Source organism: Pseudomonas cremoricolorata DSM 17059 = NBRC 16634 (assembly GCF_000425745.1).
Lineage (GTDB): Bacteria > Pseudomonadota > Gammaproteobacteria > Pseudomonadales > Pseudomonadaceae > Aquipseudomonas > Aquipseudomonas cremoricolorata.
The window spans coordinates 282,683-339,018 of sequence record NZ_AUEA01000003.1 but is presented as its reverse complement, the minus strand read 5'-3'; the positions used below and the strand labels follow the sequence as shown (position 1 = coordinate 339,018).

Genomic DNA, 56,336 nt, shown 5'->3' with positions numbered 1-56,336 from the left:
TCATCAGGATCGGCCGCAGGCGCAGGCGGCAGGCTTCCAGCACCGCAGCCAGCGGGTCGAGGCCCTCGGCCTGTTTGTCCTTGGCGAACTCGACGATGAGGATGGCGTTCTTGCATGCCAGGCCCACCAGCACGATCAGGCCGATCTGGGTGAAGATGTTGTTGTCGCTACCGGCCAGGATCACCCCGGTGATAGCCGACAGCAGGGTCATCGGCACGATCAGGATCACCGCCAGCGGCAGGCTCCAGCTCTCGTACTGAGCGGCCAGCACCAGGAACGCCAGCAGCACGCACAGCGGGAACACCAGCAGCGCGGTGTTGCCGGACAGAATCTGCTGGTAGGTCAGGTCGGTCCACTCGAACACCATGCCGTTGGGCAGTTCCTGCTTGAGCAGGCGCTCCATGGCAGCCTCGGCCTGGCCGGAGCTGTAGCCGGGGGCCGCCGCGCCGTTGATTTCCGCGGTGATGAAGCCGTTGTAGTGCATCACCCGGTCCGGTCCTGCGCTGTCGCTGACCTTGAGGAAGCTGGCCAGCGGGACCATTTCGCCGCGGTCGTTGCGCACCTTGAGCTGGCCGATCTGCTCGGCGTCGAGGCGGAACTGCTGTTCGGCCTGGACGTTGACCTGATAGGTGCGACCAAAGCGGTTGAAGTCGTTGGCGTACAGCGAGCCCAGGTAGATCTGCAAGGTGTCGAAGATATCGCTGATCGCCACGCCATGGGTCTTGGCCTTTTCCCGGTCGATGGCAGCATCGACCTGCGGCACGTTGACCTGGTAGCTGGTGAACAGCCCGGCCAGCTCCGGCACGTCATGGCTCTTGGCGATGACGTTCTGGGTTTCAGCGTACAGCGCGTCATAGCCGAGGTTGCCGCGGTCTTCGATCTGCACCCGGAAACCCCCGATGGTGCCCAGGCCCTGTACCGGCGGCGGCGGGAAGATAGCGATGTAGGCGTCTTCGATGTCAGCGAACTGCGCGTTTAGCGCAGCGGCGATGGCGCCGGCCGACTGGCTTGGGTCGGTGCGTTCATCGAACGGTTTGAGTGGCGTGAACACCACGCCGCTGTTCGGGCTGTTGGTGAAACCATTGATCGATAGCCCCGGGAAGGCCACTGAGTCGGACACGCCCGGTTGCTTGAGGGCGATTTCGCTCATGCGCTTGATGACCGCTTCGGTGCGGTCGAGGCTGGCGGCGTCGGGCAGCTGCGCGAAGGCCACCAGGTACTGTTTGTCCTGCGCCGGAACGAAGCCGGTGGGGGTCGAGGCGAAGCCTAGGTAGGTCAGGCCCATCAGCCCGGCATAGACGAACAGGGCAATGCCACTGGAGCGGATGACGCGGGTCACGCCGCCCACATAGCGCAACGAGGCGCGTTCGAAGAAACGGTTGAACGGGGCGAACAGCCAACTGCCCAGCAGCCGGTCGAGCAGGCGCGAGAAACGGTCCTTGGGCGCGTGGTGCTCCTTGAGCAGCACCGCAGCCAGGGCCGGCGACAGGGTCAGCGAGTTGAACGCCGAGATCACCGTGGAAATGGCGATGGTCAGGGCGAACTGCTTGTAGAACTGTCCGGTCAGCCCGGAAATGAACGCCGCCGGCACGAACACCGCGCACAGCACCAGGGCGGTGGCGATGATCGGCCCGGTCACTTCGCTCATGGCCTTCTGCGTGGCCTCCAGCGGTTTGAGGCCCAAGCCGATGTTGCGCTCGACGTTCTCCACCACGACGATGGCGTCGTCCACCACGATGCCGATGGCAAGCACCAGGCCGAACAATGACAGCGCGTTGAGCGAGAAGCCGAACAGGTGCATGACCGCGAAGGTGCCGATCAGCGATACCGGCACGGCCAGCAACGGAATGATCGAGGCGCGCCAGGTCTGTAGGAACAGCACCACCACCAGCACCACCAGAATCAGCGCTTCGAACAGCGTGTGTACCACCGCCTCGATGGAGCCGCGCACGAATACGGTGGGGTCATAGACGATGCTGTAGTCCATGCCCTCGGGGAAGTCCTTCTTCAGCTCGGCCATTTTCGCCCGCACCTCATCGGAGATGTCGATGGCGTTGGAGCCCGGACGCTGGAAGATCGGAATGGCCACGGCGGGTTGGTTGTTCAGCAGCGAGCGCAGGGCGTACTGGCTGGAACCCAGCTCGATACGGGCGACGTCCTTGAGGCGGGTGATCTCGCCGTTGTCGCCGGCGCGCACCACGATGTTTTCGAACTCTTCCTCGCTCACCAGACGGCCCTGGGTGTTGACCGAGAGCTGGAAACTGGTGGCGTTGGGGGCTGGCGGCGCGCCGAGCTGGCCGGCGGCGACCTGCCGGTTCTGCTCGCGAATGGCATTGACCACGTCGCTGGCAGTGAGGTTGCGCGAGGCAGTCTTGTTCGGGTCGAGCCAGACCCGCAGCGAGTAGTCGCCCATGCCGAACAGCTGTACATCGCCGATGCCATTGAGCCGGGCCAGTTCATCCTTGACGTTGAGGATCGCGTAGTTGGACAGGTACAGCATGTCGTAGCGCTGATCCGGCGAGGTCAGGTGCACGACCATGGTCAGGTCGGGCGAGGCCTTGTCGACGGTGATGCCGATACGCGTGACTTCCTCGGGCAGCTTGGGCTGGGTGCGGGTGACGCGGTTCTGCACCTGCACCTGGGCGTTGTCCAGGTCGGTGCCCAGGGCGAAGGTGATGGTCAGGGTGAGCTTGCCGTCGGCCGTGGCCTGGGACGACATGTAGAGCATGTTCTCGACCCCGGTGATGGCCTGCTCCAGCGGCGAGGCCACGGTTTCGCCGATGACCTTGGGGTTGGCGCCGGGGAAGTTGGCGCGCACCACCACGGTGGGCGGGACCACTTCCGGGTATTCGCTGATCGGCAGCTGGAACAGCGCGATGGAGCCTGCGATCAACAGCACCAGCGAGAGCACCGCGGCGAAGATCGGCCGGGTGATGAAAAAGCGTGAGAAATTCATCGGAGTGAGTCCTTAACCGCGCGGTGCCGAGGCACTGGCAACGTTGACGGCATGCCCGGATGCTGTGGGCGCCTCACGGTTGGCCTCCAGCGCCTGACGTTGGCGAGCGAGGGTGGCGAGGGTGGCCTCGCTGGCCATCGGTGCTTCCTTGGGTGTCACTGCCGAGCCTGGGCGTACGCGCTGCAGGCCCTTGACCACGATGCGTTCGTCCTTGGCCAGGCCACTGCGCACGATACGCAGGCCTTCGAGCTTGGGCCCCAGTTCCACGGCGCGGTAGTCGGCGGTGTTGTCCTTGTCCATTACCAGCACGAATTTCTTGCCAAGGTCGGTGCCGACCGCTTCATCGTTGATCAGCACGGCGTCGTACTGGGCGCTGCCGACCAGTTTCAGACGCGCATACAGGCCTGGGGTGAAAGCGCCGTCGCGGTTGTCGAACACCGCACGGCCACGAATGGTGCCGGTGCGCGGGTTGACCTGGTTGTCGACGAAGTTCATTTGCCCCAAGTGCGGCGTGCCGTCTTCGTTGGTCAGGCCCAGGTACACCGGGGTGCTCTGGCCGCGCTGACCCTGGCGGGCGAGCTGGGTGTACTTGAGGTAGACGCGCTCGTCGGCGTCGAAGTAGGCGTAGACCTTGTCGGTCGAGACCAGCGTGGTGAGTGGGGTGACATCGGCGGTGACGATGTTGCCGGTGGTGAACTGCGCGCGGCTGACCCGGCCGCTGATCGGCGCGGTGACGCGGGTAAAACTCAGGTTGAGGCGGGCCAGATCGAGCTGCGCCTGAATCGCCGCGACCCCGGCACGGGCCTCGGCAGCGGCGCTGCTGCGCGATTCGGCAAGCTCTGCGGAAATCGCGTTGCTGTCACGCAGGCGCTCGCCGCGGCGGGCCTCGTTGTCGCTGCGAGTCGCTGCGGCGCGGGCCTGTTGCAACTGCGCCTCAAGACGGCGGACTTCGGCCTGAAACGGCCGTGGGTCGATCTGGAACAGCACATCGCCTTGTTTGACCTGGGCCCCTTCGGTGAAGGCGACGCGGTCGATCTGCCCGGAAACCCGTGGCCGCAGCTCGACCGTTTCCGGCGCCTCCAGGCGGCCGGTGAACTCATCCCATTCGTTGATCGGCTGCTCGATGACCTTGGCCACGGTGACGCTGGGCGCTGCCGGGGCCTGCACCGCCTCGGGGCTGCGGCCGCACGCGGCAAGCACCACGACCGCGAGGGCGGCGAGGGGATAGCGCAAGGGTTTGAGTGATCGTTCCATGGGAAAAGCCCGCCATTGACCAGAAGAAAGTGGGCGGAGTGTGCGCGGCGGGTGCGCGGGGAACGAATCGAATGAGGCGAAGGTTATTATCGATCTGAATGATGGGTAATGGCCGGCAGTGAGCGGGCGGTGCTAACACATCGAGCGCTAGCACCGCGTCCGATCAGGCGACGTCGACCAGCACGATCTCGCTGTCTTCAAGGGCAGTCACCTCAAGGACTGACTCTTGCTCGATGGCCACGCCGTCCCGTGCATTGGCGCGTAGGCCGTTGACCTCGATCACACCACGGGCCGGCACCAGATAGCCGCGGCGGCCTGGCTCGAAGGTGTAGCGCGCGCTTTCCCCGGCACGCAGGGTAGCGGCGGCCAGGCGCGCGTCGGCACGGATGCGCAGGGCCTGTTCATCGCCGTCGCGACCGCTGGCCAGGGTCACGAAGCCTTCGCCGCGCTCGCCTTTGGGGAACGGCCGGGTGCCCCAGGAGGGTGCCTCGCCACGGCGATCGGGCATGATCCAGATCTGGAACAGCCGTACATCCACCGGCTCGCTGTTCCACTCGCTGTGCACGATGCCAGTGCCGGCGCTCATGACCTGCACATCGCCGGCCTCGGTACGGCCCTTGTTGCCCAGGCTGTCTTCATGGCTGATGGCGCCCTCGCGAACGTAGGTGATGATTTCCATGTCGCGGTGTGGGTGGGCCGGGAAGCCGCTGCCGGCGGCGATCAGGTCGTCGTTCCACACCCGCAGGTTGCCCCAGTTCATGCGCGCTGGGTCGTAGTACTCGGCGAAGGAGAAGTGATGGTGGGCGTCGAGCCAGCCGTGGTTGGCATGGCCGAGGCTGTCGAAAGGACGCAGTTGCAGCATGGCGGACTCCTTGAATCAGTGAATGGAGCCATGATGCGCCGGCTATAGATCGGAAAAAAGCGTAAATTCTGGCTTGTAATGATCGAATCGATGGATGAATAGCTGAGTCAGACATTACCTGCGTTTCATCGGCTAATTCACTGATCTACAAGCCATCGCTGGCACTTTTATGCCGATGCAGCGAACATGCGCGGCTGATTCATTGTTCAAGGAAGCTGCTGTGTCTGATCCGAATGCCGAACCGCTACCGGCGCTGACGCCCGCCGCCGAACTGCCGCTGCTGCGGCGCTTGTTCGCCCGTTTGCTGGGTCGCGGCCTCAGCGGTTTGCAGGCCCAGCACGATGACTCCTTCAGCCTGGGCCATGCTACGGGTCAGCAACACGGCCATGCGCTGGGTGAAGAACAAGGCTTCGAGCGCGGTCATGCCGAGGGCTTCCACGCCGGTCGCCAGGTGCTGGTGATTCGCGACAGCCGGTCGCAGGCGCCGGCGGTGCCAGGCCAGGATCTCAACCTGTTCGATGACTGGCGCCTGCCCCTCAGCGCCGAGCTTAAAAAGCGCTTCAAGGCCGATGTGGCCCAGCGCCTGCCGGCCACCGCCCAGCCCAGCGCGGCGCAGTGGAAGCTGATTTTCAGTGACACCCCGAGCACCTGCGTGGTGGCCGGTGCCGGGGCGGGCAAGTCGACCTCGCTGGTGCTGCGCCTGTTGCTGTTGCACCGCTACCTGGGCTTTGAGCTCGATGCCATGACGGTGGTCACCTTCACCCGCGAATCGCGCAAGGACTTCATCCAGCGTCTGCTGCAGGTGTTCGGCCTGTGGCAGGTGGCGCTGACCCCGGTGCAGGCGCGCGAACTGGTGCGCACCTTCCATTCGCGCATCCTGCCCATGGTGCGCAGCCTGCCCGGGTTCAGCCAACTGCGGGCCTTCGAAACCCTGGGTAACGAGTTGCCTGCGGGGCGTGAGCAAGAAGCCGAGAGCAACCCGTTCGATCTGCGCCTGAACGACGCCCAGCGCCAGCAGTTGAATCAGTGCTACAGCGACCTGCTCAAGGCCAGCCCGCGCTTCGTCGAGCTGGTGGGCGAACTGCGCCGCCAGGCCCTGCAGCTCAAGCCGGTGGACCCTGAGCATCCCGAGGTGCAGAAGCGCGCCCAAGTGACCCAACTGGCGGCCCAGCGCGATGAAGAGCTGTGCGACGTCATCGAAGACCTGTGGTTCGCGGCCGGCGCCTGGCCGATTGCCGGTATCGAGCCGTGCCGAGAAACCGTAGAAATCCGCGGCAGTCGCTTTCATGTGCACGGCCGTCTGGCAGGCCTCGACGCCTGGGTCATGCTCGGCTTCGATCCCCGCGAAAGCGCCCAGTATCAACGCCCAGGCGCCAAACTGACGGTACGCGCTGAATGGGCAGTGAAGCGCACACTGTTTCAAGCTTATTGCGATAAGCCACTGATATGGCTGGATAACTACGCAGCTGCGCAACGCTTGGCCGCTGCCTTGGCCGGGGACGCGGTGGCTGGTCCTGGCTTCGAATACAAGGTCAAGGGCGAACTCGCCGCAGTGCCACTGCTCGACGCATTCATGGCCGCCAGCAGCTTCATCGAAAACCTGGGCCTGGAAGTCGGTCATGCCGTGGCGCAGATGAGCTTTGCACCGGGCGACCCGGACGCGCTGTTCTTCGAGGCCCTGGCGCTGTACGCCCAGGCCCTCGAAGGGCACCTGCTGGCGCAGTCGCCGCCGGTGATGACCTATAACCGCATGTTCGCCCTGTTCGGTGAAACCAACGCGGAAAACCTGCAACTGCTGCCCGATCCGCTGTTGCGCCCTCTGGCCCATCTGTTGATCGATGAGTTTCAGGACGTGTCGCCGCAGATCGTCAGCTGGCTGCGCGCAAGCCTTGCGGAAATTCGCCGGCGCGGCCCGCAGCTGCACCTTGGACGCACCGCCCAGCACGCGTCGCTGATGTGCGTCGGCGACGACTGGCAGTCGATCTACGGTTGGCGCGGCAGTTCGCCGAGCTTCTTCATGGCCTTCACCAAGACCTTCCTGTCGCCGAGCCATACGCGGGTGATGCTCACCGACAACTACCGCAGCCAGCAGCACGTCATCGACGCCGCCGAGCATCTGGTCAAGGGCACACCGGCCATCGCCGGCAAGAAGGCCAGCGCCAGTGGCCTTGCGGCTGGGCTCGAACGGGTGCCGGTCAAGGTGCTCGATCGCGATGACGTCGCCCTGGCGCAGACCTTGAAGGCGCATTACGACAGCGGCGAAACCGTGATGCTGCTGTTTCGAAAAGCCAGCGATAAGGCATTGATTTCAGAGCATTTAAGCGACGTGATCGCGGCCGAAGCCGCGCAGCCACCGGCCCAGCGCAGGCTGCGCCAGCTGACCTACCACAGCGCCAAGGGTCTGCAAGCCGATGCGGTGTTCATGCTTGGCGATTGCCAGTACCAGACCAGCTCGCCGTACAAGAACCAGGTCTACCGCCTGGCCGGCCTCGGGCGGGCGGGCGATGCCATGCCGTTCGACAACGCGCAGAAGGATGAGGTGCAGCGCCTGGCCTACGTTGCCGTGACCCGCGCGGTCAGCCACTGCTACTGGTATGTCGAGCGCCCGCCCGTCGATGCGCACACGCTGCCGCGCGCCTCAAGCCAGGTGGATGGTCGCCAGGCGTTCTTCGAAGACGTGCGCGGGCAGTAGCGACGCCGTCAGCTGCGGGCATGTGTCACCTGCAGCGGCGGGCGATTGTTGCTATCGTGCCGGGCATTGCCTACCGAGGTGTCGATGTTCTACCTGCCCCTTACCAGCAGCGTTGCCGATCAGTTGGCCGGCGCTGTCGAGCACCCATTGCTGGAGCAGGCCGATGCCCTGCAAGCGGCGGCGCTGCTGTTCATCCTCAATTTGCCACGCCAGGCACCCGCGGCGCTGGGCAGCGCAGCGCTGGAGCGGCGTTTTGCCGAGGTGGTGCAGATCGCCGATGAAATCGAAGCCAGCGCGCCCGGGCAATTCCTCGCTCAGGTGCGCCAGCGTTTCGATGCCCAGGTATTCGCCAGCGGCCTGGGCCTGCTTGGCGAGCACGGCATCGGCCTGCTGGACGCCGAGGTTGCCATCGACCAGGCCAGCCTGCGCACCGCTGAAGGGGGCTGGAACTTCGCCTTTTCAACGGCTTACCGACAACAGTTGACCCCGCTTCACCCGGCCGCGCTGCCCAGCCTTGCCAGCGAATTGATGCTCAGCGATCCCCAGCAGCGTTTGCTTCGTGAGTTTCTGGGTGGTGTCGAGGAGTCGGTGGCGGTGCAGGGGTTTGCCGGCACCGGCAAGACGTTCCTCATCCACCAGTTCGCCCGCCTGCTCGACCCCCAGCGCACCTTGCTGCTGGCGCGCACCGACGGCCAGCTACGCGCACTCTGCGCACGGGTCAAGGACGCCGAGGCGTTCACCGCGCTGACCTTCGGCCAACTCGCCGACCTGATCCTCAACCGCGACCAGACCCGCCACGGCTGGCGCATCCATGAGCGCTACCGCACCAAGCTGACCTGGCGCCCGCAGGACAGCCAGGTGGTGCAATGGCTGGGCATTCCCGACATCGGCCCGTTGCGTGCTCAGGACGTGGTGTCGCTGTGCGCCGCCGCCGTGCGCAGCTTTTGCCATGACAGCCACAGCACGCTGCAGCTCAAGCACCTGCCCTGGGCCGGCCCTGGCTTCACTCCGCTGGATCAGCAGGTGCTGCTGGAAATGGCCCAGCGCTACTGGCAGGAACTGATTCGCCCCTCGGCGCGGGAAATCCAGCTGCCGGTGCGCGACTACCACCGCATCAAGCTGCTGTCGCTGCTCGATGAGGTGATCGACAGCCGCTTCAGCCACGCCATCGTCGACGAGGCCCACGAGCTGTCGGCACCGATGCTGGCGGTGCTCGACCGCAGCCCGCAAGCGGTCATCGCCCTGGGCGATGAATTGCAGAACCTCAACGGCCTCAGCCCGCGCCATGGCAGTTTCATTCGCCAGCGCACCATCGGCCGCTCGCTGCGCGCCGGGGCCGCCATGGATGCGGTGCTCAACCCGTTGATCCAGGCCCATCCGGCCGCGATTCAGGCCGCCTTCAGCGGCACTGCCGAGCATTACACGCGGGTGAGCTTCTACGACGCCGTGACGGTGCCGACCCAGCCTACCGTGCTGCTGGTGGATGACGAGTGGGGGCTGTTCGGCTGGTTCCAGCGCCTGACCCACCAGAACATCCCGTTCGTGCTGCTCAAGGGGGCGCGCAAGGACTTCGAGCTGTTCGTCGAAGACTGCATCGAGCTGTACCGCTACGGCACACGCCCGCGTCATCACATGCTGTTCCGCTATGCCAGCTGGCAGGCGCTGGAGCAGGACAAGGGCGATGACCGCGCCTTCGTCGCCGTGGCCAACCTGCTGCGCAAGGGCTACACCGCCGAGCATTTCGCCAAGGCCAAGAGCCGCTACCGCTTCACCCAGGCGCCGACGCTGTTCCTGGCACGGGTGCAGGATGTGAAGAACCGTGAGTTTGCGCGGGTGATGGTCTCGCCTGAACTGATGGTCGCGCCCAGCGCTGGCGCTGGCGGGCGCAATGCCCGCGCACGCACTCTGGCAGGGCTGTACACGGCCTGCTCACGCGCCCGTCACGAATTGATCGTGCCGGGCGGGATGCTTGACTGGGTGAAGGATCAGGGGCGGGAGTAGGGGGGCTTGGTCTGCGTCATCCGAAGATTTTTTCGCGGCGCAAGCCGCTCCTACGGGGATCTGTGCAGGAGCGGCCGCAGCCGTGACTGACGATCAGTTACGGTCCAGCCACACGGTCTGGGCGTTGGTGAATTCGCGCACCCCGAAGTGCGACAGTTCGCGGCCGAAACCACTTTTCTTCACCCCGCCAAAGGCCACGCGGGGGTCCGAGGCGCTGTAGCCGTTGATGAACACGCCGCCGGTGTCCAGTTCGGTGGTCATGCGCTCGGCCAGTTCCAGGTCGGCGGTGTAGATGGTCGCGGTCAGGCCGAAGTCGCTGTCGTTGGCCAGCTCCACGGCATGCTCGGCATCGCGTGCGGCGGTGATCGCTGCCACCGGGCCGAACAGCTCCTGGCGGAAGGCGGTCATCTGCGGCGTCACTTCACCCAGCACGGTCGGAGCATAGAAGTTACCCACGCCGTCGAGCTTGTGCCCGCCCAGCAGTACCTTGGCGCCTTCGGCGATGCTGGCCTGGACCTGGCCATCGAGTTCATCGCGCAGGTCGTAGCGGGCCATCGGGCCGATGTAGGTGTCATCGGACTGCGGATTGCCCACCACCAGGGCGCGGGTGGCTTCGACGAACTTGGCGGTGAAGGCTTCGAGCACCGATTCTTCGACGATCATGCGTTTGGCCGCAGCGCAGACCTGCCCGGTGTTCTGGTAGCGACCGATGACGGCGGCCTTGACTGCCGCGTCGAGGTCGGCGTCAGCCAGCACGATGAACGGGTCGGAACCGCCCAGCTCGAGCACGCACTTTTTCAGCGCTGCACCGGCCTGGGCACCGATGGCCATGCCGGCACGTACGCTGCCAGTCAAGGTCACCGCGGCGATGCGCGGGTCGTTGATGGCGCGGGTAACGCCTTCGGGGCTGACGTTGAGCACTTCGAACACGCCTTGCGGCAAGCCGGCACGGGTAAACAGCTCACGCATCAGGTAGGCGGTGCCCATGACGTTCGGCGCATGCTTGAGCACGTAGGTGTTGCCTGCCAGCAGCGCCGGCACCGCGCCGCGCAGCACTTGCCACAGCGGGAAGTTCCACGGCATCACCGCCAGAATCGAGCCGAGTGGGCGGTACTCGATGCGTGCCGTGGCAATCTGCGTCGGCTCCGGGGCGAGCATCGCCGGGCCGTGCTCGGCGTACCAGCGGCACAGGCCCACGCATTTGCTGACTTCGCCACGGGCCTGGCTGATCGGTTTGCCGATTTCACGGCTGATCATCTGCGCGAAGGTTTCTGCGTCCTCGTGCAGGGCGTCGGCCAGGGCCAGCAGCTGTTCGCTGCGCTGCGCAACCGGCAGGCGACGCCATTGTTCATGGCCAGCCTTGGCGCGCTGCAGCGCCGCTTCCTGTGCGGCGTCGGTGTCGAACAGGTAATGGCCGATCTGCTCGCCGCTGTGCGGGTCGATGGAGATGGCGTGGGTCTGGCTGCTGATCTGGCTCATGGCGGACCTCGTTGTTATCGGTGAGTGGGGCCAGATTAGTGGTCATGCTTTTTTTTGAAAACTGAATAATAATGAGCGCAACATTCACGATTGGAGAATGACTGTGGACCTGGTGCAACTGGAAATCTTCAAGGCCGTGGCCGAGCACGGCAGCATCAGCGCAGCCGCGCAGCAGATTCACCGCGTGCCCTCGAACCTCACCACACGCATCAAGCAGTTGGAGGAAGACCTCGGCGTCGATCTGTTCATTCGCGAAAAAAGCCGCCTGCGCCTTTCGCCTGCCGGCTGGAATTTCCTTGAGTACACCCGGCGCATTCTCGATCTGGTGCATGAGGCGCGGCTGACCGTCGCCGGCGAAGACCCGCAGGGCACGTTCTCTCTGGGCTCACTGGAAAGCACCGCCGCGGTGCGCATTCCGGCGTTGCTGGCGGCCTACAACCAGCGTTACCCCAAGGTCGATCTAGACCTCACCACCGGCCCGTCGGGCACCATGCTCGAAGGCGTGCTGGGCGGGCGGCTGGTGGCGGCGTTCGTCGATGGCCCGCTGCTGCACCCCACGCTGGAAGGCATGCCGGTGTTCGAGGAACAGATGGTGATCATCGCACCGCTGAACCACGCGCCCATCACCCGCGCCCAGGATGTCAACGGCGAGAACATCTACGCCTTTCGGGCCAACTGCTCGTACCGGCATCACTTCGAAAGCTGGTTCGTGCGCGACGACGCGGTGCCCGGCAAGATTCATGAAATGGAGTCGTACCACGGCATGCTCGCCTGCGTCAGCGCAGGGGCGGGGCTGGCGATGCTGCCGCGCAGCATGCTCGACAACATGCCAGGCTGCAGCATGGTCAGCGCCTGGCCGATGTCGGAGGATTTCCGTTACCTCAAGACCTGGCTGGTCTGGCGTCGGGGCACGGTGTCGCGCAGCCTGAGCATGTTCATCCAGCTGCTGGAAGAGCGCCATGGGCAGGCGGTGTGAGGGCGGGTGATTTAGCGGATCTTTGGTGCAGCAACTAAGGGGTTCGCTGCATTTAGCGCCACCGGTCAGGAGGTCGCCCGATAAAGCGAATCCGCCGCTTGGCCTGCACTCATAGCTACGTACGGCATGTTGTCGTGCATTTTCTTTAGCCACGCAAGGTGAAAGATCATGGACAAGAAAGACAGCAAGATGGGTGACACCAAGTCCGGCAGCCACGGTGGGACGAAAAACCCAGGCAACTTCGCCAATGACCGCGAAAAAGCCTCAGAAGCCGGGCGCAAGGGTGGCCAGTCCTCAGGCGGTACCAGCAAAGGTGGGGCAGGCAGCAAAGGTGGCCGTTCCTGACCATTGAGTGACGCAGTGCCGGCCCGGCTGGCACTGCGATTGAGTTCGATCCTCCCTCCCGCGCAATCCTCCTCCAAAGCAAGGAAATATCCATGGCACGAGCGATATGGAAGGGCGCGATCAGCTTTGGCCTGGTGCATATTCCCGTGAGCCTCAACACCGCCGTACGCGATGAGCGCATCGATTTCGACTGGCTCGACAAGCGCAGCATGGACCGCGTTGGCTACAAGCGCATCAACAAGGCTACCGGCAAAGACATCGACAAAGACGATGTGGTCAAAGGCGTGGAGTATGAAAAGGGCCGCTATGTCGTGATCAGCGAAGCCGAAATCCGCAAGGCCCGGCCCGAGGCCACGCAGACCATCGACATCTTTTCTTTCGTCAAGGCTGCGGACATCCCCCTGCAGCACTTCGACACCCCGTATTACCTGAGCCCGGACAAGCGCGGTGGCAAGGTGTATGCGCTGTTGCGCGAAACCCTGCAAAGCACTGCCAAGGTAGCCCTGGCCACCGTGGTGCTGCACACCCGCCAGCACCTGGCTTTATTGCGCCCGTTGGGTGATGCCCTGGTGCTGATTACCCTGCGTTGGCCAGATGAAGTGCGCAGCCTGGAAACGCTGGAGCTGGACGCCAGCGTTGCTGCACCGAAGTTACAAAAGCAGGAGCTGGCCATGGCCAAGCGCTTGGTCGAGGACATGAGTGGAGCGTGGAGCCCGCAGGAGTATCACGACGCGTTCCGCGAGACGATCATGCAACTGGTGCAGGAAAAAGCGCGCAAGGGCAAGTTGAGCGCGGTGAAGAAGGCCAAGTCGAGCTCTGGCAAAGGTGCAGACATTCTTGATCTGACCGAAATGCTCAAGCGCAGCCTGGCCGGCAAACCTGCGGCCAGGAAAGCCGCTGCGAAGAAATCCGCCACATCGACTGCTGCCGCCAAGAAGCCCGGCAAATCCCCTCGCAAGGCCTCCTGACACTGCAGCGTTGTCAATGACGCTGGGCGATTCTGATCAGGTTGCCGCAGGTGTCGTCGAATACAGCGACCGTCATCGGCCCGCATTCGCTGGGCGGGGTTGTGAACTCGACGCCGGCTTTGCACAACCGCTCGTATTCAGCCTGGATATCCCGCACCTCGAATGACGCGGCGGCGATGCCATCTGCCTTGATCGCAGCCTGGTAAGCCTTGGCAGCCGGATGAACGTTGGGTTCAAGTAGCAGCTCGACACCGTGCGGGTCGTTGGGGGAGGTGAAGGTCAGCCAACGATGCTGGCCCATCGGCACGTCCTGCTTGGGTTCGAAGCCCAGGACGTAGTGGTAGAAAGACTGGGCCTTGGCTTGGTCGTCCACGAAGAGGCTGGTGATGACAATCTTCATAGGCACTTTCCTTACGATCGTCTGCGACGTTTCTTATCAGTAAAGCTGGTCTATAGCTGTTGACCAGCCTGGACTGCGGGGCTGAGACACTTAGTCGAACCAGTAGGCGTGCATGCGCTTGAGAAATTCACTGCCCAAGTCCACACCACTGGCGCTGCCAAGAACCGCATCGACCTGACAGTTCGGGCACACCGCAGTTTGCTCGCCATCGGTCCAGTCAGTGATTTCGCTGGGCGGATAGTGCTCGAGGCAGTAGAAGCAGGCGCAGTCGCTGCTAGCCTGAAGTTGTTCACGGTTCCACGAGGAAAAGCGGTGGGCTTGAAGGATGTCTTGGTTCACGCGTCTGCTCCGTCGGTGTCGTGGATGCTGAGCCACTGAGACAGCTCAGCGGCAAGCCTACAGTAATGCTTCGACAGGCAGGACGTTCGCGTGTTCAAGGAGGTATAGCCGGCGCGTCACTCGTCGGCCTTGCCAGTACTTATCAGCACCGACTGCTGGATATCGGTACCGAGCAATTGCGTAGGCTGAGCATCGTCCTGCGACTGCTCGGCAAGCGGCAGTTGATTGCCGCGAAAAATGCTGCGGTCGCCGCCAGGCTGGGCGAGGGTGACGAGCTTGTCGCCTTGATAGAAAAAGCGGGTGGTGGCGGATGAGGACATGGCCTTGGTCTCCGAGTGTGGATGGCATACAAGGCTTGAAGTCTTGCCCGCGGGCGCTTAGCGGACAACTGGCAGAAATGTCAGGCGCCGGTTGCGCCTGCCAGTGCGGTGAGCTGGCAGGCGTGGGCGGCTATCAGCGCTGAGGGTTGAGCGTCAGGTGCACGTGGCGGTTGACGTCCTTGTACAGCAAGTAGCTGAAATTGCCTGGCCCGCCGGAATAGCAGGCTTGCGGGCAGAACGCGCGCAGCCACATGAAATCACCGGCCTCGACCTCGACCCAGTCCTGGTTCAGGCGGTACACCGCCTTGCCTTCGAGCACATACAGGCCGTGCTCCATGACGTGGGTCTCGGCGAACGGAATCACGCCGCCCGGCTTGAAGGTGACGATGTTGACGTGCATGTCGTGACGCATGTCTGCCATGTCGACGAAGCGCGTGGTGATCCAGCAGCCCTCGGTGCCAGGCATTTCGATGATCTGCGCGTTGTCGCGGTGGGTAACGAACGAGGGCGGTAGGTCCAGGCCTTCGACGCGCTGGTAGTGCTTGCGCAGCCAATGGAAGGTGACATTGCTGTCGCTGCGGTTGCGCAGGCTCCATTCAGCGCCGGGGGCGATGAACGCATAGCCGCCAGGGCCGAGGGTGTGGGCGTTGCCTTCCAGGGTGATGTCGATCTGGCCTTCGACGACGAACAGTACCGCTTCGGCGTTGACGTCCAGCTCAGGGCGCTCGCTGCCGCCTTGTGGGGCTACCTCGACGATGTACTGAGAAAAGGTTTCGGCGAAGCCTGTCAGCGGGCGGGCGATGACCCACATGCGCATCTTGTCCCAGAACGGCAGGTGACTGGTGACGATGTCGCGCATCACGCCTTTGGGAATCACCGCGTAGGCTTCGGTGAACATGGCACGGTCAGTCAGCAGCTCGGTCTGAGCCGGATGCCCACCGTGGGGGGCGAAGTAGGAGTGCTTGGACATGGACATTCTCGACCTTGTTGTTCTTTTCCCATGCACTGAACCGCGCCGGCCGGCGTGGGGCAGGGAAGCCTGTGCAGCATAGGGCGCTGCCATTGACATGCACAAATTAAATGTCGAAATGCCAAGTATCTGATTATCGAATGCGAAGACGGTTTGCCTGGTTCTGCCAATCGAGCACTTGCCAAGTGCGAGCGATTATCGTTAACGTTATGTTATTACGTTAACAGGAGACCCCACCATGCAAGTACTCTCATCGCTCAAGCAAGCCAAACGCCGCCACCGCGACTGCCAGGTGGTCAAACGCCGGGGCCGGATCTATGTGATCTGCAAATCCAACCCCAGATTCAAGGCGCGCCAGGGCGGGGTGAAAAAACGCGGCTGATGCCAGAGCTGGTGAGTGAGAAATCACTTTAACTAATGAACATCAGATATTAGCTTTAACCTATTGATGTTGATCACGTTCTATTCTTGGCGTGCCAGACGCATTGTTCGAAGTAAGTCTTCTTGATCTCGGCTGGCGGCAGGCGCGACTGGCTGTTGTAGGTCTGCTCGGTGATACCGAACGCGGTCATGCGCATCCACGACTTGGCGAACTTGCGGTTTTGCAGGCGCTTGCGTTCGGTATAGAGCGTCACACCGGCAAGCTTGGCTTGTTGTGCCTGCCCAGCCACCTGCGCGCCCCAGCTGCACAGGTCTTGCTCGTGCTTGCTCATGGGGCGAGCCTGAGCGTCCAGGCTGAGGGCGGTGAGGAGGCCGAGAGGAAGTAGAAAGAGCCGCATGTTGCTGTCCTAAGCGCTTGAAGAGCGGCAAGTTTGCCCTCGCTCTGAAGATGCCGGGGCCAGCAAAATGCCGTCACGCCAAGCGTAATCGAGCGCGTGCCAGAATGCTCTGCAGAAACGGCCAGCCGGGCAATCCGCTCAGCGCCTAGCCCAAACGACCCTCTACAGAGGATCGAAACCGGCCGTGCTCCACTGCCTCAAATCGCTGGCGTAGCCTGCAACGCGTCATGACGCGTCGCGTTGACCCGGGTGCGGCACGCGTCACCAAATGCCTTGAACAGTGCGATGGAGTCGGGGTTACTGGCTGCCTGCCACTCGGGGTGCCATTGCACGGCGAAGAGGAACGGCGAAATGCTTGGGCCATGGATCGCCTCGACCAGGCCATCGTCGGCCACAGCCAGCGGTTCCAGGCCCTGGCCCAGGGTGCGCAGGCCTTGGCCATGCAGCGAGTTGACACGAATCCGCTCGCTGCCAAGCACACCCTCGAGCCAGCTGCCCGCAGCGATGTCGACGCCATGCACCTGGGCGTACTGCACCTCGACCGGATCGTCGGGGTTCTCGCGGTGATCGTTGAAGCCAGGTTCGGCGTAGACCTTCTGGTAGATGTCACCACCCAGTGCCACGTTGATTTCCTGCATGCCGCGGCAGATGCCGAAGATCGGTAAACCACGGGCCAAGGCCAGTTGCACTAAGGCAATATCGAACAGATCGCGGGGTTTGTCCTGCGCCTTGCCCGGGGTCTGGTTTTCCTGGCCGTACAAGCCTGGATCAATGTTGCTGCCGGCGCCGGTCAGGTAGATGCCGTCGGCCATGTCCAGGTAGGTTTCCAGCTCGTCGGTGCCGCAGCAGGTGGGCACCAGTACCGGTACGCAGCCGCCGAACTCGACCAGCGGGGTGATGTATTTATGGGTCATGACCTGGTAGTCATGACCTTTGCGCGCTTGGCTGCCCATGGTCATCAGGACCACGGGTTTGCGCGAGGAAGAGGGGGTAGTGCCACTGTTGCTGTTGGACATAAGTCACCTTGGGACAGGCCGGCCTGTCGTTGTCTTGCAGGTGCCTGGGACGAGCCGCGTATGACACCTGACGCCCCGACGTCTGCATCCACAGCATGTCGTTCCGGGCTGTCCACAGCTTGCCAGAGCCGCTCGATATGTCAAACGCGCCCAGGCTCACTGCGCACCCCGCTGACAGCGCTGCAGCCCAGTGCTGGCGGGGCTTTTCCCGCTTTGGCGGTGAGCGTTGTAGCGCGTCGCAGTCGGTTCTTTGCAGCGGTGCAATGAAGCAGGCCCGCAGGTGTGCTGCAACGCGCTGCGGTTGCGCAGCGCCGGATGCGCAGCCATGCTCGAAGACTCGATCACTGCCAGCTTAGGAGCCGCAGATGTCCAGCAGCGACACCGCTTCGATCACGCGCATGCCCTTCGATGACCTGCAGCGCTTGCTGCAAGCGATCTTCCAACGCCATGGCTGCTCGCCTGAAGTGGCAGCGGTGCTGGCTCACAACTGCGCCAGCGCGCAGCGCGATGGCGCCCACAGCCACGGCGTGTTCCGCATGCCAGGCTACGTTTCGACCTTGGCCAGCGGCTGGGTCGATGGCCAGGCGCAACCACAGGTCAGCGATGTGGCGGCAGGCTTCATCAGCGTCGATGCCCGTGGTGGCTTCGCCCAGCCGGCCCTCGCTGCGGCGCGCGAAATGCTCGAAGACAAGGCGAGCGCCGCCGGGATCGCCGTGCTGGCCATCCACAACTCGCACCATTTCGCCGCCCTGTGGCCGGACGTCGAACCGTTCGCCGAAGCCGGGCTGATCGCCCTCAGTGTGGTCAACAGCATGACCTGCGTGGTGCCGCACGGGGCGCGCAAGCCGTTGTTCGGCACTAACCCGATCGCTTTCGCCGCGCCATGCCATGGCGCCGCGCCGATCGTCTTCGACATGGCCACCAGCGCCATGGCCCACGGCGACGTGCAGATCGCCGCCCGCGCCGGTGAGCGACTGCCGCCTGGGGTGGGTGTCGATGCAGCCGATCAGCCCACCTGTGACGCTCAGGCGGTGCTCGACGGCGGCGCCTTGCTGCCCTTTGGCGGGCACAAGGGTTCGGCACTGTCGATGATGGTCGAATTGCTCGCTGCGGGCCTGACTGGCGGGCACTTCTCGTGGGAGTTCGACTGGTCGGGCCACCCCGGTGCGAAAACCCCATGGACCGGGCAGTTGGTGATCGTCATCGACCCTAGCAAGGCCAGTGGCGAGGGCTTCGTCTTGCGCAGTCAGCGCCTGGTCGAGCAGATGCACGCAGCAGGCCTGACACGGCTGCCGGGTCAGCGCCGTTTCCAGGAGCGGGCCATCGCCCAGCGCCAGGGTGTGGCGCTGACCCAGGCCGAGCTGGCCCAGTTGCGTGCGCTGTGAAGCGGGCGTAGGCGGCGCCATCCTGCACGCGCGCAGGCAGTCATTGCATTGCAGTGATGTTCCTCGACCAGCAGTGCAGGTATGCTCGGGAAGTCTTTCCGAACTGTCCTGAGCCAAGGAGCTGTGCGCTGTGTTCAAACATGTCGATGCCTATGCGGGCGACCCAATCCTCTCGTTGATGGAAACCTTCAAGGGCGACCCCCGCGCCGACAAAGTCAACCTGAGTATCGGCCTCTATTACGACGAGGCTGGCGTGGTCCCGCAGTTGGCGGCGGTGGCCGAGGTGGAGCAGCGTCTGGCCGGGCAACCGCATGAGGCCTCGCTGTACCTGCCGATGGAAGGGCTCGCCAGTTATCGCCAGGCAATCCAGGCGCTGCTGTTCGGCGCCGAGCACCCGGCGGTGCAGGCCGGGCGTGTGGCCACGGTGCAGACGGTGGGCGGCTCGGGCGCGTTGAAGGTCGGTGCCGACTTCCTCAAGCGTTACTTCCCCCAGTCGCAGGTGTGGGTCAGTGACCCGACCTGGGATAACCACCGCGCCATCTTCGAAGGCGCCGGTTTCACCGTGAACAGCTACCCGTACTTCGACCAGGCCAGCCGTGGCCTGGACTTCCCCGGCATGCTCGCGGCCCTGCAGAACCTGGCGCCGCAGAGCATCGTGCTGCTGCACCCGTGCTGCCACAACCCCACCGGCGTCGACCTCGATGAGCAGCAGTGGCAGCAGGTGGTGGAAGTGGTCAAGGCGCGCGAGCTGATTCCGTTCCTCGATATCGCCTATCAAGGTTTCGGCGCGGGCTTGCTGGAAGATGCCTACGCCATCCGCGAAATGGCCCGCGCCGGCGTGCCGTGCCTGGTGAGCAATTCGTTCTCGAAGATCTTCTCGCTGTACGGCGAGCGTGTCGGCGGCCTGTCGGTGGTTTGCGATGACGCCGGCAGTGCCCAGCACGTGCTTGGTCAGCTGAAGGCCACCGTGCGCCGCAACTACTCCAGCCCGCCGTGTCACGGCGCGCAGTTGGTCGCCGGGGTGCTGGGCGATGCGGCGCTCAATGCGCAGTGGGTCTGTGAAGTGGAGGCCATGCGTGAGCGCATTCTGGCCATGCGCCAGGGGCTGGTGGACCTGCTCGGCGAACTGCTGCCGGGTCAGGACTTCCAGTTCTTCCTGCGTCAGCGCGGCATGTTCAGCTACACCGGCTTCAGCGTGGCCCAGGTGAGCCGCCTGCGTGACGAGTTCGGCGTGTACCTGATCGACAGCGGCCGGGTGTGCATGGCCGGCTTGCGACCCGACAACCTGCGCCGGGTCGCCGAAGCCTTCGCTGCCGTGCAGCAAGGCTGATCAAGCCAGGCCGGCGCGCGCTGCGCCGGCCTGGCTAACCCTGCAGCAGCTCCGGGCTGTTGAAGTTCTCCAGGCGAACATCCCCCTCGACACACGCAAGCGCTGCCACCGGGCCCTGCAGCAGGGCCTTGTGCAGACTGCGTTCACCCTCGTTCCAAGCGGTTTCCAGCAAGGCCAGGCTGCGCTTGGGCAAGACGCAGAACATCGGTTGCCAGTACTCGCCCTGGCGTACCATGGCCGGCGCATCCTCGCCCAGCGCCAGGGCCAGCAGCCCATCGAGCAACGCCAGGTCGATTCGCGGCGCATCACAGGCCAGCACCGCCAGCCAGTCGTGGCGGGCCACGCGCAATCCCGCCAGCACGCCTGCCAGCGGCCCGGGGAAGTCGGTCTGCGCGTCGCTGACCAGCTGATCGGCGTAATCGGCGTAGCGCTCGGCGTTGCGGTTGCAGGAAATGATCAGATCATCGCTCCACGGCCGTACCACGCGCTGTACATGCGCCACCAGCGGCGCGTCGCGCCAGCTGATCAGCCCTTTGTCACGACCGCCCATACGCTGGCCGCGCCCGCCGGCGAGAATCAGCACTGAACAAGAGCGGTTGCTGAGCATGGGGAAGACTCCTGGAAAGGCTCCTAGCAGGTTGCCGTCAGCGCAGAGGTGCAGCGGGGTTGGCCGCCAACGGCCGCGACGCACGCGGGTGTCACACCCCGTGCGTCAATGCCGGCAACCGTCCCATGGCGCTGCCGGCTTGTCCAGTCAGTCTTGCGCTGGCTGCGCGGTCACGGGCTGCTTGGCCTTGCCACGTCCGGCAAGGTTCATCACCGGCACGAATACCACCGCCAGGGTGGCGCTGAGCATGCCGCCGATGACCCCGGTACCAATCGCCTGCTGGCTCGCCGAGCTGGCGCCGCTGGCGATGGCCAGGGGTACCACGCCGAGAATGAATGCCAGCGAGGTCATCACGATCGGCCTCAGGCGCAGGCGTGCGGCCTGCAGCGCGGCGTCGCGGGCAGGCACGCCCTGATCGACCAGCGACTTGGCGAACTCGATGATGAGAATCGCGTTCTTCGCCGACAGGCCGATCAGGGTAATCAGGCCGACCTTGAAGAACACATCGTTCGGCATGCCGCGAAGGGTCACTGCCAGTACCGCACCGAGCACCCCGAGCGGGACCACCAGCAGCACTGCGGTAGGAATCGACCAGCTTTCGTACAGCGCTGCCAGGCACAGGAACACCACCAGCAGCGACAGCGCCAGCAGAATCGGCGCCTGGCTGCCCGACAGGCGTTCCTGCAACGACAAGCCAGTCCATTCCAGGCCCACGCCGCTCGGCAGTTCTGCCACGATCCGCTCGATCTCGGCCATGGCCTGGCCGGAGCTCTGGCCCGCTGTCGGCTCACCGGAAATCGACACTGCCGGGTAGCCGTTGTAGCGGGTCAGCTGCACCGGGCCGCTGACCCAACGGGCGCTGACGAAGGCGCTCAGCGGCACCATCTTGCCTGCGCTGTTGCGCACATGGATCTTCAGCAGGTCCTCGACCTGGCTGCGCTGGTCGCCCTCGGCCTGCACCACCACCCGCTGCATGCGCCCCTGGTTGGGGAAGTCATTGACGTAGCTGGAACCCACCGCAGTGTCGAGCACCGAGCTGATGTCGCCGAATGAAACGCCCAGCGCGTTGGCCTGGCGGCGGTCGATGTCCAACTGCACCTGCGGGCTTTCGGCAAGCGACGATTCGCGCACGTTGGTCAGCAGTTTGCTCTTGCCCGCCTGCTTGAGCAGTTCATCGCGCGCCGCCATCAGTCGCGCATGGCCCAGCCCGCCGCGGTCTTGCAGGCGGAACTGGAAGCCGGTGGACTCACCAAGGCCATCGACCGGCGGCGGCAACACGGCGAAGGCCACGGCGTCCTTGATCTGGCTGAAGGCCATGTTGGCGCGGTCGGCGATACCTTGCGCACTGTCGTCGCTGCCACGTTGCGACCAGTCCTTGAGCGTGGTGAAGGCCAGCGCCGCGTTCTGCCCGCTGCCTGAGAAGCTGAAACCAAGGATCACCGTGGTGTTTTCGACCCCAGGCTCGTTGGCATTGTTGGCCTCGATCTGCGCCGATACCTGCTCGGTACGGGCACGGGTGGCGCCCGGCGGCAGCTGGATATCGGTGATGGTGTAGCCCTGGTCTTCGGTGGGCAGGAAGTCGCTGGGCAGCTGGCTGAAGCCAAAGCCCAGCGCGCCGAGCAACACCGCGTACACCAGCAGGTAGCGACCGCTGCGCGCCAGGGCATGCCCGACCCAGCGCTCGTAGCCGTCGGTCATGCTGGCGAAGCGTCGGTTGAACCAGCCGAAGAAGCCGCGCTTGTCATGGTGTTCGCCTTTGCCCAGGGGTTTGAGCAGGGTGGCGCACAGGGCAGGGGTCAGGCTCAGGGCGAGGAACGCCGAGAACAGGATCGACACCGCCATCGACACCGAGAACTGCTGGTAGATCACCCCCACCGAGCCGCTCATGAAGGCCATGGGCAGGAACACCGCCACCAGCACCAGGGTGATGCCGACGATGGCGCCGCTGATCTGGCCCATGGCCTTGCGTGTGGCATCGCGCGGCGCCAGGCCTTCCTCGGCCATGATGCGCTCGACGTTCTCCACCACCACGATGGCGTCGTCCACCAGAATGCCGATGGCCAGGACCATGCCGAACAGGGTCAGCACGTTGATCGAAAAGCCCAGCGCAAGCATGGTGGCGAAGGTGCCCATCAGCGCCACCGGCACCACCAGGGTCGGAATCAGCGTGTAGCGGATGTTCTGCAGGAACACGAACATCACCACGAACACCAGCAGCATCGCTTCGAACAAGGTGGTGACCACCTGCTTGATCGAGACCTTGACGAACGGCGAGGTGTCGTAAGGGATGTCGTAGCGGGTGCCTTCAGGGAAGAACTTGGCCAGTTCTTCCATCTTGTTGCGCACCAGCGTGGCGGTCTCCATGGCGTTGGCACCGGGCGACAGCTGCACGGCGAAGGCGGTGGAAGGCTTGCCGTTGAGGCGGGTGCCGAACTGGTATTCCTGGGCGCCGACTTCCACCCGAGCGACGTCACCGATGGTCACTGTCGAGCCGTCGGGGTTGGCCCGCAGCACCACGGCGGCGAAGGCTTCCGGGGTGGTCAGCTGGCCGTTGACCACCACGTTGGCAGTGATTTCCTGGGTCGGCCGGCTGGGCAGGTCGCCGATGCTGCCCGGGGCGACTTGGGCGTTCTGTGCGGCAATGGCGTCGCTCACGTCGGTTGGGGTGAGGTTGAAGCCGATCAGCTTCTGCGGGTCGATCCAGATGCGCATGGCGCGTTCCGAGCCATACAGCTGCGCCTTGCCGACACCCTTGATGCGGCGGATTTCGTTCATCACGTTGCGCGCCAGGATGTCGCTCAGCGCGGTTTCGTCCATGCGCCCGTCCTCGGAGGTGAGGGTGCCGAGCAGAAGGAAACCGGTAGACACCTTCTCGACCTGCAAACCCTGCTGGGTGACCGGACGCGGCAGGCGCGACTCGACCACCTTCAGGCGGTTCTGCACATCGACCTGGGCCAGGTCCGGCGGCGTGCCGGGCTGGAAGGTGGCGGTGATGGTGGCGCTGCCCAGGCTGCTCTGCGACTCGAAGTACAGCAGGTTGTCGGCACCGTTGAGTTCCTGCTCGATCAGGCTGACCACGCTTTCATCCATGGTCGCCGCCGAGGCGCCAGGGTAGACCGCGTAGATTTCCACCTGCGGCGGTGCCACGTTGGGGTACTGCGCCACCGGCAGCTTGGGAATCGCCAGGGCGCCGGCCAAGAGAATGAACAGGGCGACGACCCAGGCGAAGATGGGGCGGTCAATGAAGAACTGCGGCATGGTTCAGCTCCTCACTGGCCGGTTTTCTGCGCAACGGCGCCAGCGCTGTCTGCGCCATCGACCTGCACCTGATCGCCGGGCTTTACGTGCTGCAGCCCTTCGACTACCACCTGCTCACCGGCCTTCAGACCTTCCAGCACCTGCCAGCGGTCGCCCTGCGCGGTACCCAGGGTGACCTTGCGCTCACTGACCTGAGACTGTGCGTCGACCACCATCACCTTGGGCACGCCGGCGCTGTCACGCAGGATGGCGCGCTGCGGCACGCTGATGCCTTTGGGTTGCACGGCCTGTTCCAGGCGCACGCGCACATAGCTGCCGGGCAGCAGGTCGAGGTCGGGGTTGGGGAATTCGCTGCGCAGGGTGATCTGGTTGGTGCTGGCATCGACGCTGATGTCCGAGAACAACAGCTTGCCTGGCAGCGGATAAGCGCTGCCGTCATCCTGGATCAACGTGGCCTGGGCCTGGTCGTTGCCGACCTGCTGCAACTGCCCGGCGCGCATGGCGCGGCGCAGGCTGTTGAGTTCACGGGTCGATTGGGTGACATCGGCGTGGATCGGGTCGAGCTGCTGGATGGTCGCCAGCGGCGTGGTCTCGCTCTGGCCCACCAGCGCGCCCTCGGTGACCAGGGCACGGCCGATGCGTCCGGAAATCGGCGCGGTGACAGTGGCATAGCCCAGGTTCAGCTTGGCTCGCTCCAGGGCGGCCTTGGCCTCGGCGACCGCGGCATCGGCTTGCAGGTAGGCAGCACGGGCGTTGTCGGCTTCCTGACGGCTGATGGCATTGTCGTCGACCAACTGCCGGTAGCGCTGGTCTTGCAGGCGCGTCTGGTAGCGCGTGGCTTCGGCGCGGGTCAGCGCGGCGCGGGCGCTGTCATGGTCGGCCTTGAACGGCGCCGGGTCGATGAGGAACAGCACATCGCCCTGTTTGACGTCGCTGCCTTCGCGGTAGACCCGCTTGAGCACCACGCCCGGCACCCGCGCACGCACCTCGGCGACCCGCGGTGCGAGAATCCGTCCGCTGAGCTCGGTGGTGATCGCCAGCGACTGCTCTTGCAAGGTTTCCACCCGCACGTGCGGTGCAGGGGCCTGTTCGTCCTGATCGGCGCCATCGTCGCAGGCGGAGAGGGTGAGGGTCAGCAACGCCAACAGCGCCATAGGGCGCAGACGCGAGGGGAACAGAGTGGGCATACGATTCTTCCCGATAATGATGAGCGTATGCTACGGCAAGGCTTCCCGGTACGACTGTTAAGCTCTGTAGGTCGAGTGTGAAAATGTGTGAAGAATCCGGCTGATGCTGCGTAGGATTCTTTATCCTGCCCAAGTTGCCATCACCCTTGAAGCCCCTATGCCGAATATTCTTCTGGTCGAAGACGACAGCGCGTTGTCCGAGCTGATCGCCAGTTACCTGCAACGCAACGACTTTCATGTGCGGGTCATCAGCCGTGGTGACCAGGTTCTCGATGAAGTCCACCGTCACCGTCCCGATCTGGTCGTGCTCGATCTCATGCTGCCCGGCCTTGACGGCCTGCAGGTGTGCCGGCGCCTGCGCCAGGAAACCCAGAGCCTGCCGATTCTCATGCTCACCGCCCGCGACGACAGCCACGACCAGGTGCTGGGCCTGGAGATGGGCGCCGATGACTACGTCACCAAACCCTGTGAACCGCGGGTGCTGCTGGCCCGGGTGCGGACCTTGCTGCGCCGCAGCAGCGTCAACGAGCCGCGCCTGGACAGTGAGCTGATCCACATCGGCGGGCTGTGCATCGATCTGGCCGAGCGCACCGTCAGTTGGCGCGGCGAGCAGGTCGAGTTGTCCAGCGGCGAATACAACCTGCTGGTGGTGCTGGCGCGCAACGCCGGCGAGGTGCTCAGCCGCGACCGCATCCTGCAGCAGTTGCGCGGCATCGAATTCAACGGCACCGACCGCTCGGTGGATGTCGCTATCTCCAAACTGCGGCGCAAGTTCGACGACAGCGCCGGCGAGGCGCGCAAGATCAAGACCGTGTGGGGCAAGGGGTATCTGTTCAGCCGCAGCGAATGGGAGTTCTGAACGGCGATGCTCAAGCTGCTGGTACGCCTTTACGTGCTGATCATCCTGGCCTACGCCGGGGCGATCCTGTTCATCCCCGACACCATCGTCACGGTGTTCAAGGGCCGCTACACCGCCTACAACCTGGACATGGCCAAGGGCGTGCAATCGTTGTTGGTCGAGCAGTTCAAGCTGGCGCCGCGCGAGCAGTGGCCGCAGGTCGAGCAAGATCTGGCGGCGCGTTTCGCCCCGCTGGAAATAAAACGCCTGCGCTGGGATCAGGCGCAGTTGTCGGGCGAGGAGCGCGCGCGACTGGAGCAGGGTCTGAACGTGGTTCGCCTGGGCGAGTGGGGGTTTTACCAGACAGCCCTGGCACCGCTTGACCGGGAATGGCTGGTGAGCCTGTACAACCCGCCCGACCCGCTGGACATCAATGTGCTGTCGTGGGGCGTCACGGTGCTGATCGGCGCCGCGCTGCTGGGCTGCATCCTGCTTTGGGTATGGCCGCACTGGCGCGATCTGGAAAAGCTCAAGGACACCGCCCGGCGCCTGGGCCGCGGGCAGCTCAGCGAACGCACGCAGATTTCAGCGCATTCCAACATCGGCGAGCTGGCCAGGGTGTTCGACACCATGGCCGGTGACCTGGAGCGCCACCTCAATCAGCAGCGCGAGCTGCTCAATGCCGTGTCCCACGAGCTGCGCACACCGCTGACGCGTCTGGATTTCGGCCTGGTGCTGCTGTTCGACGAAGTGCCGCAGGCCAGCCGCAAGCGCCTGCTCGAGCTGGTCGGACATGTGCGTGAGCTGGATGAACTGGTGCTCGAGCTGCTGTCCTACAGCCGCCTGGAGAACGCCGAGCAGCAACGCGAGCGGGTCGAGGTGTCGCTACCTGAGCTGGTCGACAGTGTGCTGGGCGGCTTTGCCGAGGAGCTCGACGGCCGTGGCATCAGTTGGGAAGTGCACAGCGAAGAGCCTCTGCCGCGCTTCGTGCTCGACCCGCGCCTGACTGCGCGGGCGGTGCAGAACCTGATACGCAACGCCATGCGCTACTGCGAAACACGCCTGCTGTTGCGTGTGGGGCTGGATGCCGACGGCGGTTGCCGGCTCAGCGTGGAAGACGACGGCATCGGCATTCCCGCCGAGGAGCGCGAACGCATCTTCCAGCCGTTCTACCGCCTGGATCGCAGCCGTGATCGCAGCACCGGCGGCTTCGGCCTGGGTCTTGCGATCAGCCGGCGAGCCATCGAGGGGCAGGGTGGCACGCTGATTGTCGAGCAATCCTCGCTGGGCGGCGCGCAGTTCATCATCCGCCTGCCACAGGCGCGCAGTGCGGCGCCTGCCTGATGCCATCACCGGCGGGCCAGCGCCCTTGCTGGCTCAGCCGGAATGGGCGACGGCATCGTCCGGCAGTTCGTCGAAGCCTTCTTCTTCGCCGGGCAGGGCGGTGATCACGCTGAAATCGCTGATTTCCACCTCGCCGCCACCGTAGCCGAGCAGGTGGAAGGAGAACGCCTTGCGCAGGTTGGGGTTGTCGAAATCGAACTGCATTTCCAGCGGCTGATCGGCAGTCACCTGCATTTCATCCGGCAGGCCAATGGCGACGTCCTGCTCGAACTCCTTGGCCTTGAGCTGGATGTAGGCGGTGTGCGCCGGGTCCAGCGCGCGCACCTTCAGGCGTACCCGCGTGCGGGTGCCTTCTGGCATTTCCAGGTACTGCGCGCCGATAAGGTTGTCGGCCCAGTCGTCGCGGATGCTCTCCTGCAGGGCGATCGGGTTGGGGCCACCGAACTGGTAACGCAGGTTCAACGGGGTTTGCAGCAGCGACTGATCGAGGGCACTGGCAAGGCCTGCGATCTGCACGCCGCTGGCGTCGTCGCCCGGGCCTAGGTACTTGGCGCGGTCGGCGATGAAACCCGTGCTGGCATAGCGCCGGCAGCGCTCCTGGAAATCACACTCGGTAAAAGTGCCCTGGCCATCGTGGTAACGCAGCATGCCATTGGTGAACGAGACCATTTCCCGCCCGCTGTCGTAGCTGCGCAGCAGTGAACGGCCGCTGAGCGAGGCGGGGATCGGCAAGGCGAAGTAGTCGAGCATTGAAGTGGTCAGGTCGACATGCCCGTAGGTGCCGGCATGCACGGTTGGCAGTTGCGCCTGCTCCGGGGCGAGGATCAGGTTGAAGCCCCAGGATGAGGCCAGACGCACGCCATCGATGCCGTGGGATTCGTCCGAGGTGATGACCACCAGGGTGTCCTTGAGCACGCCCTGGCGTTCCAGGCTGTCGAGGAACTGGCCGATGGCGTCGTCGAGGTGGGCGACGGCCGCCTGTTTCGGGGTATCGAAACGCTGCAGGTACGCTTCGGGCGCCGAGTAGGGCTGGTGCGTGCCGACCGTCAGCAGGGTGAGCATCCACGGTTGGCGTTGTTTGCGCAGCGTGCCGACGTAGTCCAGGGCGCCTTCGAAGAAGGCCCGGTCGTCCTTGCCCCAGGGGAAGTCGAGGTAGTTGGCGTTGCTGAACCACTCATCGCCATGCACCTGGCTGAAGCCGATGTGCGGCATGATGCGGTCCTTGGCCATGAACCGCAGGCCGGCCGCTTGCAAGTAATGGGTCGAGAAACCGGCCTCGCGCATCTGGTTGGGCAGGCAGTCACGGTTGCGCGTCTGCTGGGTCAGCAGTTCGACGCCCTTGGGCGTGCCGTTGGCCAGCTTGTCGTAGTCGCCGCAGAGCATGGCGTACAGGCCGCGGATGGTCTGGTGCGTGTGCAGCACGTAATCGGGGGTGTTCATGCCGCGGGCCGCCCAGCGGCTGAGGTTGGGCATCAGGTCCTGGTCGAAGCGGCTGTTCAGCGCCTCGCGATTAGGCCGCAGGTAGGCGCCGGGGATGCCTTCCAGGGTAATCAGCAGCAGGTTGCGCGCCTTGCCTGGGCCGTCGAACAGGCGGCTGCCGTTGAGGTCGCCGTGGGTCAGGCCGACGGTGGACAGCGGCGCAGGGGGTGCATCGTTGCCCAGCCAGTGGCGCATCTCGCGCTGCGCGTTACCGGTGGCGGCAGAGAGCAACTGGTGCGAGAGGTTGTACTGGCGCCACTGATCGGCATCCGATGGCCACAGGTGCTGACCGGCCCAATGGCCGGCGAACAGCCCCAGCGGCAGCAGCCACAAACCGCGTGGCAAGGCCCGCTCGGCCTGATGCCGGTTGCGCCAGCGGGCAAGCAGCCAGGCCAGCACGCCGACGCCGAGCAGCCACGGCAACCAGCCATGGGCCAATGCGCCACCGGTGGAGTTCTCCATGAACTGCGGATCGATCAGGTAGTTGAGGTCGGCGCTGGCCGGCAGACGCCCGACGGCACTGACCAACTCCGCCGAGGCCACCAGCAACCCGCCCCAGAACAGCAGCAGTGGCAACGCCAGCCACCAGGCGCGGCGCTGCAACAGCAGCACCAGCAAGCTGCCGATGGCCAGGTCTGAGACATAGCCGGCCGGGTTCGACCAACCCAGCAGGGCGCGACACAGCAGCGGAATCAGCAGCACCAGCGCGAACAGAGAGACGGTCCGCGCGGTATATCGCCCGGACCCGTCGGTGTGTTTCCTCACGAAAAGATTTCCTTATTGCCATCAGACTGTCACATGACTGTGCGCGATGATAACAGGGCGGGCGTCTCGCGGCTGAGCCGGTACTGCATACAGAACGTTGCAGGCCGGCACACCGGCGCGCGCAGGCCGCGACTGGCCGCGATACGGCCAGTCGGGTCGGGGAGGCAGGCGGGGATCAGAAGTAGTAGGGGATCTTCAGGCTGAACGTGAAGTCCGGTGCGTCATCGGTCAGCCCAATGGCAAGGCTGGGCACGATGGTCAGGTTGTCGGCAGCGGCCAGGGTCATGCCGACGTTGAAATACGCAGCGTTGGCGTCGCTGCTTTTCACATCGGCCCAGGCATCGCCGGTTTCCGCCGACTTGATTCGCGAACGCCGGGCGATGAGGTCTGACACCGAGAACGACATCGACATTTTCTCGTTGAGCGCAAAGGCCACACCTGCGCCGACCTGGAAGCTGTCGCCGATCTTGACCTTGCCCGGCACCTTCTGGTTGAGGGTCGAGCTGACGTCGCTGAACGAGTCGGCGAAGGTGTGGGTGTAGGCCACGCTGCCGAAGATCACCGCCGGGTCGTAGGTCTTGACCAGCGACAGCCCCGGGGTGATCGACCACACGCCGTTGCCGGTCGGCAGGTCTTCGGGGTAGCTCAGGCTGTCGTTCTGCGTGTCACGCAGCAGCTTGATGCCGAACGGGTCCTTGCCGGTCGGCGCCTTGACCCGCAGGCTGACCACAGCGTCCGGGCTGTTCTCGGATTCGTCGAGAAACTTGTAGGCCACGCCGAAGTTGACATCGCCCAGGGTCGGGTCGCGGGTCACGGTGCGCTCCGAGACGCCTTGGGCATTGCCGCCCACGCCGCCCGACTGATAGGTCGATTCGCGGTACACCACTGGCACGTTGACGTCGAACTGCCAGCGCTGGTCGAGGTTGTAGCGCCCGGTGAGGTCCAGGGTCCAGTTGTCGGCCTTGATACGGTCGAGGTTGATGTTGCCGAGGAAAATCGAATCCAGCGCCAGGAAGCCGTTGAGGATCAGTTGGCGGGTATCGTAGCGGGCATAGGTAATGCCGGTTTCCAGGCTGAAGCGACCGCCACCGAAGAAGCCGCTGGCCTCGTCATAGAGGTTGGACACGCTTTGCGCCGGTTGCGAATCGTCCTGCAACGACTGGCCGTAGGAGGCGCCCTGGCCGGGTGTGCCGGCAGGTGCTGCGCCATTGCCATTGCCGGCAGCCGCCACCGTGGTGCCGCTGCGCGGCTGCGTGGCGGGGGAGCGGGTCAGACGCTTGGGCGGCGCGGCGGCCGGTTGATCCTCGACCTGCCGCACCCGTTGTTCGAGCACCATCAGGGCTTGCTGTTGCGCTTCATAGCGTTGCTTGAGAGCCATCAGCTCAGCCTTGAGGGCCTCCACCTGGGGATCGGCGGCGGCATACAAGAGGGATGATGGCACCAAGGTCCCCAGGCAGACGACTGCCTTGAATGACAACGATCGGTGCATGATTGGCCGTCCCTTCCTACTGCGTTGAATTGAGACGAAGCGTAGATCAATATCCTGAAACACGAAGACCCTTGAGCTGGTCCAGATTGCAGTTCAGCGCGTCGCTCGAAGGCAGGTTGTCGCGCAGCACCACATTGAGCTGGGTCATGTTGCTGACCGCGTTGCTGCCGCCCAGCAGGGTGGTGCTTTGCAACAGGCCGCCATCGGCCAGACGCTGCAGGCTGGCACCCTGGTTGTTGCTGGCGGTAATGGCCATCTGAATACCGTTACCGCTGTTGCTGACGCTCAGGGTGCCGGCGTTGCTACTGCCACTGAGGGTGGTTCCGGCGCTCAGCGCCTGGCCCTGTGGCGTGGCCAGATCGGGCGCCTGACTGGCTTCGCGAACATTGATTGCGACGTCGTTGTAAGCACTGTTGTTATCGCCGGCGACGCGTACCGTCTGGGTCACGCCCTGGACATTGCCGGTGAGGCCCGCGCCGCCCTGCACCACGCCCGTGCCCTGGCCGGGCACGCCGCCTTTGCCGTTCTCGCCGCTGATCGACACGTAGAACTGCGGTTTGATCACGTTCTGCTGCACTTGCAGGGTGGTGGTGGCGCCTATGCGGTCGCCGGCTGCGTTCTGCCAGGTGCTGCTCATGACCACGCCAAAGCTGATGATGCGCCCCGGCATGACGTACTTGCCACGCAACTGCGCAAGCTCCTGATCCTTCATTTCGATTGGCTTGAACAACTGGGCGTGAACCGGAAGGCTGGTCGCCAGGCAGGCGGCGACCAGCCAGGTGGAAATCTTCATCGTTGCTCCCCGGAGCTTCGTGCTCCTGTCGTCATTAGAAGAAATCGCTCTGGATGAAACCGAACTCCATCAACTGCGCATCCTCGACCGGGAAGAATCCGTCGACGCGGGTTTTCGCGGTGAGCGGCGCAGGTGGGTCGAGCAGGGCGTTGGCCTTGTCGTAACCTGGGCCGATCACGGCGAAGACGATGCCGTTCCAGCCTTTGACGAAGTCGTCGAACTTGTAGCGTTTGTGTCCAAGCACTGGGTCGCCGATGTAGACCCAGCCCTTGTCGACGCGCTGTAGCACCACGAAGTGCTTGTAGCCACGGATGTCCATCAGCACCACCACCGGAATGGTGATGCGCTGCAGGCTGTCGGCTTCGACGCGATAGCCGCGGGCGCGCATGCCGATGCTTTCGACATAGCGCTTCATGTCGAGCATGGAGAAGCCCTGCACCTTGACGGTGTCCTGGTCTGATTCGGCGAGCATGCCCTCGATCACCTGATGCTCGTCGACGTCGAGCCAGTAGGCCTGCTTGAGCACGGTGGCCAGCGCTGCAGCGCCGCAACTGAAGTCGGTGCCTTGCTGCACCAGGTCGGCGAAACGCCGTTCGCGCACGCTTTGCACGGGCTTGTACACCAGGTTGCCGCCAGGCAATGCCACCACAGCCATCTGCGCGGCTGCGGACAGCCCGCTCAGGCACATCAGTGCGGCAAGTAGAACGACGCGCATGATCTTCTCCAGCGACAGCTTCAGCTACAGACGAGAAAAGGGCCCCAAGGGGCCCTGTTCGCGCAGCGTCTTACTTGCAGGCTTGGCAGCCTGCAGCAATGGCCAGCGAGTTGCTTTGCTGGTTGCTGGTGCCAGCCGAGACGTTGGCGCCGACATTGCCCGACACGCCGTTGAGCGAGTTGTTCAAGGTGGCGGTGTTGGTCACAGGGTTACGCCAGCCGGTTGGGGTCAGCACTTGGTAGGAGGACGAACCTGCCAGGCCAAAGGTGCCTTCCTCGTGGATTTTGATCGGATGACGTTGGGTGCCACCGTAGCCGCTTTGCTCGATGTAGCCAGAACCGGTGCCTTTATAGGTACCAGTGGCATTGGTGGTGGTGCTGAGGGTGGTGACCTCGTAGCTGCGGTCGGCGCGGTTTTCGACGCTCAGACCGCTGGTGCTCTGGTTGGCACCGGCCGAAGCGGACGCTACGCGGCCAGCGGAGACGGCGATGGCCAGGTTGTTTTTCTGCTGGTTGTAGCTGCCGGAGGTGACGTTGATGCCGATGTTGCCCGAGCTGCCGTTGGCCGAGTTGGACAGGCTGGCGTTGTTGGAGGTGGCGTGGTTGTAGGCAAAGTTGCCGGTGTTGCTCTGGTTGGCGATGGTCGAGGCGGCCGCAGTGCCGAAGATGAAGCGCTCATCTGCGGTGGCGATGGCAACAGCGTTGTCCTGCTGGTTGGCGACACCGGCCGCGGCGTTGGCACCCAGGTTGCCTTGCGAACCGTTGGCCGAACTCTCGACCCGGGCGTCATTGCGAGTGCCCTGGTTGACGTTGGAGTTATTGCTGTTGCGTTGCACATCGTTGACGCTGGCGCCAGCGCCAATGTCATTGGTGCCATAACCGCCTGCTTGTGCTGCCACTGCCATGACTGCAGCCAGGGCGAATACCAGAGGCTTGAGTGCCGTTGTTGGTTTCATGGTGTTTCTCCGCTTGTTTGCCGTTAAGTGTGGGTATGTCTAGGTGCAACGGGTTTGGGTCAATCAGCGACCCGGACGCTCAGGGTGTTGGCCATGCGATTGCCAACCCCGGCGCTCTGATTCAACTGGATGACCCCACGGCTGCCGGTGAAGGCCTGGTCACCGAGGGTGACCTGGCGGCTGCCTGGTGCGTGATCCGTTGCGTCGGAGCTGTTGGCCAGCGCTACTGACTGCTGGCTGAGAATGCTGTCGTCGATGCTCTGTGGGATGGCGCTGATGCCGATCCGCACGCTGTTGGCTTGCTGGGTGCTGGCACCGGCCGCCTGGTTGATGCCGAGCAGGCCATTGCCTTGGCTGAACGCGTTGCCGGTGATTGCGGCACTGGCGTCACGCGCGGGGCTCGCGGCGAACTCACTGGACTGACGAATCACCGTGCTGGCGCTGGCGTCGCTGCCGATGGCGATGGCCCGGGCGTTGCTCTGCTGCACGGCATCCCCGGCGGCCTGGTTGACGCTGAAGTTGCCTTGGTAGGCGCTGGCGCTGCTGTCGATGCGGGCGTTGTCCTGCACGGGCGAGGCGGCCAGGGCACTGGCACTGCTGACGGCGATGCAGACGAGAGAAAGCAGGCGCAAAGTCATCTCATTGCCCCCGAGTCAGAATCTGCAGCGGGGCAAGGCCGCGCTGGACGCTTTGGTTGACCGTGTTGGAGATGCTGTTGCCAGCGCTCGCCCCGGCTGCCGAGCCGCCACCGACACCTGGCAGTTGGCCCTGCACGGCGTTCATCCCAGGCAGGTTGCCGTGGCTGTCGGGGGTCAGCACGCGGCTGAAGGTCGAGCCACTGGCCACCGAGGCGAAGTCGCCATCGCTGAGCTCATTGGTCTGGGCCAGCACGCGCTGCGACGGATTGGCGCTGACGGTGGTCGGGTAGGGGTCGGGGGTGCCGGTATGGCGGATCGCTGCTCGGGGCTGAACGTCACGGTTGATGACGATCACGCCAGTGCCTGCAGCCAGTACCGGTTGCGCCAGGCTGACGCAGCCGATGCCTGCGACGAACAACAGTGCGGGCAATGTGCTGGTGTCGATCATCACGGCGTTCTCCCTGGTCTGCGTGGTGCCTTGCGGCGGTGCCAGAGAGATAGCAGGAGCTGTGCCGCTTTTTGAAAACCCTGTAGAAACAGAGGTTTGGCTCGATAGGTCGAACGATGGCGGGCGCCGCTGTTTCAGCCTTGAAACACTCGCCAGGCTTAGCCGGCGCAAAGTACGCGGATTTACAGGAGCGTCATGCTCGAAGGCGGGTCTGTTTCAACCCTGATACACACGCACCTGACCGGGCGCCGGATCAGTGTTGCCGCGGCTTGCAGCGCCTTCAGGTGTTTCAGGGCTGAGACTGTGATGCTGATCGGCCTCAACCTTGCAGCAGCTGCGCCACCGCCGTCAGCGCCGCCGCTCGGCGTTGCTGCCACGCGCCTTCGATGATCTGCAGCGGCTGATGATGCTGCTGCAACCACGCCAGGCTGGCATCGAAGAAGCGCTGGCGTTCCTGCAACTGCGGCTGGCAGCGCTGGCCGTCGTCGACCCAGTCGACGCCATCCGGACGCAGCAGCAGGTGCAGGTGGTAATCACGGGCCAGCAAGGCCTGCTCGATCCACGCCGGGCAGTCGCCGAACAGTGTGTGGCTCCAGAGCAGGTTGCTCAGCAGGTGGGTATCGAGAATCAGCAGCGCCGGGGCGGCGGCCCTGGCGCGGTCTTCCCAGTCGAGCTGACCGCGGGCGATGGCGGGAATGTCGGCGTAGCAGGTGTCGCGCTGCTCGCGATCGATGAAATGACGCACGTATTCACCGACCACCTGGCCGCCGAAGCGGGCCTGAATTTCCCCGCTCAGCCAGCTCTTGCCACTCGATTCCGGGCCGCACAGCACCACCACCTTCATGCCGCTGCCAGCGCCGGATCACGGCGCCATTCCTGCCAGCCGCGCACGGCGATCAGGGTGAACAGCGCGTACAGCGCGGCGGTGAGGTACAGCCCCTTGTACAGGAACAAGGCCACGAAGATGACGTCCAGCACCACCCACAGCGGCCAGCACTGCAGACGCTTCTGCGCCATCCACAACTGCGCCACCAGGCTGAAGCCGGTGAGCGCGGCATCCAGCCAGGGCTGCGCGGCGTCGGTCCAGTGCGCCATCGCTGCGCCCAGGGCAAGGCTGGCGAGCAGTCCTACGCCAAGCCCGCCGAGCAGCGCCGAGGGCGCCAGACGGCTGACCTGCCGCGCCTCTTCCTGCCGCCCGGGACGCGTCCATTGCCACCAGCCGTACAACTGCAGCACGGCGTAGACCACCTGCAGCAGCATGTCCGAGTACAGTTTCACCTCATAGAAGATCCAGCTATAGAGCAACACCATGACCAGGCCGATGGGCCAGCACCAAGGGTTCTGCTTGACGGTGAGCCACACCGCGACTACGCCGAGTACGGCGGCGAACAGTTCGAGGCCGGACATCGGCGTTCCTGTGCGAGGGGAATAGGGCCGGCGATTGTACCCTGAGCCGCCGGCAATGCCAGCGCAGCCGTGATGGCACGATTGCCATGGGTTTGTAGGAACAAGATGAAACCTTGTTACTGCTGAACTTTTCCGCTGGCGCTACGACCAACGCACGCTGTAAAACAGCCGCGCTTCACCACGCGTGCAATACCGCTTTCGTACTCGTCACAATGGGCGTCCGCGATTATCCGGCGCTTTTGGGGGATTGATGGATTTTTGGAGTGCCGCTCAGGCAATCATTCTGGGTATCGTCGAAGGGCTGACCGAGTTCCTGCCGATTTCCAGCACCGGTCACCAGATCATCGTGGCCGACCTGATCGACTTCGGCGGCGAACGCGCCATGGCGTTCAACATCATCATTCAGCTTGGCGCGATTCTGGCGGTCGTCTGGGAGTTTCGCCGCAAGATCGTCGACATCGTCGTCGGTTTGCCCACCCAGCCAAGCGCTCGGCGATTCACCCTCAACCTGCTGATCGCTTTCATGCCGGCGGTGGTGCTCGGGGTGATTTTCGCCGATCTGATTCACCACTACCTGTTCAACCCCATCACCGTCGCTGCGGCATTGGTGATTGGCGGGGTGATCATGCTGTGGGCCGAACAGCGTGCGCACCGCGTCGAGGTGGAACATGTCGATGACATGAACTGGAGCCATGCGCTGAAAATCGGCTTCGTGCAGTGCCTGGCGATGATTCCCGGCACCTCGCGCTCTGGCTCGACGATCATCGGCGGGCTGTTGTTCGGCCTGTCGCGCAAGGCTGCCACCGAGTTCTCGTTCTTTCTGGCGATGCCGACCATGGTCGGTGCGGCCGTCTATTCCGGCTACAAATACCGTGACCTGTTCCAGCCGGCCGATCTGCCGGTATTCGCCCTGGGCTTCGTGGTGTCGTTCATCTTCGCCATGATCGCTGTGCGCGCGCTGCTCAAGTTCATCGCCCACCACAGCTACGCCGTCTTCGCCTGGTACCGCATCGTCTTCGGTCTGCTGATTCTGGCGACCTGGGCGTTTGGCTGGGTCGACTGGTCGACGGCGATTGCCTGACATGACCGTCCAGGGCGTGCGGCGCCTGCCGCTGAAGTTGGCGATTTTCCTGGCGCTGTGCGCGCTGCCCGGCCTCGGTGCGGCGCACCTGGCCTTCAGCGGTGTCAGTTGGGCGCCGCTGCTGCTGTATCCGCTTTCCAGCGTGGTCACTGCGGCGCTGTACGGCTATGACAAGCGCCAGGCTCGCCGGCAAGGGCCGCGCATTGCTGAGAAGGTGCTGCACCTGGGCGAGCTGTGCGGCGGCTGGCCCGGGGCTTTGCTGGCGCAACAACTGCTGCGCCACAAGACCCGCAAACTCGCCTATCAGGTGCCGTTCTGGCTGATCGTGGCGCTGCATCAGGCGCTATGGCTCATGCCGCTGTGGCTGGCCGGGCACGCTGCCTGAAGCCCGGCCACGGTGCCTCACACGTAGCGTTCACCGCAGGTTTCGAACGACGCCGCCAGGTGATCGATCCACGCCCGTACCGCCGGCAACAGGCCGCGCCGGTGCGGGTACACCGCCTGTAGCCAGCCGCCCGGCAACGACCACTCCGGCAACAGGCGCACCAGCTCTCCGCGCTCGAGTTCTGCCTCGCAGAACAGGCTGGGCAGGGCGGTAAAGCCCAGCCCTGCGCGGACCGCGGCATTGCGCACCACGAAATCATCCACCGCCAGACGCGGCTCCAGCGCCAGGTCGTGGCGGCGGCCGTCGCCGTGCAGCAGGCGCAAGTGCACCAGACGGTCGGCCTCGGTGGCGCCCAGCACCGGCAACGCGGCCAGTTGTGCCGGGTCATCGAGGCGTTCGGCAAAGCCCGGCGCGGCCACCAGTTGCATTTGCGCCTGGCTCAGCCGGCGGGTGACCAGCGCCGGGTCTTCATCGCCCAGTTCACGCACCCGCAAGGCCACATCGATACCTTCGGAGATCAGGTCGACGCGGCGGTTGAGCAGGACCATGTCCAGCTGCACCAGAGGGTATTGGCTGAGAAAGCGGGTGATGATGTCCGGCAGCAGGGCATGGGCCAGGGCAACGGGGCACGACACCCGCAAGCGCCCGCGCGGCTCGCTGCTCATACTGGCAACCACTTCATCGGCGGCCTCGGCCTCCAGCAGCATCGCCTGGCAGTGGTGCAGGTAGCGCTCACCGACGGCGGTCAGCTTCAACTGCCGGGTGGTGCGTTGCAGCAGCCGCGTGCCCAGGCGCGCCTCCAGCTCGGCGATGCGTCGTGACAGGCGCGATTTCGGGATGCCCAGACGGCGCCCTGCCGCCGCGAAACCACCGGCTGCGACCACCTCAGCGAAATAGAACAGGTCATTGAGGTCGCGGGTGGCGGGGAAGGCGCGTGAGCTCGTCATGGCGGAAACCAGCGGAAAGACGGCGAATGATAGCAGCGGTTGCGCCCACACCGGCAGGAGCACTTTTGTACTCCGTAGCCGCTATGGCAGTTCTCCATTACAGAACAGTGCTCGAATCGTTCCATGAGCAGAACAATCCAGTGCGCAAACTGCTACTTATCATCCATTGAGCGCTCCAGTAGGATGGCCGCCGTCGTCAATCGCCCGCGGGCGTGGCCCCCCATTGCACACAGGAGCACCTTTATGAAACTGCTGCACATCGATTCGAGCATCCTCGGCGAGCACTCCGCCTCGCGTCAGCTCACCCAGCAGGTGGTACAGGCCTGGCAGGCTGCCGATCCGAGCATCGAAGTGACCTACCGTGACCTGGCCGCCGACGCCATCAGCCACTTCTCCGCCGCCACCTTGCTCGCCGCTGGCACTGCCGAAGAGGCGCGCGATGCCGCCCAGGCCCATGAAGTGCAGCTCAGCGCCCAGACCCTGGCCGAGTTCCTCGCCGCCGACGCTGTGGTCATCGGTGCGCCGATGTACAACTTCAGCGTGCCGACCCAGCTCAAAGCCTGGATCGACCGCATCGCCGTTGCCGGGCAGACCTTCCGTTACACCGAAGCCGGCGCTGAAGGCCTGTGTGGCGGCAAGAAGGTGGTGTTGGTGTCCACTGCTGGCGGTATGCACCAGGGCCAGCCGAGCGGTGTCGGCCATGAAGACTTCCTGCAAGTGTTCCTCGGCTTCATCGGCATCACCGATATTCAGGTCGTGCGCGCCGAAGGCCTGGCCTACGGTGAAGAGCAGCGCAGCAGCGCCTTGCAGGGCGCCCAGGCGCAGATCGCCGAAGCCTTCAGCGCCGCCTGATCGCCCCAAGCCTCGCCACCACCGGCCCACGCCGGTGGGTTTCATCGAGTTTTCATCCGTGCCCTGAGCCGGCGAGCCTAAGCTCAGGGCAGCGCTGACACCCTGACCCTGGGATCGCAGGATGAAAACACCTCGCCGTCTGTGGCCTGCGTTGCTCGCCGGCCTGTTGCTGCAATCGCTCGCCCACGCCGAAACGGCGGCGCGCCCCGCACGCTGGAGCGCTGGCGTGCAGTGGCTGCAGCTCAGCGACCCGGTCGACGCCCGGCCGATGGCCGCGCTGGCGTTCTACCCGTCGGCGGCGCCTGCCGCCCATAGCCGCATCGATGGCTACGACGTGGCAGCCGGCATCGACCAGCCGCTGGCGCGCGGGCGCTTCCCGTTACTGGTGATGTCCCACGGCAACAGTGGCAGCCCGCTGGCGTTGCATGACTTGGCCACGGCGCTGGCCGAGCAGGGTTTCGTCGTGGTAGCGGTTGTGCACCCGGGTGACAACAGCCGCGATCACAGCCGCCTGGGTGCGCTGAGCAATGTCTATGGCCGGCCCCTGCAACTGAGCGCCGCGATCAGCGCTGCGCGTGCCGACAGCCATTTGCGCCAGGGCCTGGATGACGGTCAGGTTGGCGTCATCGGCTATTCGGCCGGAGGCGAAACGGCGCTGATTCTGGCCGGCGCCAGGCCAGACCTGCAGCGCCTCGAGCAGTATTGCCAGCAATTTCCCGATGACCGTGATGCGTGCCAGACCCGCGGTGTGCTGATTGCCGACCATGCCGAGCTTAATGCCGAGCACGATCCGCGCATCGGTGCGGCGTTGCTGATGGCACCGCTGAGCCTGCTGTTCGGCCGCCAGGCGCTCAGTGGGGTGCAGGTGCCCACTCTGATCTATAGCGGCGATCAGGACCAACTGCTGGCGCTGGAGCACAACGCCGACGCCCTGGCGCGCAAGCTGCCGCAAGCGCCCGACTATCGGCTGCTGAGCGGCGCCGGGCATTTCGTGTTCATGGCGCCCTGCGATGAACGTCAACAGCGGCGTATGCCGGTGCTGTGCGAAGACGGCGACGGGGTCGACCGCAACGACATCCACCAGACCCTACGCGAAGAAGCGGGGAAGTTTTTCAGTGAAGTCTTGCGCGGCGACCGGCCTGGACTGAACGTCACACACCAGCCGGCTGTGCAATTGCGCTCGGCGGCGGCCCGCTAAGATCAGCGAACCACCGCGCGGGTTGCGGGCATCAGCCGTCGGATTGTTCTTCCGGCGGCACCTGGCCTTCTGGCCACTCTGCGACCTCTGGCTCCTCAGGCAGCTCAGGGTCGGGCTCAGGATTGAACGGGCGTGCGCCATCGGGCAGCGGTTCGCCCGGGTTGCGCAGGTCATCGTCGATGTAGGGATCGGGTTCGCGTGGATCAGCCATGCTGTGCTCCTCGTGCAGTGACGTGGGTGTCAGGCATTAGGTCCTCACAGCGCTCAGGGTGTTCACTCTTTTCCCGGCAGCAACGTCGCCGGCGCTGGCACGGCGAGCTCGCCGAAGCGCTGCGCGGCATCGATGTAGCGCAGGGCCGACTTGGCGTCCTTCCAGCCGACGTAGCTCATCAAGGCTTTGAGCTCCCAGCCATTGGCCGTGGCCCAGGTGGCGAAACCGCGGCGCAAGGAGTGGCCGGTGTACAGCGCAGCCGGCAGTTGCGCGCGTTCGAGCATGCGCCGCAACAGGCCGATCAGGCTGTTGCTGTTGAGCGCCGCCTCGCCCAGGTTGCCCCAGCGATCGAGCTTGCGAAACACCGGGCCATGGGCCAGGCCTGCCACCTCGATCCATTGCAGATAAGCATTGACCGGGCACAGCGCCTTGAGTGCCGGAGTGCGGTGCTGCACACCGAGGCCTTCACGGTCGCCCTTGCTGCGCGGCAGGTACAGGCTGATGCCGACGCCTGCTTCGGCCTGAATGTGCTCGACCTGCAAGCGCGCCAGCTCATCACCGCGAAAGCCGCGCCAGAAGCCCAGCAGCAGTAACGCCCGATCACGTCGGGCGCGCAGCAGGGCGGGCAGGTCGTGGGCGGCTTCGGCCTGCCGCGCTTCGGCTTCGAAGCACTCCACCGCGGTGCGCAGGTGTTGCAGCAGCAGCGGGGTGGCCTGGCGCGTCTGGGCCGGGTGCAGGGTGCGAATGCCGCGCAGTACCTGGCGCACCAGCGGGGCTTTGGTCGGGTCGGGAAAACCCTGGCTCAGATGCCACTGGCTGAGCGCGGCCAGGCGCTGGCGCAAGGTGCCCACCGCGTGCACCTCGGCGTGCTCGACCAGGTAGCGGGCGATGCTGTCGGCGGTGGCGGGCAGGAAGCCGCCCCAGTGCACCTCGAAGTGCTCGACGGCGGCCTGGTAGCTGCGGCGGGTGTTGTCGCGGGTCGCGGCGCGAACGTAGCGTTCGATGTCGGTCATGGGCTGTGCATCGGGGCGGGCAGTGGCCGCCACCTTAAACCAGCGGCGGGGCCCGGCCAAGCGCTGCCAGGTCCATCGATCAATGGCTGCACGCGGCGTCCTGCACGCCGTTGAACGGTGGATACTCGGCCAGTTGCTGGGCTGACAGCGGACGACTGAAGTGATAGCCCTGCGCGACATCACAACCGGCGAGCTTCAGGCACACCACCTGCTCGCGGGTTTCCACGCCCTCGGCGACCACCTCCAGCCCCAGACGCTTGGCCAGAATGATGGTCGAGGACACGATCGGGCTGTCGTCATAACTGTTCGACAGCGGCGCGATCAGCGCGCGGTCGATCTTCAGCTTGCTCAGCGGCAGCGACTGCAAGTGGGCGAAACCGGCATAACCACAGCCGAAATCGTCGAGGCTCACGCCCATGCCGGCAGCGCGCAGGCGGCGTAGGTGCTCCAGCGCCATGCCCTCGCCATCGAGCACGGTGGTTTCGGTGATTTCAAGTTCCAGACGCTGCGGGCTCAGGCCATGGCTGTCGAGGGTCGTCAGCAAGCGCTCGCTGAAATCGCTGTGGCGCAGTTGCAAGGCGGAAACATTCACCGCCAGGCGCGCGCCGCAGGCGGCAGGCGGCCAGTCGCGCAGCGCCTCGCAGGCCAGGCGCAGCACCTCCCAGCCCAGTTCGACGATAAAGCCGCTGCGCTCGGCAAGGCCAATGAAGCGGTCCGGGTAGAGCAGGCCGAACGCGGGATGGTTCCAGCGCACCAGCGCTTCATAGCCGGTGACCTGCAAGGTGTCGAGGCGCAACTGCGGCTGGAAGTGCAGCACGAACTGACGCTCGGCCAGGGCGCTGCCGAACGCCTGCTCGAGGGTGAAGGCCTGGATGTCGGCCAGGTTCAGCGACGGGTCGAAGAAGCGGTATTGCGCGCGACCGGCCTGTTTCGCCGAGTACATGGCGGCATCGGCGCAGCGGATCAGCGTGTCGATGTCCTGGCCGTCGCGTGGGCAGATGCTCACGCCGACACTGGGGCTGGTGTTGACCTCCTGTCCATCCAGGGCATAGGTGGCCGAGAGTTTTTCCACCAGGGTGCGCACCCAGCTGTCGATCTGCTCTTCGCTGCGCTCACCGGCCAGCAGCACGACGAATTCATCGCCACCAAAACGCGAAGCCTGGTCGGTGTCGCCCAGCATGCGCTGGATACGCCCGGCCACCGCTTGCAGCAGCAGGTCACCGACCTTGTGCCCGAGCGAGTCGTTGATCGATTTGAAGCGGTCCATGTCGATGAACAGAATCGCCAGCAACTGCCGCCTGCCACGCTGCACGGTCAGCGCTTCGCTGGCGATCTCGACGAACTGGCGGCGATTGTGCAAGCCGCTGAGGTGATCTGTGGCTGCGGCGTGACTGCTCAGGCGGTGGGCATCTTCCAGGCGGCCAATCAACTGTTGATTGACCTGCTGCGCCTGTTCCAGCGCGCAGAACGCATCCTGACGCTTGCGCAACAGGCGCAGGCCCCAGGCAAGGCCGGCGAGGATCATCAGCGTCATGCTCAGGTTCAGCCACAACTGCCGGGTGTAGGTGGCGTTGACGCCTGCGAGGATCTCATCTTCACGCTGGCTGACGACGATGCTGAAGCCGTGATCGGACAAGCGCCGGTACAGGCTCTGGAACACCCCGGCCGCCGTCGACTGGGTAAGCAACCCGGCATCGTTGGCAGTGGCTGGCAGGGTCGGGATCAGCGCATCGCCCAGCGCTGTGACGCCGCGGCCATCGATGCGCAGGCGTTCCTGGCCATCGTCCTGCAGCAGGCGCACCAGGCCGCTTTGGCCCAGGTCGATGTGCTGGAACAGCACGGCCAGGTAATCGATGTCCAGCTCGACCAGCAGCAGGCTATCCAGTCGACTGCCGGCGCCATCACCGAGCGGCAGCATGAACAGCAAGCGCGGGGCGCCGTCGTCCGTCGCAGGCGGCGCAGCGTCGCTGTGTACCAGTAACGGGCGTCGCACATGACGCCCGACATGCTCGCCAAGCTGCGCCAGCCAGGCCTCGGGCAGGCGCTGGCGGTCATCGCCATGGCTGGACGACAGCAGCCGCCCGCTGCTGCTGTACAGCGCCATGCGCTGGAATACCGGGTCCTGGGCCAGCAACTGCGCCAGGCTGACGTTGGCCTGGCGCAACGCCTTCATGCCGTCCTGAGTCACCCGGCCCACCACCTGCGCACGATCGACCACTTGGCGCAGGCTCTCGGCCACCACGCTCGCCAGATTCAGGTGTTCGGCCGCCTTGGCCTGCAACGCCTGCTCACGGGCGGCGGCCTTCTGGGCGAAATGCAGGCCCCAAAGGAACACCAGGGTGATGGCGCACAGGGCCAGGAGCAACTGCGGCAGCAAGCGCGCCGAAGAGAGTGAGCGTCGTGTCACAGCAGGCGAGTCCAGCAGAAGAGATGCGGAAAAGTACGACAAAAAGATGACAGCCCAATGACTGGTGGCGTTGTGCCTTGATCGAGGCTGTTGGCATGCCGGCAGCGTTTGTAAGCCCTCGTACGTACTGGTAGCTCAGAGTTGAACGAAAACCAACGGCAAATCGTTAGTGACATGCGATAAGCCGTGATTATTTAATCTTATAAAAAGCTTGTTATTAACTGGTTAAGCTAGCAAAATCGGTACGTAATTACATAGTACGTACCACAGTACAAAATCGTAGGAGCGGACATGGCCCGTGGCGGCATCAACAAGGCGGTCGTGCAGCAGGCGCGCCAGGCGCTGATCGCTCGTGGCGAGCACCCGAGCATCGATGCGATACGTATCGAACTCGGCAATACCGGCTCGAAAACCACCATTCACCGCTATCTGAAGGAGCTCGAAGCGCTTGCACCGTCGCCACAGGCGCAGGGCCCTGCGCTCAGCCAGCAGCTGGGCGCGCTGGTGCAACAGCTCGCCGAACAGCTCGAAGTCGAAGCTCAGGCGGAGCTGCAGGCGGCGCAGAGCGCCTTCGCCGAGCAGTGCCAGCAGCTCGAAGCGCAACTGCAACTGGCTCAGCACGCACTCGCCGCTGCGCACCAGCAGGCCGAGGTCCAGGCCAGCGCGCTGGCGGCAGAATCCGAGCACTTGCAGGCAACTGCGGCATCGCTGCAGGCTGAACAGCTGCGCAATGCCAGCCTCAATCAGTCGCTGGGTGAGTTGCAGGTGCGCCTGACCGACAAGGACGAGCACCTGCGCTCGCTGGAAGAAAAGCACCGGCATGCCCGCGATGCCCTGGAGCACTACCGCGCCGCCAGCCGTGAGCAGCGTGAGCAGGAGCAGCGCCGCCACGAAGGCCAGGTGCAGCAGTTGCAGGTGGAGTTGCGCCAGTTACAGCAGAGCCTGGTGGTCAGGCAGGACGAGCTGACCCGGCTGCACCGCGACAACGAACGGGCGCAGGGCGAGCAACGTCAGGCGCTGGCGCAGTTGGCCCTGCGCGAGGAATTGCTCGAGCAACGCGATACGCAGATAGAGGGTTTGCGCTCGATGCTGGCGCAGGTACAGGGCGCCAGTGACGAACTGCGCCGGCACAGTGCATTGCAGGCGCAGAATCTGGAGCAACGCCAGTCGCTGTGTACCGAACAGGCGCGACAGCTCGAGCGCTTGCACAGCGAATTGACGCATCAGCAGCAGGCCTTGCGCGAAAGTCGAGAGGAGTGTGCGCAGCTAAGGGCGAGAGGGGAGGAGCCAGAGGAACACTAGAGGGGGCACCCACCGCGAACAGCGACGCGGTGGGCGTGGGGAATCAGCTTTCGACTTTCTTAGCCGCGTCGACCCCGGCGCTGGACAGCTTGATCGGATAAGACAAGCTGATCTGGTGATCGTCGATGCTCACCGCGCCGTGATGGATCAGGCCGTCATCCTGAAGAGTCTTGAGCATGCCGGCGACGACTTTCTCGCCGCGATAGTTGTCAAGAATCTCCTTGCCCAGCCCTTGTGGGTGGGCGTGCAAGAGCCGGGTCAGCAGCTCTTCTTGCAGGTCTTGATTGCTCATCTGGTTACCTCTTGGTTGATTCATCGGCACAGCGAGTAGCGCCATGTGCATACGGTTGAGCCCCGGCAGCGGCAAAGGTTTGATCTTTTTCCCGCCAGTGCGAGCGAAGGAACCCCACAGGCCAGACCGGTTCGGATCAATCAATGACACTGCATCAACCGGCCAGGGCGGCTATAGTCTCCGCCGGCAAAGGCTCCAGCAACAGGGATTGCAATGCGCTCAGGCATACAACAGGACGATGATGGCCTCTTCTCGGTACCCGGCGAAGCGCGCGCCGTGGCGCTGTTCCGGCTGGTCGCAAGTTTCATGGCGGTGGTCATGCTGGCCTTCGTGCTGGTCGAGGGCTGGCGCATCTGGCGTGATTACCGGCATGCGGTGACCAACGCCCAGGACGCGGTGACCAACCTGGCGCGGGCTACCGCTCAGCACGCAGAGGATGCCATTCGCCAGGTCGATGCCATTACCGCGGCGCTGGCAGAGCGGGTCGAAGGCGACGGCCTGGTCAACCTCGACCGCAAGCGCCTGCACCGTGTGCTGCGCCAGCAGGCGGAAATCATGCCGCAGTTGCACGGCCTGTTCGTCTACGACGCCCAAGGCTACTGGCTGGTGACCGACAAGACCTCGGTTCCGCCCAACGCCAACAACGCCGACCGTGACTACTTCGTCTATCACCGCGAGCACACCAGCCGCGATGTGCACATCGGCTCGGTGATCAAGAGCCGCACCACCAATGAGCTGATCATCCCGATCTCGCGCCGCCTCGATCACCCTGACGGCAGTTTTGCCGGGGTATTGCTGGGCACCATCAAGGTCGACTGGTTCGTGCGCTATTACGGCGACTTCAAGATCGATGAGCGCGGCGCGCTGGTGCTGGCCAAGCGCGACGGCACGATTCTGGTCCGGCGGCCGTTCAGTGAGCGGGTGCTGGGGGTGAGCCTGGCCAAGAGCGAGATCTTCCGCAATCACTTACCTTATGCCGAACAAGGCGTGGTCGAGGCCACGGCGGTCACCGATGGCACCCAGCGCATCTATGGCTATCAGGCGTTGAGCAATTATCCGCTGGTGGCCGAGGCGGGTTTGTCCCGTGAATCGATCATCGAGCCGTGGCGCCACGACATGATCAAGAGCGTGGTGGTGCTGTTGCTGTTGATGATTGGCCTTTCGGCCTTCGCTTGGGTGGTGTTGCGTCAGTTACGCGAACGTATCGCCATCGAGCGCGCCTTGTTGCAGGCGCACCAGACGCTGCGTTCGCTGGCCTTGACCGACAGCCTCACCGGGCTTGGCAATCGTCGGCGTCTGGACGGCGTGCTGGAGTCGGAACTGGGTAGGGCGCGGCGTCAGGATTACCCGCTGGCGCTGGTGATGATCGACCTGGATTACTTCAAGCGCTACAACGACCGTTACGGTCATCCCGCTGGTGACCAGTGCCTGCGGCGCTTCGGCGAAGTGCTGCAGGCAGCGCTCAAGCGCCCGGCTGACCTGGCAGTGCGTTACGGCGGCGAAGAGTTCACCTTGCTCCTGCCCGACACCGACGCGGAGGGGGCCGGCGCCTTGGTGCAAGAGATTCTGTACAGCCTGCGCCGGCTGGCCATCGAGCATGCCGACAGCCCGCTGGGTATCGTCTCGGTCAGTGCCGGTATCGCCATCGGCTACCCGGCGCGGGCCGCAGTCAGCGCTGCCGCGCTGATCGGCGCGGCCGACGCAGCGTTGTATGAAGCCAAGCACCAAGGGCGCGACCGCGTAAACCTGGCGCCGCAGGTGGGTGAGTGGCAGGCGCCCTGAAGCGTGCCGGGGCATCGGCGCTCAGCCGAGCAATTGCCAGCGCACGCTGCTGACGCCTTTCTCCAGGCTTACCCGGCTGACCATGCGCTCGAGTTGCAGCGGCGCCTGGGCACTGCCGAGCAGCTCGGCGCGCACCTGCAGACGCGCACCCGCCTCGAGGTCTTCACTGTGCAGCGATTGCAGGCGCAGCTCGGGGTCACTGAGGCTGTGCAGCATCAGGCTGCGCACCTGAATCTCGTCTTCGGCGCGGCAGATGATGCGCACCTCGAACTGCTGCTCGACCTCACTGGCCGGCACCACCTGCTGGCGGTCCAGGCGCTGCGCCACCTCGCGCAGGAGGATGTTGGCGCACAGCACCACCAAGGTGCCGAGTGCCGCTTCCAGCAACAGGTCGAGGCTGCACAGCACGCCGATGGCGGCGGTACACCACAGCGTCGCGGCGGTGTTCAAGCCGCGCACGTTGAAGCCATCACGCATGATCACGCCGCCACCGAGAAAGCCGATGCCCGACACCACATAGGCGGCGACCCGCGATGCGTCGCCCGGCTCCATGCCCGGCACCGCCTGGGTAATCAACATGAACAGGCAGGCGCCGGTACTGACCAGCGCGTTGGTGCGAAGGCCCGTCAGGCGCTGGCGCAGTTGACGTTCCGCGCCGATCAGCGCGCCGAGAACCAGCGCGACGCTCACGCGCAGGAGAAATACGTTCCATTCCATAGCAACAACCTCTGTGCGGGCGCTTGCCCGCGTAAACGCCGGCAACGCAGCCGGCGGTGGGGATCGAAACCAGAGATGCGCAAGGCCGCGAGGGTGCGTGGAGCGTTGGGGGGCTGGCGGTGAGGCCAGCGAACGCGGTCGGCGGACGCCGGACCGCGGCAGCAGCACTGCCGGACTAGCGCACCCTGAGGGTCTGTCGCAAGCGACTGGGGCAACTGTCCAATGCTGGGCTCCTGTGGGGATGCGATAGTGCGCGGCGGACCTTACGAGGCGCGGCAGCGCAGGTCAACGCAGCAAGTGCTTGGCGGGGCAAATGCAGATTTGTCCTACACGACGAGTGCATTGGCGAAGCCGGCGGCGCCGGTGGTAATCTTGCCGCCCCATGCCGTCCTGCGGAACGCCTTCATGCTGTACAACCTTGCCGTCCTGTTCGGCACCTTGCTGGCCATGGAAGGCGTCGGCACTCTCGCCCACAAGTACGTCATGCACGGCTGGGGCTGGTGGCTGCACCGCTCGCACCATGCGCCGCAACTGGGTGTGCTGGAACTCAACGATGTCTACCTGCTGGCTCTGGCGCTGATCGCCGGCGCGCTGGTGGCACTCGGCAAGGCTGGCCACGCACCGTTGCAATGGGTCGGTGGCGGCGTGGCGGGGTATGGCGTGCTCTATGTGCTGCTGCACGATATCCTGTTTCACCGCCACTGGCCCCGCGCGCCGCGCCCGGTCAATCGCTACCTCAAGCGCCTGCAACGTGCCCACCGCCTGCACCACACGGTCAAAGGGCGCAGCGCCAGTGTGTCGTTCGGCTTCTTCTATGCGCCACCGTTGGCGGTGCTCAAGCGCCAGTTGCGCGCGCGTCGTTCGCGCTGAGCGGGCGGCGTTCTTACATCCAGATACAGAATCCCGATCAGCCTTCGGCCTGAGCAACTAGCCTAGGAAGTTTCCGATTTGTGACGGGGAAACTTCCTATGTATGGACGCCGTGATGTCTTACGCGCCAGCGCCGCACTGGGCTTGCTTGCCAGCAGCCCTTGGCTCGCCGCCGCCAGCGCTGACGCCGGCCTGCTCAGCCGGCCGATCCCCAGCACCGGCGAACAGCTGCCGGTGATCGGAGCCGGCACCTCGGGCAGTTTCGAGGTGCAGACTGGGTCGGCGGCCTATGGCCAATTGCAGCAGGCCCTCAAGGTATTCTTCGCAGGCGGTGGCCGGATCATCGACACCTCGCCCAACTACGGCGGCGCTGACGCCGTACTGGGCCAATTGCTGGAAGAGGGCGGCTGGCACAAACAGTGTTTCCTCGCCACCAAGATCGCCGCCGACAGCCGCGAGGCTGCCGAGCGGCAGTGGGCCGGTAGCCTGCGAAGCCTGCGCACCGACACGGTCGATCTGCTGCAAATCCACAACCTGCGCGACTGGCAGCGGCAACTGGCCTACGCCCGTGAGCTAAAGGCCGCGGGCAAGACCCGCTACATCGGCATCACCCACTACCTCAACAGTGGCCATGCCGAGGTGGCGGACATCGTGCGCCGCGAATCGCTGGATTTCGTGCAGATCAACTACTCAGTCAACGCACCCCAGGCAGCCGAGAGTTTGTTGCCGTTGTGCCAGGAAAAACGCATCGCAGTGCTGGCCAATCGCGCCTTCGACGACGGTCGACTGTTCGCCCGGGTCAAGGACCAGGCGCTGCCCGGCTGGTGCGCTGAACTGGGCATTGGCAGTTGGGCGCAGCTGTTTTTGAAGTTCGCCATCAGCCATCCGGCGGTGACCGCGGTGATTCCCGCCACCGGCCGCCCGGATCGCCAGCTCGACCAGCTTAAGGCCGGTCGTGGCGCGCTGCTCTCTGCGCAACAGCGCCAGGCCCTGATCGAGCAGTTCGCCTGAGCATGGGCCACTGGCGGCAGCGTGTGGCCCGCTGGCTCAATCTCGCCCCTGGCGAAGGCCCGGGCGTGCTTGGGGCACTGACGCTGTTCTATCTGTTGTTCACCGGCTACTTCATGCTGCGCCCCGTGCGCGAAACCATGGGCGTGGCCGGTGGCATCGACAACCTGCAATGGCTGTTCACCGGCACCTTCATCGCCACCTTGGCGTGCCTGCCGCTGTTCGGCTGGCTGGTGTCGAAAGTACGGCGCCGGCGCATTCTGCCGTGGACCTATGCCTTCTTCGCCAGCAACCTGGTGCTGTTCGCGGTCTTGCTGCAGCGCGACCCCGATGGGCTGTGGCAGGCGCGGGCGTTCTATATCTGGCTGTCGGTATTCAACCTGCTGGCGATTTCCCTGGCCTGGAGCGTGCTCGCCGACCTGTTCAGCAGCGCGCAGGCCAAGCGGCTGTTCGGCCTGTTCGCGGCCGGTGCCAGCCTCGGTGGGCTGAGCGGGCCGATTCTCGGCACGCTGCTGGTGGCGCCGCTCGGCCATGCCGGGCTGCTGGTGCTGGCGGCGCTGCTGCTGCTCGGCAGCATCCTGGCGGTGCTCTACCTGCAACGCTGGCGGGCGCAGCATCCGCTGCCGGGCGACAGCGAGCACGCCGCCTCCCGACCGGTCGGCGGCAACCCCTGGGCCGGCGCCAGCGCGGTACTGCGCACGCCGTACCTGCTGGGCATCGCGGTGTTCGTGCTGTTGCTCGCCAGTGTCAGCACGTTCCTGTATTTCGAGCAGGCGCGGCTGGTCAGCGAAACCTTCACCGACCGCACCCGGCAGACCCAGGTGTTCGGCCTGATCGACACCGTGGTGCAGTCCCTGGCGATTCTCACCCAGGTGTTCTTCACCGGGCGCCTGGCCCGGCGTCTGGGTGTCGGCGTGCTGCTGGTGGGCGTACCGCTGGCGATGGCGGTGGGCTTCGTCTGGCTGGCCCTGGCCCCGACCTTCGCGCTGTTCGTGGTGGTGATGGTGCTGCGCCGGGCAGGCGAGTACGCGCTGGTGCGTCCTGGGCGGGAAATGCTTTTCACCGTGTTGCCGAACGAGGCCAAGTACAAGGCCAAGAACTTCATCGACACGGTGGTCTATCGCGGCGGGGATGCCCTGAGTGGCTGGCTGAAAAGGGCGCTGGATGTGCTGGGCGAGCACCCGCAACTGGCAATGTCGATCGGCGCGCTGCTGGCCGTGGCATGGGGGGCGACGGGGCATTGGCTGGGGCGGCGGCAGCGGGGGTTGGAGCGCGGGGGCGGCTAGCGCCGGTGGCGGCCATTCGCCGCTAAAGCCGCTCCCACGCTTGGTATAGGAGCAGCTTCCGCGGCGATGGCCGGTGCAACCGGCCTATGCCTGCCTCAGTGCGGCGCCCGGTGGATGGTCTTGAGCAGGTCCTCCGGGCTGATGTGCCCGACCACCTGCCCCACCGCACTGCCCGGGGTGGGCAGGTCGATGATGTGATTTTTCATCTTGCCGATCACGTGCATTTCACACGGCTTGCAATCGAATTTCAGGGTTAGCACTTCATCGCCCTGGATCAGCTGCATCGGCGCCACCTTGGTGCGCACGCCGGTTACGCCCTTGGCCTGCTTGGGGCACAGGTTGAACGAGAAGCGCAGGCAGTGCTTGGTGATCATCACCGGCACTTCACCGTGTTCCTCGTGGGCCTCGTAGGCCGCGTCGATCAGCTTGACCCCGTGGCGATGGTAGAAATCGCGGGCCTTCTGGTTGTAGACGTTGGCCAGGAACGACAGGTGCGCTTCCGGGTACACCGGTGGTGGGCTGGTCTCGGCCTTGCGCGCACCGCGTGGATGGGCCTGCACGCGCGCTTCGGTCAGCGCGTCGATGGCCTCGCGGCGCAGCGCTTTGAGCTGGGAATTGGGAATGAAGAACGCCTGCGGTGCGTCCAGCTCGATAGCGGTGGCGTGGTACTGGGTGGTGCCCAGCTGGCCGAGCAGGTCGTGCAATTGCTCGAGCGCCTGTTCAGGCTTGTTGGCGGCGCCGAACGGGCCAGGCAACTGCACCTGAACGCTCACGCCTTCTTCACTGCGCGCGGTCAGCGCCAGGTGCGACTCGCGCAGCTCGGCGTGCCAGCTCAGGCCCACGCGACGCTCGGCCGAGGTGCGCTGCAGGGCTTGCTGCCAGTTGTGGTCGAGGTTGCGCGACAGCGGATGGTTCGGGCGCAGCTTGTACAGCCCGGCCGGCATCTCGTTGGGCTCGACGCGGTAGCGATAGCGCGGCTGGCCGTCTTCCTCGAACTGCCCGCGTGGCTCGGCGATGTTGGCGCGAAAACCCAGCACTTCGCGCTTGAGCAGCACGTTGAGGCCGTCACCGTTGGTCAACGGCACCTCGGTGACCACCAGCAGGTCGCGCTTGTTGACCTTCTCGACCACACCCACCGGCAGGCCGGTGAAGGTCGGCGAGTCGAACGCGCCGATGTCGATCTTGCGGTCGCTGACGAAGTAGTCGGTGCTGCCGCGGTGGAAGGTCTTGTCCGGGTCGGGAATGAAGAAGTGCTCGGTGCGCCCGCTGGAAGCGCGGGCCAGCGCGGGGCGGTCTTCGAGAATGGCGTCGAGTTCCTTGCGGTAATGGGCGGTGATGTTCTTCACATAGCCCATGTCCTTGTAGCGGCCCTCAATCTTGAACGAGCGCACGCCGGCATCGACCAGGTCACGCAGGTTGGCGGTCTGGTTGTTGTCCTTCATCGACAACAAGTGCTTCTCGAAGGCCACGACCCGGCCTTGGTCGTCCTTGAGGGTGTAGGGCAGGCGGCAGGCCTGGGAGCAGTCACCCCGGTTGGCGCTGCGCCCGGTTTGTGCGTGGGAAATGTTGCACTGCCCGGAGAACGCCACGCACAGCGCGCCGTGAATGAAGAACTCGATGGCGGCGTCGGTTTCGCTGGCGATGCTGCGAATCTGCTGCAGGTTCAGCTCACGGGCCAATACCAGCTGCGAGAAGCCGGCCTGGTCGAGAAAACGCGCGCGTTCCAAGGTGCGGATGTCGGTCTGGGTGCTGGCGTGCAGCTCGATGGGCGGAATATCCAGCTCCATCACTCCCAGATCCTGCACGATCAGCGCGTCGACGCCGGCGTCGTACAGCTGGTGAATCAGCGCGCGCGCCGGTTCCAGCTCGTTGTCGTGGAGGATGGTGTTGATCGTGGTGAACACCCGCGCGTGGTAGCGCCGGGCGAAGGTCACCAGCTCGGCGATTTCCTTCACCTCGTTGCAGGCGTTGTGCCGCGCGCCAAAGCTGGGGCCGCCGATATAGATGGCGTCGGCGCCGTGCAGGATCGCTTCGCGGGCAATGCTCACGTCACGGGCGGGGCTGAGCAGTTCGAGGTGGTTCTTGGGCAGGGACATGTCGTTATGGTCAGGCTTGTCACGGTCGAGGCGGGGGATTGTAGCGGTGAAACGCCGCCCCGGCATCCTCGAGCTGCCCAGTTGCACACCGGGCAGCCCTGCGCTGGGCCTAGAACTGATATTCCAGCCCAGCACCGGCATACCAACTACGCCCTGATGCGGCTTCGTAGAAGCGGCCATTGCCGTCGCCGACGATCACCGAACCGACGTACTGGCGATCGAGCAGGTTGTCCAGGCGTACCAGCTCGCGGAAGGTCCACGGGCCCAAGGTCTGCTCGAACTGGGTGCGCCAGTTGAACACGGTGTAGGCGGGCGCGGCGTGCTGCTGGTTGCTGTCCTCGACGTACACCTTGCTGCGGTACTGACCCTCCAGGCCCATGCTGATGCCCTCGCGCGGCTTCCACACCAGCTCGGCGAACAGGCTGCTGCGCGGTACGCCCGGCAGCTGGTTGCCTTTGTCGACGGTCTGGCCGCTCTTGCTGAAGTCCTGGGCGTAGGTGGCGTCGAGCCAGGTGTAGGCAAGGTTGGCCTGCCAGTGCGCGCTGAACTCGCGCTGCACGCTCAGCTCCAGGCCGCGGCGCAGGGTCTTGCCGGCGTTCTGGTAGCTGGTGCGACCGGCCTCGGAGGCGTACACCACCACCTCGTCCTCGGTACGGATCTCGAACAGCGCGGCGTTGATGCGGGTGTTGGCATCGGGCCGCGCCTTCAGGCCCAGTTCGACCTGGGTGCTGGTCGCTGGAGAAAGGCCGAAGTTGAACGCGCCGCCCGCACCCGGTGCGTAGGCCATTTCCGCCTGGGTCGGGGTTTCCACCGCCTTGCCGGCGCTGATATAGCCTTGCAGCTCGGGGGTGAAGGCATACATCAGCGCCAGGCTCGGCAAGGTGCGCTGATAGGTCCGCGAACCGCTGGAGTCGCCATCGTCCAGGTAGTGGTCATCGACCTTCATGCGCAGGCTGCTGCGGCGCAGGCCGGCCTCGAAGGTCCAGCGCTCGATCTGCCAATGTGCCTGCACGTAGGGGTCGAGGCTGGTGGCGGTGTCGACCTCGTCGCGGCGCAACTCGCCTTTGACGCCCAACGTGTCGCCGCTGAAGTTCTGGAAGCCGCGCCGATCGTCCTGGCTGCGGTCGTAGTCGGCGCCAACGGTGATTTTCAGATCACCGGGCGCCGCATTGATGGGCTGGATCCAGCGCAAGGTGCCGCCGTGGAACTCGCGGTCGAAGTCGACCACACCGCCGCCACGCAGATTGGGCGGCGCACTTTGGGGAATCGACAGGTACTGGATCACGCTGCGCTTGCCGCCATAGAGGTTGAACTGCAAGGTGGCATCGCCAAAGGCGCGTTCGTAGTTCATGCCCACTTGCTGGTGGTGGATGCTCTTGCGCGTGTCGTAGCTCAGGGCGTTGGCCGACACCGAGCGCGGGTCGTCCTTGTAGCCCTGCCAGGTCTGGCCGAGCGGGTCTTGCGTGCCGTTCTGCTCAAGGCTGCTGAAGATCAGCGCCAGGCGGCTGTCATCGTCAGGGTTGACGTGGACTTTGGCGAAGGTCTGGTCGCGGCGCGCGGCACTGTGGTCGCGGTAGCCGTCGGTGTCCATGCGCGAGGCGTCGACGATGAACCCTGCATCGTCATTGCCGCCCTCGCCATACACGCGATGTTTGCTGAAGCCATCGCTGCCGTAGGTGGTGGCCGCGCCGACCTTGGGCGGGCCGCTGCCATCACGGGAAAACATCTGGATCACCCCGCCAGCGTTGCTGCCATAGATGGCCGAGGCCGGGCCGCGCAGCACTTCGATGCGATCGGCCACATCGAGGTTGAGGGTCGCTGCCTGGCCCTGGCCGTCCGGCGTGCTCGCCGGAATGCCATCGCTGATCAGTTTCAGGCCGCGGATGCCGAAGGCCGAACGCGCGCCGTAGCCGCGCGAGGAAATCTGCAGGTCCTGGGCGTAGTTCTGGCGGTTCTGCACCACCAGGCCGGGTACGCGGTTGAGCGCCTCGGACAGATTCACGCCCAACTGGCCATCGGCGAACTGGCTGCGCTCGACGGTATCGACCGAGAACGGCAGGTCGAAACTGGCGCTGGGGGCGTAGCTGCCGGTCACCACCAGCGGTTCGAGCAGGGTGAACGAGGCGGGCGGCTGCGCCCAGGCGACGCCGCACAGGCCCAGGCTCGGGAGCAGGGCGGTGAACGGGCGGCGCCAGGAGAAAACGTGGGTCATGCGGGGGAGGTTCCTGCCAAAAATGCGAGGACGCGGCCGGCACACACCGGCCGCGTCGGTGAATCAGCCCTGGGCGGCCATGGCGGTGACTTCCACGCGCATGCCGTCGAAGGCCAGCGACGCCACACCTACCGCGGCGCGCACCGGCCACGGTTTGGCGAAGAAGCGCTGGTAGACCTCGTTGAAGACGGCGCGATCGGCCATGTCGGTGAGGTAGATGGTCAGGTGCAGCACACGGTCCATGCTGCTGCCGGCACGCTCGAGGGCGTCCTTGAGCGCCTGCAAGGTGCATTCGCACTGGGTGGCGATGTCGCCCAGCTCAAGGCTGCCGTCGGCGCGCACGGGAATTTGCGTGGTCACCAGCAGGCCGTTGAACAGCGCCACGTCGGAGGAAATCGACTCGGCGTCGCTGTCGGGGATGAAGGTGATGTCCGGAGTGCTCATGGGGAATCGCTACCTGGGCAGTGGGAAAGCCTGGAAGCCTACTTGAGCACCGCGCCGGGGTCGAGCCGCGTGGCCGGCAATGATTGTATTGCCCGCCCTGGCCCGGCAGAATCACGCCCCTTTCATTTCGCCACGCCGCAACGAGGTCAAGGCTTGAACGAACAGACTCTGTCGCTGCGCCTGGAACGGGTATCGGCCAACATCCCCCAGGGCGCCCGCCTGGCCGACATCGGCTCTGA

51 protein-coding genes (2 of these 51 running past the window's edge) are annotated in these 56,336 nt (G+C 64.8%); 20 read left to right on the top strand and 31 right to left on the bottom strand.

Annotated elements, in window-relative coordinates:
- From H618_RS0106050 to H618_RS0106040, 3 genes are all read right to left on the bottom strand, one after another.
- Positions 1-2,956 carry the 5' portion of an efflux RND transporter permease subunit gene (locus H618_RS0106050; protein WP_028694226.1) on the bottom strand. It extends 224 nt beyond the left edge of the window, so 2,956 of the gene's 3,180 nt are visible here — the first part of the coding sequence; it begins with the start codon at positions 2,954-2,956; its stop codon lies beyond the left edge, outside the window.
- A 12-nt stretch (positions 2,957-2,968) separates the two neighbouring features.
- Positions 2,969-4,210: a multidrug efflux RND transporter periplasmic adaptor subunit MexE gene (gene mexE, locus H618_RS0106045; RefSeq protein ID WP_028694225.1), complete on the bottom strand. Its 1,242-nt coding sequence runs from the start codon at positions 4,208-4,210 to the stop codon at positions 2,969-2,971.
- Between the two features lie 163 nt (positions 4,211-4,373).
- Positions 4,374-5,072, bottom strand: coding sequence for a pirin family protein (locus H618_RS0106040; RefSeq protein WP_028694224.1), 699 nt, complete (start codon positions 5,070-5,072; stop codon positions 4,374-4,376).
- Between the two features lie 175 nt (positions 5,073-5,247).
- Between H618_RS0106040 and H618_RS0106035 the strand changes: the two genes are divergently transcribed.
- On the top strand, positions 5,248-7,764 hold the full coding sequence (locus H618_RS0106035) for a UvrD-helicase domain-containing protein (RefSeq protein ID WP_050577232.1): 2,517 nt from the start codon (positions 5,248-5,250) through the stop codon (positions 7,762-7,764).
- A gap of 84 nt (positions 7,765-7,848) precedes the next feature.
- Positions 7,849-9,765 (top strand): DEAD/DEAH box helicase, encoded by a 1,917-nt coding sequence (locus H618_RS0106030; RefSeq protein WP_028694222.1) that lies wholly within the window; start codon positions 7,849-7,851, stop codon positions 9,763-9,765.
- Positions 9,766-9,858: 93 nt separating this feature from the next.
- Here H618_RS0106030 and H618_RS0106025 read toward each other — a convergent pair whose 3' ends face one another.
- Positions 9,859-11,244: an aldehyde dehydrogenase family protein gene (locus H618_RS0106025; protein ID WP_028694221.1), complete on the bottom strand. Its 1,386-nt coding sequence runs from the start codon at positions 11,242-11,244 to the stop codon at positions 9,859-9,861.
- 103 nt (positions 11,245-11,347) lie between these two features.
- On the opposite strand from H618_RS0106025, the gene ptrR reads away from it, so the two are divergent.
- The 3 genes from ptrR to ku all read left to right on the top strand — a co-directional run bounded on the left by ptrR (position 11,348) and on the right by ku (position 13,533).
- A complete protein-coding gene (gene ptrR / locus H618_RS0106020; protein ID WP_028694220.1) occupies positions 11,348-12,220 on the top strand; it encodes a putrescine utilization regulator PtrR in 873 nt (290 codons plus the stop codon).
- A 168-nt stretch (positions 12,221-12,388) separates the two neighbouring features.
- Positions 12,389-12,565: a con-10 family general stress protein gene (locus H618_RS0106015; protein WP_028694219.1), complete on the top strand. Its 177-nt coding sequence runs from the start codon at positions 12,389-12,391 to the stop codon at positions 12,563-12,565.
- Between the two features lie 92 nt (positions 12,566-12,657).
- Complete coding sequence (gene ku, locus H618_RS0106010; protein WP_028694218.1) at positions 12,658-13,533, top strand: non-homologous end joining protein Ku; 876 nt, start codon at positions 12,658-12,660, stop codon at positions 13,531-13,533.
- A gap of 13 nt (positions 13,534-13,546) precedes the next feature.
- Here ku and H618_RS0106005 read toward each other — a convergent pair whose 3' ends face one another.
- From H618_RS0106005 to H618_RS0105990, 4 genes are all read right to left on the bottom strand, one after another.
- Positions 13,547-13,933 (bottom strand): VOC family protein, encoded by a 387-nt coding sequence (locus H618_RS0106005; protein WP_028694217.1) that lies wholly within the window; start codon positions 13,931-13,933, stop codon positions 13,547-13,549.
- A 90-nt stretch (positions 13,934-14,023) separates the two neighbouring features.
- The gene (locus H618_RS0106000; protein ID WP_028694216.1) at positions 14,024-14,272 is read right to left on the bottom strand and encodes a hypothetical protein; all 249 of its coding nucleotides are present in this window, start codon (positions 14,270-14,272) and stop codon (positions 14,024-14,026) included.
- A gap of 116 nt (positions 14,273-14,388) precedes the next feature.
- Positions 14,389-14,592: a hypothetical protein gene (locus tag H618_RS0105995; protein ID WP_028694215.1), complete on the bottom strand. Its 204-nt coding sequence runs from the start codon at positions 14,590-14,592 to the stop codon at positions 14,389-14,391.
- A 133-nt stretch (positions 14,593-14,725) separates the two neighbouring features.
- A complete protein-coding gene (locus H618_RS0105990; RefSeq protein ID WP_028694214.1) occupies positions 14,726-15,562 on the bottom strand; it encodes a bifunctional allantoicase/(S)-ureidoglycine aminohydrolase in 837 nt (278 codons plus the stop codon).
- 238 nt (positions 15,563-15,800) lie between these two features.
- Here H618_RS0105990 and ykgO point away from each other — a divergent pair, with 238 nt between their 5' ends.
- Entirely contained in the window at positions 15,801-15,944 is a 144-nt protein-coding gene (gene ykgO, locus H618_RS0105985) for a type B 50S ribosomal protein L36 (protein ID WP_028694213.1), read from the top strand.
- 73 nt (positions 15,945-16,017) lie between these two features.
- Here ykgO and H618_RS0105980 read toward each other — a convergent pair whose 3' ends face one another.
- Together H618_RS0105980 and H618_RS0105975 are read right to left on the bottom strand one after the other, a co-directional pair.
- The gene (locus tag H618_RS0105980) at positions 16,018-16,341 is read right to left on the bottom strand and encodes a hypothetical protein (RefSeq protein ID WP_028694212.1); all 324 of its coding nucleotides are present in this window, start codon (positions 16,339-16,341) and stop codon (positions 16,018-16,020) included.
- Between the two features lie 197 nt (positions 16,342-16,538).
- Positions 16,539-17,357, bottom strand: a complete 819-nt coding sequence (locus tag H618_RS0105975) for a gamma-glutamyl-gamma-aminobutyrate hydrolase family protein (RefSeq protein ID WP_028694211.1) — start codon at positions 17,355-17,357, stop codon at positions 16,539-16,541.
- A gap of 365 nt (positions 17,358-17,722) precedes the next feature.
- Here H618_RS0105975 and H618_RS0105970 point away from each other — a divergent pair, with 365 nt between their 5' ends.
- Together H618_RS0105970 and H618_RS0105965 are read left to right on the top strand one after the other, a co-directional pair.
- Positions 17,723-18,742 carry an Ldh family oxidoreductase gene (locus H618_RS0105970; protein ID WP_028694210.1) on the top strand — a complete coding sequence of 340 codons (1,020 nt, stop codon included), beginning with the start codon at positions 17,723-17,725 and terminating at the stop codon, positions 18,740-18,742.
- 130 nt (positions 18,743-18,872) lie between these two features.
- Entirely contained in the window at positions 18,873-20,072 is a 1,200-nt protein-coding gene (locus H618_RS0105965) for an amino acid aminotransferase (protein WP_028694209.1), read from the top strand.
- A 34-nt stretch (positions 20,073-20,106) separates the two neighbouring features.
- Here H618_RS0105965 and mobA read toward each other — a convergent pair whose 3' ends face one another.
- The 3 genes from mobA to H618_RS0105950 all read right to left on the bottom strand — a co-directional run bounded on the left by mobA (position 20,107) and on the right by H618_RS0105950 (position 25,124).
- A complete protein-coding gene (gene mobA / locus H618_RS0105960; protein ID WP_028694208.1) occupies positions 20,107-20,679 on the bottom strand; it encodes a molybdenum cofactor guanylyltransferase MobA in 573 nt (190 codons plus the stop codon).
- A gap of 147 nt (positions 20,680-20,826) precedes the next feature.
- The gene (locus tag H618_RS0105955; RefSeq protein ID WP_028694207.1) at positions 20,827-23,937 is read right to left on the bottom strand and encodes an efflux RND transporter permease subunit; all 3,111 of its coding nucleotides are present in this window, start codon (positions 23,935-23,937) and stop codon (positions 20,827-20,829) included.
- 11 nt (positions 23,938-23,948) lie between these two features.
- On the bottom strand, positions 23,949-25,124 hold the full coding sequence (locus tag H618_RS0105950) for an efflux RND transporter periplasmic adaptor subunit (RefSeq protein WP_028694206.1): 1,176 nt from the start codon (positions 25,122-25,124) through the stop codon (positions 23,949-23,951).
- Between the two features lie 157 nt (positions 25,125-25,281).
- Here H618_RS0105950 and H618_RS0105945 point away from each other — a divergent pair, with 157 nt between their 5' ends.
- Together H618_RS0105945 and H618_RS0105940 are read left to right on the top strand one after the other, a co-directional pair.
- A complete protein-coding gene (locus tag H618_RS0105945) occupies positions 25,282-25,983 on the top strand; it encodes a response regulator (RefSeq protein ID WP_028694205.1) in 702 nt (233 codons plus the stop codon).
- Positions 25,984-25,989: 6 nt separating this feature from the next.
- Complete coding sequence (locus H618_RS0105940; protein ID WP_028694204.1) at positions 25,990-27,306, top strand: ATP-binding protein; 1,317 nt, start codon at positions 25,990-25,992, stop codon at positions 27,304-27,306.
- Positions 27,307-27,339: 33 nt separating this feature from the next.
- Here the strand turns inward: H618_RS0105940 and H618_RS0105935 are convergent, their stop codons facing one another.
- The 9 genes from H618_RS0105935 to pnuC form a co-directional block, all read right to left on the bottom strand.
- On the bottom strand, positions 27,340-29,550 hold the full coding sequence (locus H618_RS0105935; RefSeq protein ID WP_028694203.1) for an LTA synthase family protein: 2,211 nt from the start codon (positions 29,548-29,550) through the stop codon (positions 27,340-27,342).
- Positions 29,551-29,725: 175 nt separating this feature from the next.
- Positions 29,726-31,039, bottom strand: coding sequence for a hypothetical protein (locus tag H618_RS0105930; protein WP_028694202.1), 1,314 nt, complete (start codon positions 31,037-31,039; stop codon positions 29,726-29,728).
- A gap of 46 nt (positions 31,040-31,085) precedes the next feature.
- Entirely contained in the window at positions 31,086-31,832 is a 747-nt protein-coding gene (locus H618_RS0105925; protein WP_028694201.1) for a hypothetical protein, read from the bottom strand.
- A gap of 34 nt (positions 31,833-31,866) precedes the next feature.
- Entirely contained in the window at positions 31,867-32,547 is a 681-nt protein-coding gene (locus H618_RS0105920; RefSeq protein ID WP_028694200.1) for a C39 family peptidase, read from the bottom strand.
- A gap of 70 nt (positions 32,548-32,617) precedes the next feature.
- A complete protein-coding gene (locus H618_RS0105915) occupies positions 32,618-33,502 on the bottom strand; it encodes a hypothetical protein (protein ID WP_028694199.1) in 885 nt (294 codons plus the stop codon).
- A gap of 59 nt (positions 33,503-33,561) precedes the next feature.
- Positions 33,562-34,140: a hypothetical protein gene (locus H618_RS0105910; RefSeq protein WP_033727510.1), complete on the bottom strand. Its 579-nt coding sequence runs from the start codon at positions 34,138-34,140 to the stop codon at positions 33,562-33,564.
- 1 nt (position 34,141) lies between these two features.
- On the bottom strand, positions 34,142-34,588 hold the full coding sequence (locus H618_RS0105905) for a hypothetical protein (protein ID WP_033727509.1): 447 nt from the start codon (positions 34,586-34,588) through the stop codon (positions 34,142-34,144).
- Between the two features lie 319 nt (positions 34,589-34,907).
- Complete coding sequence (locus H618_RS0105900; RefSeq protein WP_028694196.1) at positions 34,908-35,432, bottom strand: AAA family ATPase; 525 nt, start codon at positions 35,430-35,432, stop codon at positions 34,908-34,910.
- Positions 35,429-35,995, bottom strand: a complete 567-nt coding sequence (gene pnuC / locus H618_RS0105895; RefSeq protein ID WP_028694195.1) for a nicotinamide riboside transporter PnuC — start codon at positions 35,993-35,995, stop codon at positions 35,429-35,431. Before pnuC ends, H618_RS0105900 begins: the two co-directional genes overlap by 4 nt.
- A 250-nt stretch (positions 35,996-36,245) precedes the next feature.
- Between pnuC and H618_RS0105890 the strand changes: the two genes are divergently transcribed.
- Together H618_RS0105890 and H618_RS0105885 are read left to right on the top strand one after the other, a co-directional pair.
- Positions 36,246-37,076, top strand: coding sequence for an undecaprenyl-diphosphate phosphatase (locus H618_RS0105890; RefSeq protein WP_028694194.1), 831 nt, complete (start codon positions 36,246-36,248; stop codon positions 37,074-37,076).
- Between the two features lies 1 nt (position 37,077).
- On the top strand, positions 37,078-37,461 hold the full coding sequence (locus H618_RS0105885; RefSeq protein WP_033727508.1) for a DUF1294 domain-containing protein: 384 nt from the start codon (positions 37,078-37,080) through the stop codon (positions 37,459-37,461).
- A 17-nt stretch (positions 37,462-37,478) separates the two neighbouring features.
- On the opposite strand, the gene H618_RS0105880 is transcribed toward H618_RS0105885, so the two are convergent.
- Positions 37,479-38,408: a LysR substrate-binding domain-containing protein gene (locus H618_RS0105880; RefSeq protein WP_033727539.1), complete on the bottom strand. Its 930-nt coding sequence runs from the start codon at positions 38,406-38,408 to the stop codon at positions 37,479-37,481.
- Positions 38,409-38,651: 243 nt separating this feature from the next.
- On the opposite strand from H618_RS0105880, the gene H618_RS0105875 reads away from it, so the two are divergent.
- Positions 38,652-39,260, top strand: a complete 609-nt coding sequence (locus tag H618_RS0105875) for an FMN-dependent NADH-azoreductase (RefSeq protein WP_028694191.1) — start codon at positions 38,652-38,654, stop codon at positions 39,258-39,260.
- Positions 39,261-39,381: 121 nt separating this feature from the next.
- Complete coding sequence (locus tag H618_RS21305) at positions 39,382-40,458, top strand: alpha/beta hydrolase family protein (protein WP_245586755.1); 1,077 nt, start codon at positions 39,382-39,384, stop codon at positions 40,456-40,458.
- A 31-nt stretch (positions 40,459-40,489) separates the two neighbouring features.
- On the opposite strand, the gene H618_RS0105865 is transcribed toward H618_RS21305, so the two are convergent.
- The 3 genes from H618_RS0105865 to H618_RS0105855 form a co-directional block, all read right to left on the bottom strand.
- Complete coding sequence (locus H618_RS0105865; protein ID WP_028694190.1) at positions 40,490-40,669, bottom strand: hypothetical protein; 180 nt, start codon at positions 40,667-40,669, stop codon at positions 40,490-40,492.
- 62 nt (positions 40,670-40,731) lie between these two features.
- Positions 40,732-41,682: a site-specific integrase gene (locus H618_RS0105860; RefSeq protein ID WP_028694189.1), complete on the bottom strand. Its 951-nt coding sequence runs from the start codon at positions 41,680-41,682 to the stop codon at positions 40,732-40,734.
- Between the two features lie 79 nt (positions 41,683-41,761).
- The gene (locus H618_RS0105855) at positions 41,762-44,089 is read right to left on the bottom strand and encodes a putative bifunctional diguanylate cyclase/phosphodiesterase (protein WP_028694188.1); all 2,328 of its coding nucleotides are present in this window, start codon (positions 44,087-44,089) and stop codon (positions 41,762-41,764) included.
- Positions 44,090-44,380: 291 nt separating this feature from the next.
- On the opposite strand from H618_RS0105855, the gene H618_RS0105850 reads away from it, so the two are divergent.
- Positions 44,381-45,391, top strand: a complete 1,011-nt coding sequence (locus H618_RS0105850) for a DNA-binding protein (protein ID WP_028694187.1) — start codon at positions 44,381-44,383, stop codon at positions 45,389-45,391.
- 43 nt (positions 45,392-45,434) lie between these two features.
- Here the strand turns inward: H618_RS0105850 and H618_RS0105845 are convergent, their stop codons facing one another.
- Positions 45,435-45,683, bottom strand: coding sequence for a hypothetical protein (locus H618_RS0105845; protein ID WP_028694186.1), 249 nt, complete (start codon positions 45,681-45,683; stop codon positions 45,435-45,437).
- A gap of 213 nt (positions 45,684-45,896) precedes the next feature.
- On the opposite strand from H618_RS0105845, the gene H618_RS0105840 reads away from it, so the two are divergent.
- Positions 45,897-47,465, top strand: coding sequence for a sensor domain-containing diguanylate cyclase (locus H618_RS0105840; protein ID WP_028694185.1), 1,569 nt, complete (start codon positions 45,897-45,899; stop codon positions 47,463-47,465).
- Between the two features lie 21 nt (positions 47,466-47,486).
- On the opposite strand, the gene H618_RS0105835 is transcribed toward H618_RS0105840, so the two are convergent.
- Entirely contained in the window at positions 47,487-48,182 is a 696-nt protein-coding gene (locus H618_RS0105835; RefSeq protein ID WP_028694184.1) for an MgtC/SapB family protein, read from the bottom strand.
- A 405-nt stretch (positions 48,183-48,587) separates the two neighbouring features.
- Between H618_RS0105835 and H618_RS0105825 the strand changes: the two genes are divergently transcribed.
- The 3 genes from H618_RS0105825 to H618_RS0105815 all read left to right on the top strand — a co-directional run bounded on the left by H618_RS0105825 (position 48,588) and on the right by H618_RS0105815 (position 51,345).
- Positions 48,588-49,052 carry a sterol desaturase family protein gene (locus tag H618_RS0105825; protein ID WP_028694183.1) on the top strand — a complete coding sequence of 155 codons (465 nt, stop codon included), beginning with the start codon at positions 48,588-48,590 and terminating at the stop codon, positions 49,050-49,052.
- A 98-nt stretch (positions 49,053-49,150) separates the two neighbouring features.
- Positions 49,151-50,062, top strand: a complete 912-nt coding sequence (locus H618_RS0105820; protein ID WP_028694182.1) for an aldo/keto reductase — start codon at positions 49,151-49,153, stop codon at positions 50,060-50,062.
- Positions 50,063-50,064: 2 nt separating this feature from the next.
- Positions 50,065-51,345, top strand: coding sequence for an NTP/NDP exchange transporter (locus H618_RS0105815; protein WP_028694181.1), 1,281 nt, complete (start codon positions 50,065-50,067; stop codon positions 51,343-51,345).
- Positions 51,346-51,440: 95 nt separating this feature from the next.
- Here H618_RS0105815 and H618_RS0105810 read toward each other — a convergent pair whose 3' ends face one another.
- The 3 genes from H618_RS0105810 to H618_RS0105800 form a co-directional block, all read right to left on the bottom strand.
- A complete protein-coding gene (locus H618_RS0105810; protein ID WP_028694180.1) occupies positions 51,441-53,441 on the bottom strand; it encodes a peptidase U32 family protein in 2,001 nt (666 codons plus the stop codon).
- A gap of 109 nt (positions 53,442-53,550) precedes the next feature.
- The gene (locus tag H618_RS0105805; RefSeq protein WP_033727507.1) at positions 53,551-55,653 is read right to left on the bottom strand and encodes a TonB-dependent receptor family protein; all 2,103 of its coding nucleotides are present in this window, start codon (positions 55,651-55,653) and stop codon (positions 53,551-53,553) included.
- A 63-nt stretch (positions 55,654-55,716) separates the two neighbouring features.
- Positions 55,717-56,097 carry a RidA family protein gene (locus tag H618_RS0105800; RefSeq protein ID WP_028694178.1) on the bottom strand — a complete coding sequence of 127 codons (381 nt, stop codon included), beginning with the start codon at positions 56,095-56,097 and terminating at the stop codon, positions 55,717-55,719.
- Between the two features lie 153 nt (positions 56,098-56,250).
- On the opposite strand from H618_RS0105800, the gene H618_RS0105795 reads away from it, so the two are divergent.
- Positions 56,251-56,336: the start of a tRNA (adenine(22)-N(1))-methyltransferase gene (locus H618_RS0105795; protein WP_028694177.1), read on the top strand. It continues 607 nt past the right edge of the window; 86 of the gene's 693 nt are visible here — the first part of the coding sequence; the start codon lies at positions 56,251-56,253; its stop codon lies beyond the right edge, outside the window.

Bases quoted from the DNA above. Each gene is read 5' to 3' on its own strand.
- mexE (WP_028694225.1), bottom strand. From the start codon at position 4,210: ATGGAACGATCACTCAAACCCTTGCGCTATCCCCTCGCCGCCCTCGCG.
- H618_RS0106040 (WP_028694224.1), bottom strand. From the start codon at position 5,072: ATGCTGCAACTGCGTCCTTTCGACAGCCTCGGCCATGCCAACCACGGC.
- H618_RS0106035 (WP_050577232.1), top strand. From the start codon at position 5,248: ATGCAGCGAACATGCGCGGCTGATTCATTGTTCAAGGAAGCTGCTGTG.
- H618_RS0106030 (WP_028694222.1), top strand. From the start codon at position 7,849: ATGTTCTACCTGCCCCTTACCAGCAGCGTTGCCGATCAGTTGGCCGGC.
- H618_RS0106025 (WP_028694221.1), bottom strand. From the start codon at position 11,244: ATGAGCCAGATCAGCAGCCAGACCCACGCCATCTCCATCGACCCGCAC.
- H618_RS0106015 (WP_028694219.1), top strand. From the start codon at position 12,389: ATGGACAAGAAAGACAGCAAGATGGGTGACACCAAGTCCGGCAGCCAC.
- ku (WP_028694218.1), top strand. From the start codon at position 12,658: ATGGCACGAGCGATATGGAAGGGCGCGATCAGCTTTGGCCTGGTGCAT.
- H618_RS0106005 (WP_028694217.1), bottom strand. From the start codon at position 13,933: ATGAAGATTGTCATCACCAGCCTCTTCGTGGACGACCAAGCCAAGGCC.
- H618_RS0105995 (WP_028694215.1), bottom strand. From the start codon at position 14,592: ATGTCCTCATCCGCCACCACCCGCTTTTTCTATCAAGGCGACAAGCTC.
- H618_RS0105990 (WP_028694214.1), bottom strand. From the start codon at position 15,562: ATGTCCAAGCACTCCTACTTCGCCCCCCACGGTGGGCATCCGGCTCAG.
- ykgO (WP_028694213.1), top strand. From the start codon at position 15,801: ATGCAAGTACTCTCATCGCTCAAGCAAGCCAAACGCCGCCACCGCGAC.
- H618_RS0105980 (WP_028694212.1), bottom strand. From the start codon at position 16,341: ATGCGGCTCTTTCTACTTCCTCTCGGCCTCCTCACCGCCCTCAGCCTG.
- H618_RS0105975 (WP_028694211.1), bottom strand. From the start codon at position 17,357: ATGTCCAACAGCAACAGTGGCACTACCCCCTCTTCCTCGCGCAAACCC.
- H618_RS0105970 (WP_028694210.1), top strand. From the start codon at position 17,723: ATGTCCAGCAGCGACACCGCTTCGATCACGCGCATGCCCTTCGATGAC.
- mobA (WP_028694208.1), bottom strand. From the start codon at position 20,679: ATGCTCAGCAACCGCTCTTGTTCAGTGCTGATTCTCGCCGGCGGGCGC.
- H618_RS0105955 (WP_028694207.1), bottom strand. From the start codon at position 23,937: ATGCCGCAGTTCTTCATTGACCGCCCCATCTTCGCCTGGGTCGTCGCC.
- H618_RS0105950 (WP_028694206.1), bottom strand. From the start codon at position 25,124: ATGCCCACTCTGTTCCCCTCGCGTCTGCGCCCTATGGCGCTGTTGGCG.
- H618_RS0105945 (WP_028694205.1), top strand. From the start codon at position 25,282: ATGCCGAATATTCTTCTGGTCGAAGACGACAGCGCGTTGTCCGAGCTG.
- H618_RS0105940 (WP_028694204.1), top strand. From the start codon at position 25,990: ATGCTCAAGCTGCTGGTACGCCTTTACGTGCTGATCATCCTGGCCTAC.
- H618_RS0105930 (WP_028694202.1), bottom strand. From the start codon at position 31,039: ATGCACCGATCGTTGTCATTCAAGGCAGTCGTCTGCCTGGGGACCTTG.
- H618_RS0105925 (WP_028694201.1), bottom strand. From the start codon at position 31,832: ATGAAGATTTCCACCTGGCTGGTCGCCGCCTGCCTGGCGACCAGCCTT.
- H618_RS0105920 (WP_028694200.1), bottom strand. From the start codon at position 32,547: ATGCGCGTCGTTCTACTTGCCGCACTGATGTGCCTGAGCGGGCTGTCC.
- H618_RS0105915 (WP_028694199.1), bottom strand. From the start codon at position 33,502: ATGAAACCAACAACGGCACTCAAGCCTCTGGTATTCGCCCTGGCTGCA.
- H618_RS0105910 (WP_033727510.1), bottom strand. From the start codon at position 34,140: ATGACTTTGCGCCTGCTTTCTCTCGTCTGCATCGCCGTCAGCAGTGCC.
- H618_RS0105905 (WP_033727509.1), bottom strand. From the start codon at position 34,588: ATGATCGACACCAGCACATTGCCCGCACTGTTGTTCGTCGCAGGCATC.
- H618_RS0105900 (WP_028694196.1), bottom strand. From the start codon at position 35,432: ATGAAGGTGGTGGTGCTGTGCGGCCCGGAATCGAGTGGCAAGAGCTGG.
- pnuC (WP_028694195.1), bottom strand. From the start codon at position 35,995: ATGTCCGGCCTCGAACTGTTCGCCGCCGTACTCGGCGTAGTCGCGGTG.
- H618_RS0105890 (WP_028694194.1), top strand. From the start codon at position 36,246: ATGGATTTTTGGAGTGCCGCTCAGGCAATCATTCTGGGTATCGTCGAA.
- H618_RS0105885 (WP_033727508.1), top strand. From the start codon at position 37,078: ATGACCGTCCAGGGCGTGCGGCGCCTGCCGCTGAAGTTGGCGATTTTC.
- H618_RS0105880 (WP_033727539.1), bottom strand. From the start codon at position 38,408: ATGACGAGCTCACGCGCCTTCCCCGCCACCCGCGACCTCAATGACCTG.
- H618_RS0105875 (WP_028694191.1), top strand. From the start codon at position 38,652: ATGAAACTGCTGCACATCGATTCGAGCATCCTCGGCGAGCACTCCGCC.
- H618_RS21305 (WP_245586755.1), top strand. From the start codon at position 39,382: ATGAAAACACCTCGCCGTCTGTGGCCTGCGTTGCTCGCCGGCCTGTTG.
- H618_RS0105865 (WP_028694190.1), bottom strand. From the start codon at position 40,669: ATGGCTGATCCACGCGAACCCGATCCCTACATCGACGATGACCTGCGC.
- H618_RS0105860 (WP_028694189.1), bottom strand. From the start codon at position 41,682: ATGACCGACATCGAACGCTACGTTCGCGCCGCGACCCGCGACAACACC.
- H618_RS0105850 (WP_028694187.1), top strand. From the start codon at position 44,381: ATGGCCCGTGGCGGCATCAACAAGGCGGTCGTGCAGCAGGCGCGCCAG.
- H618_RS0105845 (WP_028694186.1), bottom strand. From the start codon at position 45,683: ATGAGCAATCAAGACCTGCAAGAAGAGCTGCTGACCCGGCTCTTGCAC.
- H618_RS0105840 (WP_028694185.1), top strand. From the start codon at position 45,897: ATGCGCTCAGGCATACAACAGGACGATGATGGCCTCTTCTCGGTACCC.
- H618_RS0105835 (WP_028694184.1), bottom strand. From the start codon at position 48,182: ATGGAATGGAACGTATTTCTCCTGCGCGTGAGCGTCGCGCTGGTTCTC.
- H618_RS0105825 (WP_028694183.1), top strand. From the start codon at position 48,588: ATGCTGTACAACCTTGCCGTCCTGTTCGGCACCTTGCTGGCCATGGAA.
- H618_RS0105820 (WP_028694182.1), top strand. From the start codon at position 49,151: ATGTATGGACGCCGTGATGTCTTACGCGCCAGCGCCGCACTGGGCTTG.
- H618_RS0105815 (WP_028694181.1), top strand. From the start codon at position 50,065: ATGGGCCACTGGCGGCAGCGTGTGGCCCGCTGGCTCAATCTCGCCCCT.
- H618_RS0105810 (WP_028694180.1), bottom strand. From the start codon at position 53,441: ATGTCCCTGCCCAAGAACCACCTCGAACTGCTCAGCCCCGCCCGTGAC.
- H618_RS0105805 (WP_033727507.1), bottom strand. From the start codon at position 55,653: ATGACCCACGTTTTCTCCTGGCGCCGCCCGTTCACCGCCCTGCTCCCG.
- H618_RS0105800 (WP_028694178.1), bottom strand. From the start codon at position 56,097: ATGAGCACTCCGGACATCACCTTCATCCCCGACAGCGACGCCGAGTCG.